49 protein-coding genes, 9 tRNA genes, 1 other RNA gene and 1 pseudogene (2 of these 60 only partly in view) are annotated in these 56,750 nt (G+C 71.7%); 30 read left to right on the top strand and 30 right to left on the bottom strand.

Features of this window, described 5'->3' with window-relative positions:
* From AQJ30_RS27590 to AQJ30_RS27640, 11 genes are all read left to right on the top strand, one after another.
* Positions 1-2,786, top strand: partial view of a phage tail tape measure protein gene (locus tag AQJ30_RS27590; protein WP_067239393.1) — the 3' portion only. 1,195 nt of this gene lie to the left of the window's left edge; only the last 2,786 of its 3,981 coding nucleotides appear in the window; the start codon falls outside the window, past its left edge; it ends in the stop codon at positions 2,784-2,786.
* 11 nt (positions 2,787-2,797) lie between these two features.
* Positions 2,798-3,667 (top strand): phage tail family protein, encoded by an 870-nt coding sequence (locus AQJ30_RS27595; RefSeq protein ID WP_067239395.1) that lies wholly within the window; start codon positions 2,798-2,800, stop codon positions 3,665-3,667.
* Between the two features lie 13 nt (positions 3,668-3,680).
* Positions 3,681-4,745: a hypothetical protein gene (locus AQJ30_RS27600; protein WP_067239397.1), complete on the top strand. Its 1,065-nt coding sequence runs from the start codon at positions 3,681-3,683 to the stop codon at positions 4,743-4,745.
* Complete coding sequence (locus AQJ30_RS27605) at positions 4,742-5,821, top strand: hypothetical protein (protein WP_067239399.1); 1,080 nt, start codon at positions 4,742-4,744, stop codon at positions 5,819-5,821. The genes AQJ30_RS27600 and AQJ30_RS27605 overlap by 4 nt, the downstream gene beginning before the upstream one ends.
* Entirely contained in the window at positions 5,821-6,612 is a 792-nt protein-coding gene (locus AQJ30_RS27610; protein ID WP_067239401.1) for a hypothetical protein, read from the top strand. Before AQJ30_RS27605 ends, AQJ30_RS27610 begins: the two co-directional genes overlap by 1 nt.
* A complete protein-coding gene (locus AQJ30_RS27615) occupies positions 6,609-6,827 on the top strand; it encodes a hypothetical protein (RefSeq protein ID WP_067239402.1) in 219 nt (72 codons plus the stop codon). The genes AQJ30_RS27610 and AQJ30_RS27615 overlap by 4 nt, the downstream gene beginning before the upstream one ends.
* A 75-nt stretch (positions 6,828-6,902) precedes the next feature.
* Positions 6,903-7,826: a peptidoglycan recognition protein family protein gene (locus AQJ30_RS27620; protein ID WP_067239404.1), complete on the top strand. Its 924-nt coding sequence runs from the start codon at positions 6,903-6,905 to the stop codon at positions 7,824-7,826.
* Complete coding sequence (locus AQJ30_RS27625) at positions 7,823-8,128, top strand: hypothetical protein (RefSeq protein WP_067239405.1); 306 nt, start codon at positions 7,823-7,825, stop codon at positions 8,126-8,128. Before AQJ30_RS27620 ends, AQJ30_RS27625 begins: the two co-directional genes overlap by 4 nt.
* A 20-nt stretch (positions 8,129-8,148) precedes the next feature.
* Positions 8,149-8,331, top strand: a complete 183-nt coding sequence (locus AQJ30_RS27630; protein WP_067239407.1) for a hypothetical protein — start codon at positions 8,149-8,151, stop codon at positions 8,329-8,331.
* A complete protein-coding gene (locus AQJ30_RS27635) occupies positions 8,331-8,774 on the top strand; it encodes a hypothetical protein (RefSeq protein WP_067239408.1) in 444 nt (147 codons plus the stop codon). Before AQJ30_RS27630 ends, AQJ30_RS27635 begins: the two co-directional genes overlap by 1 nt.
* Positions 8,771-9,100: a hypothetical protein gene (locus tag AQJ30_RS27640; RefSeq protein ID WP_067239409.1), complete on the top strand. Its 330-nt coding sequence runs from the start codon at positions 8,771-8,773 to the stop codon at positions 9,098-9,100. Before AQJ30_RS27635 ends, AQJ30_RS27640 begins: the two co-directional genes overlap by 4 nt.
* A 39-nt stretch (positions 9,101-9,139) precedes the next feature.
* On the opposite strand, the gene AQJ30_RS27645 is transcribed toward AQJ30_RS27640, so the two are convergent.
* Positions 9,140-9,385 carry a GntR family transcriptional regulator gene (locus tag AQJ30_RS27645; protein ID WP_067239411.1) on the bottom strand — a complete coding sequence of 82 codons (246 nt, stop codon included), beginning with the start codon at positions 9,383-9,385 and terminating at the stop codon, positions 9,140-9,142.
* Positions 9,386-9,532: 147 nt separating this feature from the next.
* Here AQJ30_RS27645 and AQJ30_RS27650 point away from each other — a divergent pair, with 147 nt between their 5' ends.
* Positions 9,533-9,892, top strand: coding sequence for a hypothetical protein (locus tag AQJ30_RS27650; protein ID WP_067239413.1), 360 nt, complete (start codon positions 9,533-9,535; stop codon positions 9,890-9,892).
* Between the two features lie 273 nt (positions 9,893-10,165).
* Here the strand turns inward: AQJ30_RS27650 and AQJ30_RS27655 are convergent, their stop codons facing one another.
* The 6 genes from AQJ30_RS27655 to AQJ30_RS27680 all read right to left on the bottom strand — a co-directional run bounded on the left by AQJ30_RS27655 (position 10,166) and on the right by AQJ30_RS27680 (position 16,064).
* On the bottom strand, positions 10,166-10,399 hold the full coding sequence (locus tag AQJ30_RS27655; protein ID WP_067239415.1) for a helix-turn-helix domain-containing protein: 234 nt from the start codon (positions 10,397-10,399) through the stop codon (positions 10,166-10,168).
* A 344-nt stretch (positions 10,400-10,743) separates the two neighbouring features.
* A tRNA-Lys gene (locus tag AQJ30_RS27660) sits at positions 10,744-10,819 on the bottom strand.
* A 115-nt stretch (positions 10,820-10,934) separates the two neighbouring features.
* Positions 10,935-12,476: an amino acid permease gene (locus tag AQJ30_RS27665; protein WP_067239416.1), complete on the bottom strand. Its 1,542-nt coding sequence runs from the start codon at positions 12,474-12,476 to the stop codon at positions 10,935-10,937.
* Positions 12,477-12,606: 130 nt separating this feature from the next.
* Complete coding sequence (locus AQJ30_RS27670) at positions 12,607-14,796, bottom strand: DEAD/DEAH box helicase (protein WP_067239418.1); 2,190 nt, start codon at positions 14,794-14,796, stop codon at positions 12,607-12,609.
* A 297-nt stretch (positions 14,797-15,093) separates the two neighbouring features.
* The gene (locus AQJ30_RS27675) at positions 15,094-15,630 is read right to left on the bottom strand and encodes a hypothetical protein (protein ID WP_067239420.1); all 537 of its coding nucleotides are present in this window, start codon (positions 15,628-15,630) and stop codon (positions 15,094-15,096) included.
* Positions 15,631-15,713: 83 nt separating this feature from the next.
* Entirely contained in the window at positions 15,714-16,064 is a 351-nt protein-coding gene (locus AQJ30_RS27680; RefSeq protein WP_067239422.1) for a metallopeptidase family protein, read from the bottom strand.
* Between the two features lie 102 nt (positions 16,065-16,166).
* Between AQJ30_RS27680 and AQJ30_RS27685 the strand changes: the two genes are divergently transcribed.
* The 7 genes from AQJ30_RS27685 (at position 16,167) to AQJ30_RS27715 (ending at position 22,596) form a co-directional block, all read left to right on the top strand.
* Positions 16,167-17,696, top strand: a complete 1,530-nt coding sequence (locus AQJ30_RS27685) for a metallophosphoesterase family protein (protein ID WP_245727156.1) — start codon at positions 16,167-16,169, stop codon at positions 17,694-17,696.
* A gap of 80 nt (positions 17,697-17,776) precedes the next feature.
* Positions 17,777-17,849: transfer RNA gene (locus tag AQJ30_RS27690), tRNA-Glu, on the top strand.
* Between the two features lie 49 nt (positions 17,850-17,898).
* Positions 17,899-17,973, top strand: a tRNA-Asp gene (locus tag AQJ30_RS27695).
* A gap of 24 nt (positions 17,974-17,997) precedes the next feature.
* Positions 17,998-18,071 (top strand) — tRNA-Phe (locus AQJ30_RS27700).
* A gap of 101 nt (positions 18,072-18,172) precedes the next feature.
* Positions 18,173-22,129, top strand: a complete 3,957-nt coding sequence (gene hrpA / locus AQJ30_RS27705) for an ATP-dependent RNA helicase HrpA (RefSeq protein ID WP_067239426.1) — start codon at positions 18,173-18,175, stop codon at positions 22,127-22,129.
* A 93-nt stretch (positions 22,130-22,222) separates the two neighbouring features.
* Positions 22,223-22,297, top strand: a tRNA-Asp gene (locus AQJ30_RS27710).
* Positions 22,298-22,404: 107 nt separating this feature from the next.
* Positions 22,405-22,596 carry a DUF6274 family protein gene (locus AQJ30_RS27715; RefSeq protein WP_067239428.1) on the top strand — a complete coding sequence of 64 codons (192 nt, stop codon included), beginning with the start codon at positions 22,405-22,407 and terminating at the stop codon, positions 22,594-22,596.
* Between the two features lie 468 nt (positions 22,597-23,064).
* On the opposite strand, the gene bldC is transcribed toward AQJ30_RS27715, so the two are convergent.
* The gene (bldC, locus tag AQJ30_RS27720) at positions 23,065-23,271 is read right to left on the bottom strand and encodes a developmental transcriptional regulator BldC (RefSeq protein WP_003949541.1); all 207 of its coding nucleotides are present in this window, start codon (positions 23,269-23,271) and stop codon (positions 23,065-23,067) included.
* Between the two features lie 498 nt (positions 23,272-23,769).
* Positions 23,770-24,612: a DUF8083 family protein gene (locus tag AQJ30_RS27725; protein ID WP_067239430.1), complete on the bottom strand. Its 843-nt coding sequence runs from the start codon at positions 24,610-24,612 to the stop codon at positions 23,770-23,772.
* Between the two features lie 255 nt (positions 24,613-24,867).
* Between AQJ30_RS27725 and AQJ30_RS27730 the strand changes: the two genes are divergently transcribed.
* Positions 24,868-25,962, top strand: coding sequence for a Leu/Phe/Val dehydrogenase (locus AQJ30_RS27730; RefSeq protein WP_067239432.1), 1,095 nt, complete (start codon positions 24,868-24,870; stop codon positions 25,960-25,962).
* Positions 25,963-26,287: 325 nt separating this feature from the next.
* A complete protein-coding gene (locus tag AQJ30_RS27735; protein WP_067239434.1) occupies positions 26,288-26,533 on the top strand; it encodes a DUF3073 domain-containing protein in 246 nt (81 codons plus the stop codon).
* 80 nt (positions 26,534-26,613) lie between these two features.
* On the opposite strand, the gene purM is transcribed toward AQJ30_RS27735, so the two are convergent.
* The 6 genes from purM to purS form a co-directional block, all read right to left on the bottom strand.
* The gene (gene purM, locus AQJ30_RS27740) at positions 26,614-27,678 is read right to left on the bottom strand and encodes a phosphoribosylformylglycinamidine cyclo-ligase (protein ID WP_067239436.1); all 1,065 of its coding nucleotides are present in this window, start codon (positions 27,676-27,678) and stop codon (positions 26,614-26,616) included.
* Between the two features lie 34 nt (positions 27,679-27,712).
* Complete coding sequence (gene purF / locus AQJ30_RS27745; RefSeq protein WP_067239438.1) at positions 27,713-29,242, bottom strand: amidophosphoribosyltransferase; 1,530 nt, start codon at positions 29,240-29,242, stop codon at positions 27,713-27,715.
* A gap of 164 nt (positions 29,243-29,406) precedes the next feature.
* Entirely contained in the window at positions 29,407-30,204 is a 798-nt protein-coding gene (locus tag AQJ30_RS27750; protein ID WP_067239440.1) for a maleylpyruvate isomerase family mycothiol-dependent enzyme, read from the bottom strand.
* Positions 30,205-30,328: 124 nt separating this feature from the next.
* Positions 30,329-32,587: a phosphoribosylformylglycinamidine synthase subunit PurL gene (purL, locus tag AQJ30_RS27755; RefSeq protein ID WP_067239442.1), complete on the bottom strand. Its 2,259-nt coding sequence runs from the start codon at positions 32,585-32,587 to the stop codon at positions 30,329-30,331.
* Complete coding sequence (gene purQ / locus AQJ30_RS27760; protein ID WP_067239444.1) at positions 32,584-33,264, bottom strand: phosphoribosylformylglycinamidine synthase subunit PurQ; 681 nt, start codon at positions 33,262-33,264, stop codon at positions 32,584-32,586. Before purQ ends, purL begins: the two co-directional genes overlap by 4 nt.
* The gene (gene purS / locus AQJ30_RS27765; RefSeq protein ID WP_067239446.1) at positions 33,261-33,533 is read right to left on the bottom strand and encodes a phosphoribosylformylglycinamidine synthase subunit PurS; all 273 of its coding nucleotides are present in this window, start codon (positions 33,531-33,533) and stop codon (positions 33,261-33,263) included. The genes purQ and purS overlap by 4 nt, the downstream gene beginning before the upstream one ends.
* 311 nt (positions 33,534-33,844) lie before the next feature.
* Between purS and AQJ30_RS27770 the strand changes: the two genes are divergently transcribed.
* The 8 genes from AQJ30_RS27770 (at position 33,845) to AQJ30_RS27805 (ending at position 38,540) form a co-directional block, all read left to right on the top strand.
* Entirely contained in the window at positions 33,845-34,162 is a 318-nt protein-coding gene (locus AQJ30_RS27770; RefSeq protein WP_067239447.1) for a histone-like nucleoid-structuring protein Lsr2, read from the top strand.
* A 147-nt stretch (positions 34,163-34,309) separates the two neighbouring features.
* Positions 34,310-34,381, top strand: a tRNA-Gly gene (locus AQJ30_RS27775).
* A 79-nt stretch (positions 34,382-34,460) separates the two neighbouring features.
* Positions 34,461-34,533 (top strand) — tRNA-Gly (locus AQJ30_RS27780).
* A 162-nt stretch (positions 34,534-34,695) separates the two neighbouring features.
* A complete protein-coding gene (locus AQJ30_RS27785) occupies positions 34,696-35,655 on the top strand; it encodes an ABC transporter ATP-binding protein (protein WP_067239449.1) in 960 nt (319 codons plus the stop codon).
* 95 nt (positions 35,656-35,750) lie between these two features.
* Positions 35,751-36,494 carry an ABC transporter permease gene (locus AQJ30_RS27790; protein WP_067239780.1) on the top strand — a complete coding sequence of 248 codons (744 nt, stop codon included), beginning with the start codon at positions 35,751-35,753 and terminating at the stop codon, positions 36,492-36,494.
* 23 nt (positions 36,495-36,517) lie between these two features.
* Complete coding sequence (locus AQJ30_RS27795) at positions 36,518-37,840, top strand: sensor histidine kinase (RefSeq protein WP_079084361.1); 1,323 nt, start codon at positions 36,518-36,520, stop codon at positions 37,838-37,840.
* The gene (locus AQJ30_RS27800; RefSeq protein ID WP_067239450.1) at positions 37,837-38,445 is read left to right on the top strand and encodes a response regulator transcription factor; all 609 of its coding nucleotides are present in this window, start codon (positions 37,837-37,839) and stop codon (positions 38,443-38,445) included. The genes AQJ30_RS27795 and AQJ30_RS27800 overlap by 4 nt, the downstream gene beginning before the upstream one ends.
* 22 nt (positions 38,446-38,467) lie before the next feature.
* Positions 38,468-38,540: transfer RNA gene (locus tag AQJ30_RS27805), tRNA-Gly, on the top strand.
* 63 nt (positions 38,541-38,603) lie between these two features.
* On the opposite strand, the gene AQJ30_RS27810 is transcribed toward AQJ30_RS27805, so the two are convergent.
* The 6 genes from AQJ30_RS27810 to ffs form a co-directional block, all read right to left on the bottom strand.
* Positions 38,604-39,503, bottom strand: a complete 900-nt coding sequence (locus AQJ30_RS27810) for a phosphoribosylaminoimidazolesuccinocarboxamide synthase (protein WP_067239452.1) — start codon at positions 39,501-39,503, stop codon at positions 38,604-38,606.
* 184 nt (positions 39,504-39,687) lie between these two features.
* Positions 39,688-41,178, bottom strand: coding sequence for a N,N-dimethylformamidase beta subunit family domain-containing protein (locus AQJ30_RS27815; RefSeq protein WP_067239453.1), 1,491 nt, complete (start codon positions 41,176-41,178; stop codon positions 39,688-39,690).
* A gap of 226 nt (positions 41,179-41,404) precedes the next feature.
* Positions 41,405-43,297 carry a M48 family metalloprotease gene (locus tag AQJ30_RS27820; protein ID WP_107119724.1) on the bottom strand — a complete coding sequence of 631 codons (1,893 nt, stop codon included), beginning with the start codon at positions 43,295-43,297 and terminating at the stop codon, positions 41,405-41,407.
* Positions 43,298-43,617: 320 nt separating this feature from the next.
* On the bottom strand, positions 43,618-44,871 hold the full coding sequence (gene purD / locus AQJ30_RS27825; protein ID WP_067239455.1) for a phosphoribosylamine--glycine ligase: 1,254 nt from the start codon (positions 44,869-44,871) through the stop codon (positions 43,618-43,620).
* A 147-nt stretch (positions 44,872-45,018) separates the two neighbouring features.
* Positions 45,019-47,418 carry a DNA polymerase III subunit gamma and tau gene (locus AQJ30_RS27830; protein WP_067239457.1) on the bottom strand — a complete coding sequence of 800 codons (2,400 nt, stop codon included), beginning with the start codon at positions 47,416-47,418 and terminating at the stop codon, positions 45,019-45,021.
* A 182-nt stretch (positions 47,419-47,600) separates the two neighbouring features.
* Positions 47,601-47,699, bottom strand: an RNA gene (ffs, locus tag AQJ30_RS27835) — signal recognition particle sRNA small type.
* Between the two features lie 72 nt (positions 47,700-47,771).
* Between ffs and AQJ30_RS27840 the strand changes: the two genes are divergently transcribed.
* Positions 47,772-47,859, top strand: a tRNA-Ser gene (locus AQJ30_RS27840).
* A 79-nt stretch (positions 47,860-47,938) separates the two neighbouring features.
* On the opposite strand, the pseudogene AQJ30_RS27845 reads toward AQJ30_RS27840, so the two are convergent.
* The 9 genes and pseudogenes from AQJ30_RS27845 to AQJ30_RS27880 all read right to left on the bottom strand — a co-directional run.
* Positions 47,939-48,932, bottom strand: a pseudogene (locus AQJ30_RS27845) (tyrosine-type recombinase/integrase); the annotation flags it as partial.
* A gap of 279 nt (positions 48,933-49,211) precedes the next feature.
* Entirely contained in the window at positions 49,212-49,427 is a 216-nt protein-coding gene (locus tag AQJ30_RS37360) for a cold-shock protein (RefSeq protein WP_079084339.1), read from the bottom strand.
* A gap of 24 nt (positions 49,428-49,451) precedes the next feature.
* A complete protein-coding gene (locus tag AQJ30_RS27850; RefSeq protein ID WP_067239459.1) occupies positions 49,452-49,841 on the bottom strand; it encodes a hypothetical protein in 390 nt (129 codons plus the stop codon).
* A 645-nt stretch (positions 49,842-50,486) separates the two neighbouring features.
* Positions 50,487-50,987, bottom strand: coding sequence for a YfbM family protein (locus AQJ30_RS27855; protein WP_067239461.1), 501 nt, complete (start codon positions 50,985-50,987; stop codon positions 50,487-50,489).
* Between the two features lie 140 nt (positions 50,988-51,127).
* On the bottom strand, positions 51,128-51,832 hold the full coding sequence (locus AQJ30_RS27860; protein ID WP_245727158.1) for a hypothetical protein: 705 nt from the start codon (positions 51,830-51,832) through the stop codon (positions 51,128-51,130).
* Between the two features lie 149 nt (positions 51,833-51,981).
* Positions 51,982-53,154 (bottom strand): zinc-dependent alcohol dehydrogenase, encoded by a 1,173-nt coding sequence (locus tag AQJ30_RS27865; RefSeq protein WP_067239463.1) that lies wholly within the window; start codon positions 53,152-53,154, stop codon positions 51,982-51,984.
* Positions 53,151-54,089 carry an SRPBCC family protein gene (locus AQJ30_RS27870; protein WP_067239464.1) on the bottom strand — a complete coding sequence of 313 codons (939 nt, stop codon included), beginning with the start codon at positions 54,087-54,089 and terminating at the stop codon, positions 53,151-53,153. The genes AQJ30_RS27865 and AQJ30_RS27870 overlap by 4 nt, the downstream gene beginning before the upstream one ends.
* A 417-nt stretch (positions 54,090-54,506) precedes the next feature.
* Positions 54,507-55,682, bottom strand: a complete 1,176-nt coding sequence (locus AQJ30_RS27875; protein ID WP_067239465.1) for a glutathione-independent formaldehyde dehydrogenase — start codon at positions 55,680-55,682, stop codon at positions 54,507-54,509.
* A 302-nt stretch (positions 55,683-55,984) separates the two neighbouring features.
* Positions 55,985-56,750, bottom strand: the 3' portion of a protein-coding gene (locus AQJ30_RS27880) for an MATE family efflux transporter (RefSeq protein ID WP_107119717.1). Its footprint extends 359 nt past the window's final position; 766 of the gene's 1,125 nt are visible here — the last part of the coding sequence; its start codon lies beyond the right edge, outside the window — the gene reads right to left on this strand; its stop codon occupies positions 55,985-55,987.

The following is a 56,750-nucleotide window of genomic DNA, read 5'->3' on the forward strand; positions in this document are numbered from 1 at the left end:
CGACCTCTCTGGCGGCCATGGGCGTCACCGCGGCGCGCGTGCGCTACACGATGATGAGCCTGGGCCGACTGGGCCTCGTCGTCGCCGGGCTCGAAGCCGTCACCTGGGGCACCGAGAAGCTCATGAGCGTCTTCGACGACGCCCCGCCGAACGTCACGCGCATGGGCAACGCCCTGCTCGGCTTCGCGAAGAACGGCAAGGCCGCCGGCGAGCTCACCCGCGTGTTCGGGAAGGACCTCGACGGTTTCGGCGATGCCGTCGCCCGCATTGCCCACCCCGGCGCGATGGACCGCGTCGGCGACTCCCTGTACGCCATCACCCACCTGGGCAGCGACTCCTACGACCTCGACCAAGCCCAGAAGAAGATCACTGCCGTAGACCAGGCGCTGAAGAGCTTGGTCGAGGGCGGCGCCAGCGACGTCGCCGCGACAGCCTTCAAGAAGCTCGCCACGGAGGCCGAGGCGCAGGGCACGTCCGTGGAGAAGCTCCGCACGCTGCTGCCCGGGTACGCCGAAGCCCTGACTGCTGCCGACACTCAGCAGCAGCTGACCGCCGACTCCCAGAAGGAACTCGCGCAGCAGGCCGGCCTCACCACTGAGGAACTGACGGACCAGCGCAGCGAGGCCGAGAAGCTGACCGACGCCCTGAAGATGCTGAACGGCATCAACATCTCCGTCGGCGAGAAGGCCATCGGGTTCCACCAGTCCCTCGCCGACCTCACAGAGGCGGTCAAGGACAACGGGCACAGCCTGGACATCACCTCGGAGAAGGGCCGCAAGGTCAAGAGCGCGTTCCTGGACGCGGCGCAGGCCGCCATGGAGCACGCGCAGGCGGTCGCCGAGCAGAAGAACTCGCAGCAGGCGGGCCAGGCTGTCCTGGAGAAGGACATCGGACTGCTGCGCAAGCAGATGGTGGCCGCGGGCTTCGCGTCGGACACGATCGACAAGCTGGTCGGCGCGTACCTGAAGCTGCCGCCATCGGTGGAGACGGACGTCAAGGCGAACACAGCGGGCGCGGTGACGGACCTGATGGGCGTGCAGAAGGCGCTCAAGAACACCAAGAGCAAGAAGGTCACCGTCAGCGCCCTGACCAAGACCGCCGAGCAGACCCTGACCGACCTGGGATTCAAGGTCACGCACATGAAGAACGGGAAGGTCGAGGTCACCATCCCGACCGGCCCGCCCACGGCCGCCGTCTCGGCGATCCAGTCCGCGATCAACAACATGAGCGGCAAGAACATCGGCATCGGCATCTACAAGACCGAGTACCTCAACACGGTGCGCACCGGCGGCGCCGTGGACGGCAAGAAGCACCCAGGCGTCACGCCGAACGCGGACGGCAACTTGCTGGAGTTCTACGCGTCCGGCGGGATGCGAGAGAACCACGTCGCGCAGATCGCACGCAAGGGCACGTGGCGGGTGTGGGCGGAGGACGAGGCCGGAGACGAGGCCTACATCCCCCTGGCGCCCGGCAAGCGCGCCCGCTCCCGGCAGATCGCCGCCGAGACCGTGAAGCGGCTGGGTGGCGATGTGCGGTGGTTCGCCTCTGGCGGCCTGGCCGGCTTCACCTACAGCCCGACCCAGGCCGCGGTCCTGGGCGGCCCGTCGGACGCCAAGGAGCGCTACGACGACCTGATCGGGCAGCTCAAGGACGCCTGGAAGGAGTACAAGGACGCCCTCGCCGAAAGGGCCAAGGTCTACAAGGACAAGAAGTCGACCAAGGCGGAGCGCGCGGCCGCTCAGCGCGAGGCGGCCAAGACGTTCGCCGAGGTGAAGCGGCTGGATTCGGCACTGGGCTTCAGGGCCGGCGCTCCGGCGCCGAAGGGCTTCAGCCTGGCCGCGTACCAGAAGCAGCTGAACAACAGCCTGAAGTCCACGATGACGTGGCGCACCAACCTGGCGAAGGTCGCCAAGCGGGGCGGCGAGGATGTCCGGGCGATGCTGGAGGCGATGGGCGAGGACGGCGCCAGCCTCGTCTCGGCGCTGGCCGGCGCGAGCGACAGGCAGTTCAAGGACATCACCGACAAGCTGATGAAGACCGGTGAGCTGGCCAAGGCCACCCTGCGGGACTTCACCGCGCAGCTCAACGCCAGCACCAAGGACAGCCAGCAGTTCTCGAAGGACCTGCAGACGCTCGCCGCGAAGGGCTTCGGGGACCTGGCGCAGGCGCTCGCCGCTCAGGGCGACTCGGCGGCGCAGGCGCTCGCCCACCAGGCGGCCACCGGCTCCTCGGCGGACGTCGCCGCCGCCAACAAGGCGGTCCAGGGCGCGCAGGGAACGCTCAGCGGCGAGGACCTGACCAACGCCCTGATCCTGCTGACGACGCTGCGCGGCGGCCCAAACCGCGGGTTCGCCGACCTCATCGCCGCGGGCCTGGACGTGGCCACCATCCGCGCCCTGGTCCCGAAGATGACGGACCAGATCAAGGGACTCCCGGCCGCCAACCGGGAGACCTTCGTGCGGCAGTGGGTGCAGCAGGGCGGCAAGGCGATGGCCACCGGCGGCGTCCTGACCCGGCCCACGATGGTCCTCGGCGGCGAGGCCGGCGTCCCGGAGTCGTGGATCCCGTGGACGCGCACCGCCCGATCCCAGGCGCTGCTCGCCAAGACGGCGGCCGCCATGGGCTACCAGCTGGTCCCGGCTGGCCGGTACCGCAGCAGCGGCGTCAGCACGGCCGGCGTCGCCCGCGAGACGTCCAGGCACGTCGAGGTGCACCTGCACGGGGCCAAGCAGTCCGCCGCCGAGCAGGCGCACGACATCGCCCGCGTCGTCAATTTCGTGGGCTGAGAGGGGCAGGGATGCCGTACACCCCGGGCGCCGCCCTGGGCGGCCTGAGCGCCACCCTGGGCGGCGTCACCCTCGGCGCAGTGGACGCCGAAGGCGTCGCCTGGCACCTGCAGACACTGGAGGGCTGGGACTCCTCGGAGGTGCGCGCCGAATACACCGACCGCGAGGCCGACCACGGCGCCTGGGCGTCCCCGGTCTACCTCGGCTCCCGCCCGATCACCCTCGGCGGGAAGATCGTTGCCCCGACCCAGCGGCTGCTGGAGCGGGCGATGGAGCAGCTGCGGGCGGCGGCCGGCCTGACCGACACCGTGCTGAGCGTGTGGGAGACCGAGCCGAAGCAGACGGTCGTACGGCGCAGCGGGAAGGTGCTCCTGCAGTACGAGACCAGCACGGTGGCCACCTACTCGGTGATGGTGACCGCCGCGGACCCGGGCCGGTACGCCGTCGATGTCGGGACCGGCACGACCGGCCTGCCCACCACCTCGGGCGGCCTGACACCGCCGCTCACGCCGCCGCTGGTCAGCAACGCGGTCACCGTGTCCGGTGAGATCACCGCCGAGAACACGGGCACCATCCCCACCCGGCTGCTGCTCACCATCACCGGCCCCGCTGACGGCCCCCAGGTCTTCACCCAGATGCCCGACGGGACCGTGGTGATCCTCTCGTACACCGATGTCCTCTACGACGGGGACCAGCTGGTCATCGACACGGCCGCCAAGACGTGCGTCCTCAACGGCGTGGTCTCGCGCCGCCGGTACCTGACCGTCCCGTCCGGCTGGCCGGCCATCCCTGCCCAGGCGTCGGTCTCGCTGCAGTTCCGGGCCCGCTACTACAACCCGACGGCCAAGCTGACTGCCCAGTGGCGGTCGGCATGGATGTGACAGGAGATCCGCCGTGACCGCCACCAATCCTTCCTGGATCGACGGCCTCCCCTTGACCGCGTACCGGGCCCGCCGCATCGACTCCGTGCTGACCATGCACGCCGGCACAGCGCTCGGCGCCCGCAGCGGCGTCGTGCCCGGAACGAACGGCCTGCTCGTCACCCTTTCCGGTACCACGATCACCGTCGGCTCCGGCATCGCCGTGATCTACGCAGCCAACCAGGGCGTCTACCGCGTGCCGATGACGGCCACCTCGACCCTCACGCTGCAGGCCGCGCACGCCACGCTGCCCCGGATCGACCTGGTGTACCTGCGGGTCTGGGACAACTCCGTGGACGCCGGCGGCCAGGACACCGCCGATGTGGTGTACCTGCCGGGCACGGCTGCATCGTCCCCGGTCGCGCCCACCCCGGCGGGCACGCAGATCTACATGCCGCTCGCCACGATCAACGTGCCGGCGTCCGGCAGCGGCTCCCCCTCGGTGTCCACCGCCGTGCGCCCCTACACCGTGGCACCCGGCGGCATCCTGCCCTCGTCGTCCGCGCCGCCCAGCCCGTACGTCGGCCAGTACTACGACGACGGCACGAACCTGCTGCGCTTCAACGGCACCGGCTGGGACGCCTTCCAGAAGGCGCCGGGCGCCTGGACGGCGTGGACGCCGACGTGGACCACCTCCACAGGCCTGCGCACCCCGTCGTACGGCAATGCCGCGGTGAACTGCCGGTACTCCAAGCTGGGCCGCAACGTGCTGTTCTACATGGACATCACCTTCGGCACCACGACCAACTTCGGCAGCAGCCCTACGTCGTCGGACAACTGGACGTTCAGCCTGCCGACGCCGGCGGCGGTCGCGTTCGTCCCGGCAGGTACCGCCCACATCGAACCCGGCAACGGACAGCGGGCCTCCATGGCCATGGCGCAGATCAACAGCGACGCGGCCACGATCAGCCTGCACGTGTCCGGCCCGCGCGTGGACGGCTCCGCCACCGTCGCGGGCGTCGTGGACTCGATCACGCCGTTCGTGTGGGGCTCGACGATGCGGCTCGCGGTGCACGGGCACTACGAGTCCGCGTCGTGACCGCCTACGAGCTCGCCTGGTACGGCGTCGACCTGAGGACCGGCGGCATCGTCGAGGACCTGCCCGCCCTCAAGCCGTCCGGCGCGCTGTCCCGCAAGCTCGGCGCATCGACCACGCTCCAGTTCGACCTCGCTCTGGCCGGCGCACCGCCGGAGTGGGAGGCCGCGACTGCGCCGGGCCGGTCCCTGCTCGTCGCCGTCGACACCGCCACCGACACCCCCGTGTGGGCCGGCGCCGTCCTGCCCCGCGACGGCGGGAGCTCCACCAGCGTGCAGCTCGGCGCGGCCACCCTGGAGGCCTACCTGGACGCCCGCTTCCCCGGCACGCAGACGATGGTGGGCGTCGACCAGGCGACCGTCCTAACCAACCTGATCGCGCCCGCGCTGACCGGCGGCGGGCCCCCGTTCGTCATCGACGCCACGGCGACCGGCACGGTGATGGACTACCTCACCGACGACGGCGACGACAAGACGATCCTGTCGTGCTGCCAAGAGGTCATGGGCCTGGACGGCGGCCCCGAGTGGACCATCGACGTGGCCTGGAACCCGGCCCACTCCGGCTTCGTGTTCCCCGTGCGGATCCGCTCCGCCATCGGCACCCAGTCCGCCAGCCCGGAGGCCGTGTTCGACTTCCCAGGATGCGTCTCGGAGTACGTCCTGAGCGAGTCCTACGAGCGCGACAAGGGCGCCACCCGGGTCATCGCCCGCGGCGAGGGCGAGGGCTCCTCCCGGCTCACCTCCACGGCCCGGGAGGCGAGCGCGCTCCTCGCCGGCGGCTGGCCCGTCTGGGAGTACCGGTACACCCCCGCCACCGGCATCACCGACCCGGACCAGCTGGAGGCGCACGCCGCCAAGTCGCTCTCGCTGATGGCGCAGGGCGCCCAGGTGTGGAGCGTCACGGCCGTCGCCTCGGTCGCGCCCCGCCTGGGCCGCGACTGGGGGCTGGGGGACAGCGTGCGCCTGGACGTCGAGCGCTCGCCCCGGCACCCGCAGGGAACGAGCACCGTCGCCCGCTGCTGGTCCTGGGAGCTCGACACCGGCTCGGACACTGTCCGGCCCATCCTCGTGGAGGACTGATGCCCCGCCAGATCGACCAGCTGCCCCCCGACGCCACGACCCTGGCGCGGAAGGTTCGGGCCCTCGAGGAGGCGGTGCGGGAGTTGCGGGCCGCGCGCCGGCTGTCCTCGGCGACGCTCGGCCTGGTGCAGACCGCCCCAGACGGGGACCGGGTCGCGCTGGACCAGCGCAGCAAGTCCCTGAAGGTGTACGGGCCCGACGGGGAGACGGTGCTGGCGGAGCTGGGGCCGACCAGCGACGGCGGGGGCGGCCTGTGGACGCGCGGCAACCAGCCGATCCCCTTCGCCTCTACCCTCAGCTCCGGCGAGCTGGCTTTCCGGCCCGTACAGAACGGCGTCGTGCAGGTCCCCGGCAAGGTCTACTACGACACCGAGGGCTACCAGTACTCCGACCTGACCCTCACCTCCGGGGCAGTCTCCGCCACCGACCACCGGGCCCTGCTGATCCTGGAGTCCCTGTACGCAGGGCAGACCCCGTACGTGTACGTCCAGGGCGAGAACTCCACTCAGTGCAACTTGGACGTCCTCGGCGTGGTGACCGCGCAGAACATCGCCTACGGGCAGGTCACCATCACGCCGTCGGCAGCGAACACCCCGACGTCCGCGAACATCAGCGGCCTCGGCTTGAAGGGCAGCGCCTTCTACGGCGTCGCCACCGCCGCCACCAGCGCGGTCGGCACCTCCGTGACCGGCGTCGGTGTGACCGGCGTCTCCGCGAACGGCCTGAACGTCTGGCTGACCCGCTCCAGCACCACCGCCACTACCGTCTACTGGATTGTGATGGGCTCATGAGCACACCCCAAGAGATCGTCTTCGAGCCGGGCAAGTTCTACGACGTCACCGTGAAGGACGTCACCGAGGCGTGCGTCAACTTCAACGAGACGTTCGACGTGCCCGAGCTGTACTCCAACGCCGGCACCAACGTGAACGTCACGTGCGGCCGCTGCAAGAAGCCCATGGTCATCATCTCGGCGACGCTGCTCGACCCGCAGCCCGAGATGCCCTGACCGTCCGCACCCCTCACCACGCCCTGGACGCCCCGCGCCGACCCGGCCGGGGCGTTCGTCATGTCTGGAGACCGCATGGCCACACCCATGTCCGCCGATGCCTTCCTGGCAGCCCTGCGCGCCGAAGGCCTCACCGTGATCGAGGTCGGCGACTGGCGCCACCACAACCGCAACACCAAGGGGCCCTGGGGCCCGGTGCACGGCGTACTCATCCACCACACGGTGACCCGCGGCACGGGCGTCACCGTCGACATCGTCCGCGAGGGCTACAGCGGCCTGCCGGGCCCGCTCTGCCACGGCATGATCGCCAAGAGCGGCACCGTCTACCTCATCGGCTACGGCCGCGCGAACCACGCCGGGCTGGGCGACCCCGACGTCCTGCGCGCCGTCATCGACGAGAAGCCGCTGCCCCACGACGACGAGGCCACCGTGGACGGCAACCGCCACTTCTTCGGCTTCGAGTGCGAGAACTACGGCGACGGTAAGGACCCCTGGCCGCCGGAGCAGCTGGAGGCGATCGAGCGCGCGGCGGCCGCAGTCTGCCGCCACTACGGCTGGGACGAGCGCTCCGTCATCGGCCACCTGGAGTGGCAGCCCGGCAAGGTCGACCCGCGCGGCTTCACCATGGACAGCATGCGCGCCCGCATAGCGAAGCGCCTCGGCAGCAAGCCGGCCACGACCCCCCTGCCCGCGCCGCAGAAGCCCGTCATCGACCTGTCGAAGCTGCGCGAGGCCGCCCGGACGAACCCGTCGATGAAGGGCACCCCGTGCACCTACGAGGGCGTGCGGATCTGGGAGGCCGCTCTCGTCAACGAGGGCCTGCTGGCGAAGCGGCGGCTCGACGGGCACTTCGGCTCCGAAACCGTCGACGCGACCTCCGCCTGGCAGGAGCGCCTCGGCTACCGGGGCCGTAAGCCTGGCCAGCCCGCCGACGGCATCCCGGGCCCCGACTCCGCCAAGCGCCTGGGCGCGAAGCACGGTTTCACGGTCGTCGCGTGAGCGTCGACCGCTCCAGGCCGCCCACCGACTGGCCGGGCCTTGAGACCGCTGGCCTGACCCTGCTGACGGACGGCATCTTCTACGGCTGGCTGGAGCACGAGACCAACCCATTCTTCTGGCACTGGTGCCCCACCTACGCCGGCCTTCCGGAGAAGAAGAAGGTAAGCGGCGGCTGGGTCGGAGCCGGGACCAGCGCCCACACCCTCGTGTCCCGCGAGCCCCTGCACCTCGAACCCTCCCTGCTGTGGCAGTGCTGCGGCACGCACGGCTTCGTCCGCGGCGGCGAATGGATTCCCGCCTGACCGTCCCGAAAGGACCGATCATGAGAATTCCCAGCATCGCCAAGAGCATCGTGTCCGGCCTCGCCGCCGGCGCCACGGCGGCGGTGACCGCCGTGCAGGACAGCGTCATCACCACAGGTGAGGGCGTCACCATCGCGCTCGCCGTCCTCGGCGCGTGGGGCATCACCTACGCGGTGCCCAACCGGCCCAGGACGGAGGCCTGATGCGCGCGGCGGCCCAGTGGGTCCGGCACGAGCTGGGCCGCCGCGGCCAGTTCCTCGTCTTCATGGGCATCGGCAAGATCTGCTGGGGGGTCAGCCTCATCGTCGAGCCTCCCATCACCCTCGGCCTCGGACTCCTCACCCACTTCGCCCCGCTGCACTGCTGGGCGTGGGTGTGGATCCTCGCCGGGGCCGGCACGTTCACCTCTGCGTGGCTGCCCTTCGCCCGGGACCGGTGGGGCTTCGTCATCGCCTCCGCCCCACCCGCGCTGTGGGCGTTCGCGTACGGATGGGCGGGCCTGGTGGGGGACTACGCCCGTGGCCTGTGGGTGTTCGTCTGGTACATGACCAGTCACTGCGGAGTGATCTGGTGCGCATCGCGAGTTCCACCTGAGTCCGGATCAGCCGATCGTCCCGACCCGGTGGGTGAGGGGAGACCGGGTTGAACGGATGGCTGAGCTTGGCGGGTGGGGCGGTCACGGTGCTGGGTGTGATCGTCACCGGCTACTTCACGTACCGCGGGGGCCGGGCGGCGGCCTCGATCCAGGCGGAGCCGTCGCAGCGGCAGGCGGACCTGGCCGCGTTCCGGGAGATCCGGGACGACATGCAGAAGGACATCGACGAGCTGAAAGCGGAAGCGCGGTCGCTTCGGTCGCTGGTGCGCAGCTTCGCCGTCTACGTCGGGGAGCTGACGGCGCAGATGCGCGAGGCCCGCCTGGAGCCACCGCCGCCGCCGGACCGGATCGACGAGTACAACCGAACTGGAGTCTGACCAAGGGCCCCACCGCCTCCGGGCGGTGGGGCCCTTTCGTCATGTCTGGGACGGAGAGTCCACGACGTAGGAGCCCTTGCCGCGCACGGTGTGCACGAGGCCCCGCTCGACGAGCAGCTGCACGGCCGCCCGTGCGGTGGGCCTCGACACTCCGAACTCTTCCACGATCTGCGACTCGGACGGGATGCGGCGGCGCGGCGGGTACGTGCCGTCCGTGATCCGGGCCGCGATCACGTCGGCGATCTGCTGGTACAGCGGATCGGGGCCGTCCAGGTCGAGGGTCATATGTCGACCGTAGGTGTGCTACGTCGATGCTTCTCGTCGGGTGACGTCACCTGACAAGTGGTGACAGGCCGAGTAGCGTCGGTGATGGAAAGACCCTCGTGACCTGGGCACGGTCACGAGGGTGTGGCCGACTGATGTGGAGTCGACATGCAGCACGCTACAGCTCCCACGCCCAGCGCGGCAGAGCCACCGAGGGGCGATGTCCCCGCCGCCGTCCTGGCCGTCCTCACCCTGCCTGACTTCGACGAGCTGACCGCCGACCAAGCGCGCGGCGCCGACTGCACCTGGTGCAGGACACGGCTCCCCAAGGGCGGCGCCGTCGACCTCGGCGAGCGGCGACATGCCGGGGTGACGCTCTTCCTGCGTTCCTGCCGGCGCTGCCTCGCCGCCGCCGCGCACCGCGGACTGCTCGATCACGCACCGGGGTGCGCACCGTGCACCAACAGCGCCGCCGAGTGCCCCATCGGCCGCGGCCTGTACCGGCTGATCCGGGGCGGCCGCCGATGACCGCGCAGAGGACGCCGAGCGAAGAGGCGTCGCGGGCGGCCGGGCGCGCGGCCGGGTACTGCTGGGCGCCCCGCCCCGGCGGCCGGGCTCGGTGCACGCGCCCGCCCGGTCACACGGGCCCGCACGTGGACTACTACAACGGCCGCTCCAGCGTGACCGCCGTCGCGGGGTACAGCTGGAGCCAGTGACCCCCCGGGCCCGGCTCGCAGTACGCCGGCCGAGCCGGGCCCGGGGCCGAGCGGCCCGCCTCCGCCCCCGTCGGGGACGGGCCGCTCACCCAACCAGGTCGCGGGTGGGCACGTCGAGCGCCCGCGCGAGCAGCAGCAGGTGGTCAACGAGGGTGGAGTAGGAGCCTGTCTCGATCCGGCTGACGGTCTTGCGGTCCAGACCCGTCCGCTCGGCGACCTGCTCCTGGGTCAGCCTCTGGGCGGTCCGCGCCTCACGGACGCGAGCTCCGATGTCCCGGCGGGCGTCGATGACCCACTGGGGGATCGGATCAGATGGCACTCGTCCACGCTCTTCGGGGCGTGATCGAATGTCCGTACCATCGTTGGTACAGATGAGAGCCGGCCGGACCGGCTCGACGCAGACACCCGTCGCCAGACGCGCCGTCAGCCGCTCCGGCGACGGGATGGACCCGCCAAGGGCGTTGGGGCCGGACGGCCCCGGACAGGGCGCCTGAGGCGGGGGTTGGGCGGTCGTCCCCCGTGGCGGCCGCCCTTCTCCGTACCGGTGAGCCGGGAACACACGACCGCTGTCCGCTCGGGCCAGCCACGGGCCAGCGGGCGATCATCACAGCCTCCGAAACAGGCTCGCCCCCAGCTCCGTGAGGCTCTGAGCTGGGGGCGATCTGGTAGGCCGTGTGGGACTCGAACCCACAACCAATGGATTAAAAGTCCACTGCTCTGCCAATTGAGCTAACGGCCCGGGCGATGGTGCCTCCCCGAGCATAGCCGGACCGGGCCGGGTGTCCGATCGGGTATCGGCACACGGGCGGGCCGACGTGTCGTGGCGCCGGCCGCTGCCGGGGAGGCGGCGGGCGTCACGGGTCGGCGGGCTCCGGGGCCGCGGCGGCGCGGCGGGACGCCTCGCGGGCACGGGTGCGTTCGTGGTCGGGGTCGAGGAACCAGTGGCGGGCCGAGGCCAGCCACCAGGCGGCCGCGAAGCCGAGGACGACCAGGACGGCCACCGGGGCGTAGTTGAACGTCTCCCAGGTGACCGGGGAGACCTGCGGCAGCATGAACAGCACGGTGATGACGCCGACCCAGACCACCGCCACCACGCCGATCACCTGCGACCAGCGGCCCAGGTGCCACGGCCCGCGCTCGAAGGCGGCGCCCTTGCGCACGCGCAGCAGGGTGGGGATGACGTAGGCGACGTACAGGCCGATGACCGCGATCGAGGTCACCGCGGCGTAGGCGGTGTAGTTGATCAGGTACGGCAGGCCCAGCGCGAGGGCGGCGACCGCGGCCAGCCACACCGCGGCGACCGGGGTGCGGGTGCGCGGGCTGACGGTGTGCCAGACGTGCGAGAAGGGCAGCGCGCCGTCGCGGGAAAAGGCGTAGATCATACGGCTGTTGGCCGTCACCGACGCCATGCCGCAGAACAGCTGGGCGCCGATCACCACCAGCAGGAGCAGCTTGCCGGCGGTGGCGCCGAGCGCGTCGAGCAGGATCTGGGCCGGGGGCGCGCCGGTCGGGGAGTCCAGGGCGCCGTCGTAGGACTGGATGGCGAAGGTGAAGCCGAGCAGGAGGACGAAGCCGGCGATCCAGGAGGTCCAGATGGACCGCACGATGCCCTTCGGGCCGGCGGTGGCCGCGTCGTGGGTCTCCTCCGTCATGTGGGCGGAGGCGTCGTAGCCGGTGAAGGTGTACTGGGCCATCAGCAGGCCCAGCAGGACGACGTAGAAGCCGCTGCTCCAGCCGGTGTTGTTGACGAACTCGCCGAAGACGAACGACGCCGACCGGTGGTGGTCCGGCGAGAACGTGAGCGCGCCGACGATGACCGCGACGCCGAGGACGTGCCACCAGACGCTGACGCTGTTGAGCAGGGCGACGATGCGGACGCCGAAGGTGTTCAGCAGGCCGTGCAGGACGAGGATCGCCGCGAACAGCAGGACCGTGCGGCCCGGGGTGACCTCGAAGCCGAACTCGAGGTTCAGGTAGGCGCCGAGGAAGGAGGCCGCGCCGAAGTCGATGCCCGCGGTCACCGCGACCTGGCCCAGCACGTTGAACCAGCCCGTGAACCAGGCCCAGGCCGCCGCCGAGCGCGCCGGCGCCAGCCGGTGGGCCCAGAAGTACAGGCCGGCCGACGTCGGGTACGCCGAGCAGATCTCGGCCATGGACAGCCCGACGAAGAGGGTCATCAGCCCGACGGCCACCCAGCCCCAGGTGATGACGGCGGGGCCGCCGGTGTTCATGCCGAACGCGTACAGCGTCAGGCAGCCCGACAGCACGGAGATGATCGTGAAGGACACCGCGTAGTTGGAGAACGCCGACATGCGTCGGGCGAGCGTCTGCGTGTAACCGAGCTGGGCCAGCCGCTCTTCGTCGGACAGCCCACTCCCTCTGGCGTCATCTGTCATGCCCCCAGCGATTCCCTCGCCGGGGGCATGACATGCGCCGGGGTGTGACCGGAAACAGCGCTGTTCCCACCGGGAAACGGCTGAGCGCCGTCCCCCCGGTCAGGGGCACGGCGCTCAGGCGGTGGTCGGATCAGCCGTTGCGCTTCCAGCGCGGCTTGTCCTCGCGGCGGCCGAAGGAGCCGCCGCCGCGGTGGTCGTCACGGCGGCCCTGGGGACGGTCGTGGCCGGGACGGTCGTGGCCGCCGGCGCGGAAGCCCGGGCGGTCGTCGCGGCGGTCGCGGTTGAACGGGCGGTCGCTGCCCCGGTGACCGGTGCGCTCGTCACGGCGGAAGCCGCCACGGTCGTCGCGGCGCTCGAAGGAACGGCCACCACGGTCACGGTCGAAGGAACGGCCACCACGGTCGTCACGACGGTCGTCGCGGCGCTCGAAGGAACGGCCACCACGGTCGTCACGGCGCTCGAACGAACGGCCGCCACGGTCGCCGCCGTCCCGGCGGTCGTAGCCGCGCTCACCGCGGTCACGGTCGAAGGAGCGGGCGCCCCGGTCGTCACGGCGGTCGTCCCGGCGGAAGCCGCCCCGGTCGTCACGACGGTCGTCGCGGCGCTCGAACGAACGGCCACCACGGTCACGGTCGAAGGACCGGCCACCACGGTCGTCACGACGGTCGTCGCGGCGGAAGCCGCCCCGGTCGTCACGACGGTCGTCGCGGCGCTCGAAGGAACGGCCGCCCCGGTCGTCACGGCGCTCGTACGACGTCGTCGGCGCCGGACGCTCCTCGCGCTCGGGCCGCTCGGCGTCCCGCGCGGTCGGCTGCTCGGGGAGGGAGACCTCCACCGCGGCGCTCTCGACGACCGCCGCGGCCTGGGCCTCGGCCACCGCCGCCTCGGGGTCCTCGCCCCGCTCGCGGGCGACCCGGGCCACCAGCCGGTCGGCCTCGTCGCGCAGCTCGGCGGCACGCCGCTGGGCGCGCTCCAGCTGCTGGGCCAGGTGGGCGACCTCGTGCTCGGCCTGCTGCGCGGCGTTGCCCGCCGACTCGGCCTGGACCTCGGTCATGGAACGGGCGCCGGTGATGTCGGCGACCTCCGGGTCGAAGGCGGCGCCGCCCTGGATGATGTGGCGGCCCGCGTCGACGCCGGCGTCCTCCATGAGGCGGAAGATCTGGCGCCGCTGGTGCGGCAGGGAGAGGGAGACGACCGTGCCGGTACGGCCGGCGCGGGCGGTGCGGCCGGCGCGGTGCAGGTAGTCCTTGTGGTCGCCGGCCGGGTCGACGTTCAGCACCAGGTCGATGCCGTCGACGTGGATGCCGCGGGCGGCGACGTCGGTGGCGACCAGGACGTTGACGTAGCCGTCCTTGAAGTCGGCCAGGGTCCGGGTGCGGGCGCCCTGGGTCATGCCGCCGTGCAGCGCGTCGGCCTTCACGCCCGCGTCGCGCAGCTGCTCGGCGACGCGGTCGGCGCCCAGCTGGGTGCGGACGAAGATGATCGTGCGGCCCTTGCGCGAGGCGATCGCGGCGATGACCGGCGCCTTGTCCTTGGGCTTCACGATGAGGATGTGGTGGGACATCGTCGTGACGGCGCCCTGGGCCGCGTCCACCTCGTGGTGGACCGGGTTCTTCAGGTAGCGGTCGACGAGGGTCTTGATCTCGTTCTCCATGGTCGCGGAGAACAGCATCCGCTGGCCGCCCGCCGGGACCTGGTCGAGCAGCTCCGTCACCTCGGGCAGGAAGCCCAGGTCGGACATCTGGTCGGCCTCGTCGAGGACGGCGATCTGCACGTCCTCCAGGGAGCAGGCGCCGCGGTTGATGATGTCGCGCAGCCGGCCCGGGGTGGCGACGAGGATGTCGACGCCGCGCTCGAGGGCGTAGATCTGGTTGCCCATCGACGTACCGCCGCAGACGACCTTCATCTTCAGGCCGAGGACGTCGCCGTAGGGCTGGAGCGCGTCGGCCACCTGCATGGCCAGCTCGCGGGTCGGGGTGAGGATGACCGCGCGCGGGCGGTGCTTCTCGGTGCGGCCGCCGGCCAGCTGGGCCAGCGTCGGCAGGCCGAAGGAGAGGGTCTTGCCGGAGCCGGTGCGGCCACGGCCGAGGATGTCCTTGCCGGCCAGGGCGTCCGGGATGGTCGCGGCCTGGATCGGGAAGGGGACCGTCACGCCGTTCTGCGCGAGCTTGCGCACGACGCCCTCGGGGAGACCGAGGTCGGCGAAGGTGACCTCGGGGGTCTCCTCGACGCCGGCGGCGCCGGTCTCCGCGGTGTCGGCGGCCTCGACGGCCTCGACGACCTCGGGTACGACGACGTGATCAGTGCTGGAAATGGACATGCGAATGCGAAACCTTCCGGAGTCTCGTCGGCACGCGCCCGTCAACTCCGTGTTCGCATCACGACCGCCTCAATGCGGTCCGCCACGGCAAGGGAGAGTACGCGCCACACGGCGCGCTCTGCGGTGGCGCCGGGCAAATGGGATCAAACGATCTACCACCATACGCACCCTGCCCCCCGGAACGCAAACCGCCTCCGTCGCCCCCGTCCCGCACCGGACGCCCCCCACCTGCGCCGGAGCGCCGGCCGCCGTTCCGACGTGAGCAGCGACACAGAAGAACAGGGGGCGGGGACGCGCTCACACCGGCGCCCCCGCCTCCGGTGCCGGGCGCCGCTCGGCCAGCTGGGGGTGCGGGTCCTCGTGGGCCGACGACGACGGCTCGGCGACCGTCGGCTCGGGCGAGGGCGACGCGGGCGGCTCCGGGGGCGGCGGGTCGGAGGGGGTGGGGCGCGGCGGGGTCGGCTGGTCCCCGCTCGGGCTGGGCGCCCCGGGTCCGTCGGGTCCCTTGCCGCCCCCGCCCCGGCCCGGCTCCTCCCCCGCCGAGGGCGGGGCGCTCGCGCCGGAGGTGGGGGACGCGGTGGGCGAACCGGACGCGTCGTCCTCGCCCCGGCCCTTGCCGTGGCCGCCCTTGCCGTCGCCGTGCCCGCCGGCGTGCCCGAGCCGGCCACCTCCGCCCGCCCGGGCACCGCCCGGTGCCCCGTCGCCCGGCTGCCCGGCCGACTGCGACGGCCTGGCCGGGCCGCCCTCCCCGTCGCCCACGCTCATGCAGCCGGCGGCCGTGGCGACGGCCAGGACCGTCGCGGCCAGGCGGACGGGTACGTACAAGGGGCGCACGGGAGCCACCTCCGATGGGGGACGGGAGTCAACCTGCCCAACTCCCGCCGCCCGTAAGAGGACACGCTCCCCGCGTACGACCGCTACCCGTACCCGAGCGCGTGCAGCCGCGCGTCGTCGATGCCGAAGTGGTGGGCGATCTCGTGCACCACGGTGACCTCGGTCTCCTCGACGACCTCCTCCCGCGTCGCGCACATCCGCAGGGTCGGACCCCGGTAGACGGTGATCCGGTCGGGCAGCACGCCCGCGTACCACTCCCCGCGGTCGGTGAGCGGGGTCCCCTCGTACAGCCCGAGCAGCTCCGGGTCGTCGGCCGGCGGCTCGTCCTCGACGAACACCGCGACGTTGTCCATCAGCCGCGTCAGCTCCGGCGGGATCCGGTCCAGCGCCTCGGCGACCAGTTCCTCGAACTCCTCGCGCGTCATCTCCAGCACACGGCCATTGTCGGGCACGCGGGCGCCGCACGGAGGGCGCGACCGGCGCCACCGGGGCCCCTGTTCCGCATGGCCGGGCACGCACTTGGGCATACGGGACCAATGGTCAGCCTCCGCACCCCCGGGAAGCGCAAGCCGAAGCCGCCCGTCCTCGAACTCGCCCCGCGCCCCCGCCCCTGGCTCCGCGCCCTCGGCCTGGTCACCGTCGTCCTCGCCGGTGCCTGGCTCGGACTGCTGGTGGTGGGGAACGTCCGGACGCAGGTCGGCCCGATGAACACCACGATGACCCTGCGCCCCTCGCTCAGCGGCGGCACGAAGATCAACGTCTCGCCGCTGGGCGCCCTCCAACTGGACAGCCACGTCGCCCCGGTCCGCCTGGACGTCAACGTCGACCAGCTGGACCCGGTGCGCGCGCAGGCCCTGGTGGACCACCCGGAACGGCTGTCCGGCCTCCAGGACGAGGTCGCGCGGGACGTCGAGCACGGCACGCTCGACCTGGCGGTGCGCTCCTGCGTGGCGGTGGTGGTGGGCGCCACGACCCTCGGCCTCGCCGTCTACCGCCGCCCGGGCCGCGCCGCGGCGGCCGGCGGTCTGGCCCTGGCGCTGCTGGCGGCCTCGGGCGGCACGGCGTACGCCACCTGGAACCCGAAGTCGGTGCTCGAACCGCGCTTCTCCGGACTGCTCTCGTCCGCCCCGTCGCTCGTGGGCAACGCCCGCAGCATCGTCACGGAGTTCGACGTCTACCAGAAGGAACTGGCCCGCCTGGTGACGAACGTGACCAAGCTCTACGACGTCACGTCCACGCTGCCCGCCTACCGGCCGGACCCGACGACCGTCCGCGTGCTGCACGTGTCCGACATCCACCTGAACCCGGCGAGCTGGAAGATCATCGCCTCGCTGGTGGAGCAGTACAAGGTCGACGTGATCGTCGACTCCGGCGACACGATGGACCACGGCACGGAGGCGGAGAACGGCTTCCTCGACCCGGTCGCGAACCTCGGGGCGCCGTACGTGTGGGTGCGGGGCAACCACGACTCGCTGCTCACCCAGCGCCACCTGGAGGGCATGCGCTCCGTGCACGTCCTGGACCGGGGGCGGGCGGTGACCGTCGCCGGGCTGCGCTTCGCGGGCGTCGGCGACCCCCAGTACACGCCGGACCGCTCCACGGTGCCGGGCGGCGGGGACGCCGAGGAGCGGGCCGGTGCGGAGCTCGCGGCGGCGCTGCGGGCCCAGCGGGCGGCGGGCACGCCGGTGGACGTGGCGATCGCGCACGAGCCCAGCGCGGCGCGGGGCGTGGACGGCGAGGTGCCGCTGGTGCTGGCCGGCCACCTGCACCACGAGCAGACCGAGGTCCTGGACAAGGGCACGCGGCTGCGGGTCGAGGGGTCCACGGGCGGCAGCGGCCTGCGGGCGGTCGAGGGGAAGTACCCCGACCCGATCGAGGCGTCGATCCTCTACTTCGACCGGGACACCCGGCGGCTCCAGGCCTGGGACGAGATCAAGCTGGGCGGCCTGGGCCTGACGACGGCCGAGGTCAGCCGCCACCTGCCGAAGGAGAACCAGCCGGGGGCCACCCCGACGCCGACGGACCCGGCGACCGGGACCCCGACGGGGGCGGCGACCGCCCCGTAAACCGTTTTGGCGATACCTCCCGCCATCCCATATGCTTCTCACGTCCCCGACGCGCTGAGAAGCGCCCAGGCGGGCCGATAGCCCTCATCGTCTAGCGGCCTAGGACGCCGCCCTTTCAAGGCGGTAGCACGGGTTCGAATCCCGTTGGGGGCACGCAGTACGGTGTGCGACACTTGAGCGCGTTCGTCGCACACAACAGCTTGGTCCTGTGGAGCAGTTTGGAGTGCTCGCCACCCTGTCAAGGTGGAGGCCGCGGGTTCAAATCCCGTCAGGACCGCTGAGATCTCGCAAGAGGTCTCGTGGCTGGGTAGCTCAGTTGGTACGAGCGATCGCCTGAAAAGCGATAGGTCGCCGGTTCGACCCCGGCCCCAGCCACAGCAGAGAGGCCCTCACCGGAATCCCGGTGGGGGCCTCTCGCCGTCCCGGAGCAAAAGCGTTCGCCGCAAAATCCGCCGGGATGAGATCCTGGACCGCGTATGTCTACGCACCCCGCCCCCGCCCTCGGCGCCCTCGCCCCCCGCCTGGCCGAGCTGTCCCTGCGCGACGCGCACCGGCTCGGGCGCAGGCTCGAGGGCGCGCGCAAGATCCGCAAGCCGGAGGCCCGCACGGCCGTGCTGGCCGAGATCGAGGCCGAGGTGGGCACGGCCGAGGAGCGGATGGCCGGCCGGCGCGCGCGCGTGCCCGCGGTCACCTATCCCGAGCAGTTGCCCGTCTCCCAGAAGAAGGACGACATCGCGGCGGCGATCCGCGACCACCAGGTCGTCATCGTCGCCGGTGAGACCGGGTCCGGGAAGACGACCCAGATCCCGAAGATCTGCCTGGAGCTCGGCCGGGGCGTGCGCGGCATGATCGGGCACACCCAGCCGCGCCGGATCGCCGCCCGCACCGTCGCCGAGCGCGTGGCCGAGGAGCTGCGCACCCCCCTGGGCCAGGCCGTCGGCTGGAAGGTCCGGTTCACCGACCAGGTCGACCCGGACGCCACGTTCGTCAAGCTGATGACGGACGGCATCCTGCTCGCCGAGATCCAGACCGACCGCGAGCTGCGCGCCTACGACACGATCATCATCGACGAGGCCCACGAGCGGTCCCTCAACATCGACTTCCTGCTCGGGTACCTGGCGCAGCTGCTGCCGAAGCGGCCGGACCTCAAGGTCGTCATCACCTCGGCGACCATCGACCCCGAGCGCTTCTCGCGGCACTTCGGCGACGCCCCGATCATCGAGGTCAGCGGGCGGACGTACCCGGTCGAGGTGCGCTACCGGCCGCTCCTGGAGGAGGTCGGCGACGACGAGGCCGCGGACGCCGACCGTGACCAGATCACCGCGATCATCGACGCGGTCGAGGAGCTGCGCGGTGAGGGCCAGGGCGACATCCTGGTGTTCCTCTCCGGCGAGCGGGAGATCCGCGACACGGCGGACGCGCTGGAGAAGAGGAAGTTCCCCTTCACCGAGGTGCTCCCCCTCTACGCCCGCCTCTCGCACGCCGAGCAGCACCGGGTCTTCCAGCCCCACACCGGCCGCAGGATCGTCCTGGCGACCAACGTGGCGGAGACCTCGCTGACCGTCCCGGGCATCAAGTACGTCATCGACCCCGGCTTCGCCCGCATCTCCCGCTACAGCCACCGCACCAAGGTCCAGCGGCTGCCCATCGAGCCGGTCTCGCAGGCCAGCGCCAACCAGCGCAAGGGCCGCTGCGGCCGTACGTCCGACGGCATCTGCATCCGGCTGTACAGCGAAGAGGACTTCCTCTCCCGGCCGGAGTTCACCGACGCCGAGATCCTGCGGACGAACCTCGCCTCCGTCATCCTGCAGATGACCGCCGCCGGCCTCGGCGACATCGAGAAGTTCCCCTTCATCGACCCGCCGGACCACCGCAACATCCGCGACGGCGTGCAGCTGCTGCAGGAGCTGGGCGCGCTGGACCCCGACCAGAAGGACCCCCGCAAGCGGCTCACGCAGACCGGGCGCAAGCTCGCCCAGCTGCCCGTCGACCCGCGGCTGGCCCGGATGGTCCTGGAGGCCGACCGCAACGGCTGTGCCCGCGAGGTGATGGTGATAGCCGCCGCGCTGTCCATCCAGGACCCGCGCGAGCGCCCCGCCGACAAGCAGGCCCAGGCCGACCAGCAGCACGCCCGCTTCAAGGACGAGACCAGCGACTTCCTCGCCTACCTCAACCTCTGGCGGTACGTCAGGGAGCAGCAGCGCGAGCGGGGTTCCAGCTCGTTCCGCCGGATGTGCAAGCAGGAGTACCTGAACTTCCTGCGCATCCGCGAATGGCAGGACATCTACAGCCAGTTGCGCACGGTCGCCAAGCAGATGGGCATCCACCTCAACGACCAGGACGCCGAACCGGACCGCGTCCACGTCTCGCTGCTGGCCGGCCTGCTGTCCCACATCGGGATGAAGGACGTCAAGGACGGCAACAAGAACGAGTACCTGGGCGCCCGCAACGCCAAGTTCGCGATCTTCCCGGGCTCGACGCTGTTCCGGAAGCAGCCGCGCTTCGTGATGTCGGCCGAGCTGGTGGAGACCTCGCGCCTGTGGGCCCGGGTCAACGCGAGGATCGAACCGGACTGGGTCGAGCCGCTCGCGGAACACCTGCTGAAGCGGACGTACAGCGAACCGCACTGGGAGAAGGACCAGGCGGCCGTGATGGCGTACGAGAAGGTCACGCTGTACGGCGTGCCGATCGTCGCCCAGCGGAAGGTGAACTACGGCCGGATCGACCCGGAGGTCAGCCGGGAGCTGTTCATCCGCAACGCGCTCGTGGAGGGCGACTGGCGCACGCACCACAAGTTCTTCGCCGACAACCGCCGGCTCCTCAGCGAGGTCGAGGAGCTGGAGCACCGGGCGCGGCGCCGGGACATCGTGGTCGACGACGAGACGCTGTTCGACTTCTACGACCAGCGGGTGCCCGACCACGTGGTCTCCGGCGCCCACTTCGACTCCTGGTGGAAGCGCAAGCGGCAGGAGCAGCCCGACTTCCTGGACTTCGAGCGGGAGATGCTCATCCGGGAGTCGGCGGAGGCGGTCACCAAGGCCGACTACCCGGACACCTGGCGCCAGGGCGCCCTCACGTTCCGGGTGACGTACCAGTTCGAGCCGGGCGCGGACGCCGACGGCGTGACCGTCCACGTCCCGCTCCAGGTGCTCAACCAGGTCACCGACGAGGGCTTCGACTGGCAGATCCCGGGCCTGCGCGAGGAGGTGGTGACGGAGCTGATCCGTTCCCTCCCCAAGCCGGTCCGGCGCCACTACGTGCCCGCGCCGAACTACGCCAAGGCGTTCTTGGAGAGGGCCACTCCGCTGCAGGAGCCGCTGACGGTCACCATGGCGCGCGAGCTGAAGCGCATGGTCGGGGTGCCGTTCGAGGCCGAGGACTTCGACTGGTCGAAGGTCCCCGACCACTTGAAGATCACGTTCCGGATCGTCGACGAGCGGCGCCGCAAGCTCGCCGAGGACAAGGACCTGGAGGCGCTGAGGCTCCAGCTCAAGCCCCGGGCGCGCAAGGCCCTGTCGCAGGCCGCCGCGGCCACCGCGGAGCGCACCGGCGGCGAGTCGCTGGAGCGCGCGGGCCTGACCGACTGGACCATCGGCACGCTCACCCGGGTCTTCGAGACCCGCCGGGCCGGCCAGCCGGTCAAGGCGTACCCGGCGCTGGTCGACGACGGCGACACCGTCTCCGTGCGGCTCTTCGACACCGAGGCCGAGCAGGCCGAGGCGATGTGGAAGGGCACCCGGCGGCTGATCGTGCGCAACATCCCGGTCAACCCGGCGAAGTTCGCGTCCGAGAAGCTGACGAACGCCCAGAAGCTCGCGCTGTCCGCCAATCCGCACGGTTCGATCCAGGCCCTGTTCGACGACTGCGCCCTGGCCGCGGCGGACAAGCTGATCGCCGACTTCGGCGGGCCGGCGTGGGACGAGGAGTCGTACCGGAAGCTGTACGACAAGGTGCGCGCGGAGATCGTCGACACCACGGTCCGCGCGGTGGGCCAGGTGCAGCAGGTGCTGGCCGCCTGGCAGGCGTGCGAGCGCCGGCTGAAGACGGTCAACAGCCCCGCGCTGCTGGCGAACCTCCAGGACGTGCGCAAGCAGGTGGACGCCCTGGTGAAGCCCGGCTTCGTGACCTGGGCGGGGCTGCGGCGGCTGCCGGACCTGATGCGCTACCTGGTGGCCGCGGACCGGCGGCTGCAGCAGATGCCGACCGGCGTGCAGCGGGACACCACGCGCATGGAGAAGGTCCACGAGATGCAGGACGAGTTCGCCTGGCTGCTGGAGCAGATGCCGGCCGGGCGGCCCGTCCCGCAGCAGGTCCTGGACATCCGCTGGATGATCGAGGAGCTGCGGGTCAGCTACTTCGCCCACGCGCTGGGGACGGCGTACCCGATCTCCGACAAGCGGATCGTGAAGGCGATCGACGCGGCTGCTCCGTAATCACGCCCGCACGCGGGGTGAGTTCGACCAGCGGGCTCACCCTCCTGTACAGTCCTTCTCGCAGCGCAACGCACGAACAGCGCAGCGAAACCAGGTCCTGTGGAGCAGTTTGGAGTGCTCGCCACCCTGTCAAGGTGGAGGCCGCGGGTTCAAATCCCGTCAGGACCGCAGCAATAGAGAGCCCGGATCTTCGGATCCGGGCTCTTTGCGTTGCGCGGCGCCCTCTTGACGGTCCGTCGTTCGCTCGGTACCCCAGAGAGCAGGGGAGGTGGCGCATGGCGGCATCGGGTAGGCACGAGACGCGGGCGTTGCTCCGGGCGCACCTGTCGGCCGCGTCCTCCTACGGGCACCTGACCCGCCACTGTCCCATCTGCCTCCGTCTGCTGCGGCTGACCCTGGACGGCGCTCCAGCGGCCACACAGGCACCCGAGGAGCCGGCCGAGGACGGGACGCCCTCGCCCGCCTGATCCGGGCGGCGTCAACTCCCGTGCGGGCGTGGGGTGCTGGGGCAGATGTTCCCATTAGCGCACCCGAACGAGCGGTAACAAGGCCCCTGGCATGTGACGGGAGTCACCGCATGAGTTTCGGGAACGGTGGTTTTTACCCCACACCTACAACGGGTCGATTTAATATGTGCAATTGCACTCTCCCCAGAGGCGGTGCACAGCCGACCCGACACGGCACCCCAGAGTCCCACAAGGGCGCTCACAGAACCCCCGCACCGCCGGCACCACGCCCCGCGGGCGCACAAAAAAGATCGCGCTGGACCCGGCGGAGTCCAGCGCGATCTACGACGCACCCTGTCTTGCGTGCCTCACCGATGTGTTCGGCGTGGGCGAGGGGGCCTGTTGGGGCAGGCACCCGCGTCGCTCGGAGCCAGGGTTCGGGCGCGACGGCCGATGGGGGACCAGCCGTTTCGCCCGGTATTCAGTTGTTCAGGCCTCGCTGCGCTGCTGCGGGATGCCCGCGAGCAGAGCGCGGACCTCAGCCTCGCGGTAACGGCGGTGTCCGCCGAGCGTACGGATCGACGTGAGCTTGCCGGCCTTCGCCCACCGCGTGACCGTCTTCGGGTCGACGCGGAACATCGTGGCGACCTCAGCCGGGGTCAGCAGCGGCTCGGCATCAGGGGTGCGAGCGGTCATGAGCGGCCTCCTCGGGAGAACCGAACCTTCTCGGTTCTTTCCTCTAAATTCTGCACCTTGACCCGCGTTGCCCGAAATGGCGGACGCGAGTCGAGTCGGTTATAGGACGAACGGCTTGTCCTCGGCACTACAACTACACCATCTGTCCAGCCGCGTCGGCCAAACCGATGGAATTGCCCCCCCAGGCGTTCATCACCGACGGAAGCCGATGGACCATGCCATAGCGGACAGTCACGCCACTGTGACGATCAGTCACAGGGCGATCAGGAGGCACCAGACCCCCCAAAGCGTGCAATGCTGAGACAGGGCCCTCCCCGGGCTCCTTGTCCTATTTTGGCATGAGGAGCGGCAAGGGATGCAAGGGCCTTGTACGTGCGTTCTGTCACCCTTGACGCTTACGTCCGGATCGGGACCTACGTCCCGTCAACTTCGGGAAGTGCGATGACCGTACGCGCTGGAGGACCGTTCAAGCCGTGACGTAGGTCACCTGAGCCCGGGTCAGTTGGCGGACCGCCGGTCGCGGACCGCCCGCCAGCGCTCCACCAGCCGCGCGTACGCCTCGCCGGCCCGCTCCCCGTCGCCCCGGCCCAGCGCCTCGATGCCCTCGGCGACGTCGGCGGCCGAGTGGTCGGCCTCCAGGTGCCGGGCCGGGAGCGTGTGCACCAGGCCGCCGTAGTCGAGTTCGACCACCGAGCGCGGGTGGAACTCCTCCAGCCAGCGCCCCACGTCCACCAGGCCGTCGATCAGCGGTCCCTCGTCCATCGTGTCCCGCAGGGTGCGCAGCCCCCGGGCCACCCTGCGGCGCGCCTGCACCATCGGGGTGCGGTAGCGCAGCAGCGGGGGCACGCCGGCCGTGCCCCGGTCGTAGCGCCGCTCCTCGTCGGAGACGAGCACGAACCAGTTGATCGGCACCTGCCAGGTCGCCGTGCGGATCCACGGCCGGGCGTCCGGGTTGCGGGCCAGCCAGCGCTCGTAGTCCTGGGCGGCCTGCCGGCGCACCAGGGGCGGCAGGACGGCGTCCAGGACCGTCGGCGGCAGTTCCTCGTCGAGGTCGTCCAGCGCCTGCCAGCCGCGCAGCCGGGTGCGCCACGGGCACACGCACAGCACGCCGTCGGCCTCCAGCACGAACGCGTCGCCGCTCTCGTGCACCGGCACCGCCACCGGCGGGGTGGGCACCAGGTCGGCCAGCGAGCGGCGCAGCTCGTCCTGGTACGAGGGCCGGTCCGGCCGCCGGGCGTAACGCTCCCAGTGGGCGCGCTCGGGCTCCGGGAAGGCGGCCAGCGGCTCGTACACGCGCAGGTACGCGGCGTACGGGACGATCACCGAGGACACCTTGGGCACGCCTGCTCCCTCCCCCTCCGGCCGGCCGGGAAAACGGACGGACCCGCCCCCGGGCGGGCCGCAAAACCATGCGAATCGTCGCACGGCCGTACCACCCGGGGACGTGATCCCCGGCACTGCGCGTCCGCCGGCCCCTCCAGGCCCTACGCTCGTCCCACAGGCCCCGGCGCCCTGCCGCACGCGCCACAAGCGCGCGGGGAGGGACCGCGCGGAGCCCCGACCCCAACCGTCGCTAGGCACCCAGGAGTCACCACCGTGACCGACGTATCCGACGGCGTCCTGCACACCCTGTTCCACTCGGACCAGGGCGGTCATGAGCAAGTCGTGCTCTGCCAGGACCGCGCCAGCGGCCTCAAGGCCGTCATCGCCCTCCACTCCACCGCGCTGGGCCCCGCCCTGGGCGGGACGCGCTTCTACCCGTACGCCACCGAGGAGGAGGCCGTCGCCGACGCCCTCAACCTCGCGCGCGGGATGTCGTACAAGAACGCCATGGCCGGGCTGGACCACGGCGGCGGCAAGGCCGTGATCATCGGCGACCCCGAGCAGGTCAAGACGGAGGAGCTGCTGCTCGCCTACGGGAGGTTCGTGGCCTCCCTGGGCGGCCGCTACGTCACCGCCTGCGACGTCGGCACGTACGTCGCCGACATGGACGTGGTCGCGCGCGAGTGCCGGTGGACGACGGGCCGCTCCCCCGAGAACGGCGGCGCCGGCGACTCCTCGGTGCTCACCGCGTTCGGCGTCTACCAGGGCATGCGGGCCTCCGCGCAGCACCTGTGGGGCGACCCCACGCTGCGCGGGCGGCGGGTCGGCATCGCGGGCGTCGGCAAGGTCGGTCACCACCTGGTGGAGCACCTGCGGGCCGAGGGCGCCGAGGTCGTGATCACCGACGTGCGCGAGGAGGCCGTGGGCCGGATCCTGGCCGCGCACCCCGAGGGCGTGACGGCCGTCGCCGACACCGCGACCCTGATCCGCGCCGAGGGCCTGGACTTCTACGCCCCCTGCGCGCTCGGCGGCGCCCTGAACGACGACACCGTTCCGGCGCTGACCGCCAAGGTGGTCTGCGGCGCCGCGAACAACCAGCTCGCCCACCCGGGTGTGGAGAAGGACCTCGCCGACCGCGGGATCCTCTACGCGCCGGACTACGTGGTGAACGCCGGCGGTGTCATCCAGGTCGCCGACGAGCTGCACGGGTTCGACTTCGAGCGGTGCAAGGCCAAGGCGGCGAAGATCTTCGACACCACGCTGGCGATCTTCGCACGTGCGAAGGAGGACGGCATCCCGCCGGCCGCCGCCGCCGACCGGATCGCCGAGCAGCGCATCCACGAGGCCGCCCAGCGCCGCGGATGGTGAGGTTCCCATAACTATTCGGGCACCTCTTCGGGCGCCCGGAACGGGACTGAGGGCGGTACCGCCGGGCAGGAGGTTGGAGAGAACTCTCACTCTTCCCGGCGGGTCGCCCGCCGATAAGTGGTTAAAATCGCCACTGACCAGCGAGGACGGGGCACCTCGAGGGTTCTGTGCACACGCCCTTCCTACGGGCGACGTACCGTATGGGTGCGGGCTCAGGTACCGTGGAAGCCCTACAGACGGTCCCTCTGCGGAGAGACCGTTCTAGATCATGAACGCGTGTCAAGACTCTGGGGCCGTCGAGCCCCGTCGTTGAGGGGGTCGAGCCATGGGGCGCGGCCGGGCCAAGGCCAAGCAAGCGAAGGTCGCCCGCCAGCTGAAGTACAACAGCGGCGGGACGGACCTCTCACGCCTGGCCGAAGAGCTGGGCGCATCGACGTCGAACGCGTCGCCGAACGGCGACCGGTTCGAGGACGATGAGCACGACGACGACCTGTACGCCCGGTACGCCGAGCTGTACGAGGACGGCGAGGACGACGACGAGGACTCCTCCCGGCACCGTCGCGGCGCGTAGTGCCGACAACGGCCTAGCCGTTGAGTCACCCGGTCCGGAGCCGAGGGCCCCGGGCCGGGTTTCGTGCTGCCCCGGGGGCCCTACGCGTAGTCGCCGACCAGTTCCGCGCCGGTCGTCTTCTCGCCCCGCTCGGTGATCTCGCCGGCCACCCACGCCTCGAGACCGCGGTCGGCCAGTGTGGCCAGGGCCACGTCCGTCGACTCCTCGGGCACGATCGCGATCATGCCGACGCCCATGTTGAGCGTCTTCTCCAGCTCCAGCCGCTCGACCCGGCCCGTCGTGCCGACCAGGTCGAAGACCGGCGCCGGGGTCCAGGTGGAGCGCTCCACCACCGCGTGCAGCCCGTCCGGGACCACCCGGGCCAGGTTCGCCGCGAGGCCGCCGCCCGTGATGTGGCTGTAGGCGTGCACGTCCGTGGTGCGGGTCAGCGCCAGGCAGTCGAGCGAGTAGATCCTGGTCGGCTCCAGCAGCTCCTCGCCCAGGGTGCGGCCGAGCTCGTCGATCCGCGCGTCCAGGGAGAGCCCGCCCTCGTTCAGCAGCACGTGCCGCACCAGGGAGTACCCGTTGGAGTGAAGCCCGGAGGACGCCATGGCGATCACCGTGTCACCCGTACGGATGCGATCCGCGCCGAGCAGCCGGTCGGCCTCCACGACGCCCGTACCGGCGCCGGCGACGTCGAAGTCGTCCTCGCCCAGCAGACCGGGGTGTTCGGCCGTCTCACCGCCGACCAGGGCGCACCCGGCCAGCACGCAGCCCTCGGCGATGCCCTTGACGATGGCGGCCACCCGCTCGGGGTGGACCTTGCCGACGCAGATGTAGTCGGTCATGAACAGCGGCTCGGCGCCGCACACCACGATGTCGTCCATGACCATGGCGACCAGGTCGTGGCCGATGGTGTCGTAGACGCCCAGCTGCCGGGCGATGTCCACCTTGGTGCCCACGCCGTCGGTGGCGGAGGCCAGCAGGGGGCGCTCGTAGTGCTTGAGGGCGGAGGCGTCGAAGAGGCCGGCGAACCCGCCGAGGCCGCCGAGGACCTCGGGGCGCTGCGTCTTCTTCACCCACTCCTTCATGAGTTCCACGGCGCGGTCGCCCGCTTCGATGTCGACGCCCGCCGCTGCGTAGCTGGCACCAGTTGTCTCAGACATGACTGTGAGAGCTTTCGTGTCGTACTGCAGGGTGTTACGGGCGACGGATCGCGTCGGCCGCGGCCGTGGCCGCGGGGCCGGCCGCCAGTTCGGTCTCCAGGAGCTGCTTGCCGAGCAGCTCGGGGTCCGGGAGGTCCATCGGGTACTCGCCGTCGAAGCAGGCGCGGCAGAGGTTCGGCTTGGCGATGGTGGTCGCCTCGATCATGCCGTCGATGGAGATGTACGCCAGCGAGTCGGCGCCCAGCGAGGTGCCGATCTCGTCGATCGACATGCCGTTGGCGATGAGCTCGGCGCGGGTGGCGAAGTCGATGCCGAAGAAGCAGGGCCACTTCACGGGCGGCGAGGAGATCCGGATGTGGACCTCGGCGGCGCCCGCTTCGCGGAGCATGCGCACCAGGGCCCGCTGGGTGTTGCCGCGCACGATCGAGTCGTCCACGACCACCAGGCGCTTGCCCTTGATGACTTCCTTCAGCGGGTTCAGCTTCAGGCGGATGCCGAGCTGGCGGATCGTCTGGGAGGGCTGGATGAAGGTGCGGCCCACGTAGGCGTTCTTCACCAGGCCGGCGCCGAAGGGGATGCCGGAGGCCTCCGCGTAGCCGATGGCGGCCGGGGTGCCCGATTCCGGGGTCGCTATGACCAGGTCGGCCTCGACCGGGGCCTCGGCGGCCAGCTTGCGGCCCATCTCCACCCGGGAGAGGTACACGTTGCGGCCGGCGATGTCGGTGTCCGGGCGGGCCAGGTACACGTACTCGAAGACACAGCCCTTGGGCTTCGCGTCCGCGAACCGGGAGGTGCGCAGGCCGTTCTCGTCGATGGCGACGAACTCGCCCGGCTCGATCTCCCTTACGTAGGAGGCGCCGCAGATGTCCAGGGCGGCGGACTCGGAGGCCACCACCCAGCCGCGCTCCAGCCGGCCGAGGACCAGCGGGCGGATGCCCTGCGGGTCGCGGGCGGCGTACAGGGTGTGCTCGTCCATGAAGACGAGGGAGAACGCGCCCCGGACCTTCGGCAGGACCGAGTGGGCGGCCTCCTCGATGGTCAGCGGCTTGCCGTCCTCGTCCGTCTGGGCCGCGAGGAGCGCGGTGAGCAGATCGGTGTCGTTGGTGGCCGCGACCCGGGTGGAGCGGCCGTTGGTGTCCTTCGGCAGGTCCGCGACCATCTCGGCGAGCTGCGCCGTGTTGACGAGGTTGCCGTTGTGGCCGAGCGCGATGGAACCGTGCGCGGTGGCGCGGAACGTCGGCTGGGCGTTCTCCCACACGGAGGCACCGGTGGTCGAGTAGCGGGCGTGACCGACCGCGATGTGACCCTGGAGCGAACCGAGCGAGGTTTCGTCGAAGACCTGGGAGACGAGGCCCATGTCCTTGAAGACGAGGATCTGGGAGCCGTTGCTGACCGCGATTCCCGCGGATTCCTGGCCCCGATGCTGGAGGGCGTAGAGCCCGAAGTACGTGAGCTTGGCGACCTCTTCGCCGGGAGCCCAGACACCGAAGACGCCGCAGGCGTCCTGGGGGCCCTTCTCACCGGGGAGCAGATCGTGATTGAGGAGACCGTCACCACGTGGCACGTTGTCGAGTGTAGGCGAGGTCCCGCGCTGGGCCGAATCGGTGATGACCGGCAGGAAAGGATCTTCGTCGGGTTTCCCCAGGTCAGCGTGGTGGTGCCGGGGCCGAGGGCCCGTTCCCGCCCGTTTCGCGAGTGAGGCGTCGCACACCCCGCGGCCTGGCGGGCTCAGGACAGCAGGGGCAGCAGCCCGCTGAGGTCGGCCCGCTCGCCGCTCGCCGCGACCTTGGCCCCGGACCTGGCGTCCGCCCAGGTCAGGCGCCCGGTGGCCAGGCGGATCCAGGTCAGCGGATCGGTCTCCACGACGTTCGGCGGGGTGCCCCGGGTGTGCCGGGGACCCTCCACGCACTGCACCACGGCGTACGGCGGCACGCGCACCTCCGTCGCCCCGCCGGGCGCCTTCGCGGCGAGCGCGTCCGCCAGCAGCCGGCTGCAGGCGGCCAGCGCCTGGCGGTCGTGGGGCACGTCCAGGCCCGGGACGGCGGCGTTCAGGTCGTCGGTGTGCACGACCAGCTCGACGGTGCGGGTGACGAGGTAGTCGTCGAGGGCCATCGCGCCGGTGCGGGCCGCCAGCAGGCGGGTGCCCGGGGTGTCCGCGAGCGTCCGGCGGAAGCGGTCCTCGGTGCGGGCGTAGAGGGCGTCGAGGTCGGGGTTCTCCGCGGCGAGGCGCCGGGTGCCGTCGGAGATGTCCGCGGCGCGCCCGGCGGTGGCGGCGGGCCACTGCACGAGGGTCAGCTCGGCCCTGGCCGGCTCCGCCCGCTCGGCATTGCGGCTGACGGTCTCCACGGCCATCGTCACGTGCGCCGCGAGCTCCCGCACGCTCCAGTCCCCGAGCCGCGTGGGCAGGGCGAGTTGCTCGTCCGTGAGCCCGCGCACGGCCTGCCGCAGGTGCCCAAACTGGGCGAGCACAGCGGCACGGGTCCTGGCGGGGTCGTAGGAGCGGGGACGCTTCTTGGCGGGCGGCATGGGGGTGAGCTTAGGACGTGCCCGCGGGGCGGCCGAGCGGTCCCCGGTCACCGGGGCCGGGGCACGCGGAAGGGCCCCGCCCGTGGGTCACGGACGGGGCCCCTCGTCGGCTACGGGACGCCGGTCACGCCAGCAGCGACGGGATCGTGTTCTCGTGGGCCTCACGGAGCTCGGCCAGGGTGAGGGTGAACTCGCCCTGGATCTCCACCGTGTCGCCGTCGACCACGCCGATGCGGGTGGCCGGCAGGCCGCGGGCGCCGCACATGTCGTTGAAGCGGACCTCCTCCGAGCGCGGGACCGCGACGATCGCGCGGCCGGCCGACTCCGAGAAGAGCAGGGTGAACGCGTCCAGACCGTCCGGGACGATCAGGCGCGCGCCCTTGCCGCCCAGCAGCGCCGACTCCACGACCGCCTGGACCAGGCCGCCGTCGGACAGGTCGTGCGCCGAGTCGATCATGCCGTCGCGGGAGGCGGAGATCAGGATCTCGGCCAGCAGGCGCTCGCGCTCCAGGTCGACCCGCGGGGGCAGTCCGCCGAGGTGGTCGTGGACCACCTGGGACCAGGCCGAGCCGCCGAACTCCTCGCGGGTGTCGCCGAGGAGGTAGATCAGCTGGCCCTCCTCCTGGAAAGCGACCGGGGTGCGGCGGGCCACGTCGTCGATGACGCCGAGCACGGCGACGACCGGGGTCGGGTGGATGGCCGCCTCGCCCGTCTGGTTGTAGAGCGAGACGTTGCCGCCGGTGACCGGGGTGCCGAGCTGCAGGCAGCCGTCCGCCAGACCGCGCACGGCCTCCGCGAACTGCCACATGACGGCCGGGTCCTCGGGCGAGCCGAAGTTGAGGCAGTCGGACACCGCGAGCGGCTTGGCACCCGTCGTCGCCACGTTGCGGTAGGCCTCGGCCAGCGCCAGCTGGGCGCCCGTGTACGGGTCCAGCTTGGCGTAACGGCCGTTGCCGTCCGTGGCGATGGCGACGCCCAGGCCGGACTCCTCGTCGACGCGGATCATGCCGGAGTCCTCCGGCTGCGCCAGCACCGTGTTGCCCTGCACGAAGTGGTCGTACTGCGAGGTGATCCACTTCTTCGACGCCTGGTTCGGCGACGCCACCAGCTTCAGGACCTGGTCCCTCAGCTCCTCGGACGTGGCCGGGCGGGGCAGCTTGCCGGCGTCGTCGGCCTGGAGGGCGTCCTGCCAGTCCGGGCGCGCGTAGGGGCGCTCGTAGACCGGGCCGTCGTGCGCGACCGTGCGCGGGTCGACGTCGACGATCTTCCCGCCGTGCCAGAAGATCTCCAGGCGGTCGCCGTCGGTCACCTCACCGATGACGGTGGCGATGACGTCCCACTTGTCGCAGATCTCCAGGAACCGCTCGACCTTGTCGGGCTCCACGACCGCGCACATGCGTTCCTGCGACTCGCTCATGAGGATCTCCTCGGGCGAGAGCGTGGAGTCGCGCAGCGGTACGTCGTCCAGGGTCACGCGCATGCCGCCGGAGCCGTTGGACGCCAACTCGCTGGTGGCGCAGGACAGTCCGGCCGCGCCGAGGTCCTGGATGCCGACGACGAGCTTCTCGGCGAACGCCTCCAGGGTGCACTCGATGAGCAGCTTCTCCTGGAACGGGTCACCGACCTGGACCGCCGGCCGCTTCGACGGCTTGGCGTCGTCGAAGGTCTCGGAGGCCAGGATCGACGCGCCGCCGATGCCGTCGCCACCGGTGCGGGCGCCGTACAGGATGACCTTGTTGCCCGCACCGGACGCCTTGGCCAGGTGGATGTCCTCGTGCCGCATCACGCCGATGGCACCGGCGTTGACCAGCGGGTTGCCCTGGTAGCAGGCGTCGAAGACGACCTCGCCGCCGATGTTGGGCAGGCCCAGGCAGTTGCCGTAGCCGCCGATGCCGGCGACCACGCCGGGCAGGACGCGCTTGGTGTCGGGGTGGTCGGCCGCGCCGAAGCGCAGCGGGTCCACGACCGCGACCGGGCGGGCGCCCATCGCGATGATGTCGCGGACGATGCCGCCGACACCCGTGGCCGCGCCCTGGTAGGGCTCCACGTACGACGGGTGGTTGTGCGACTCGACCTTGAAGGTGACGGCGTAGCCCTGGCCGACGTCGACGACGCCGGCGTTCTCGCCGATGCCCACCAGCAGCGCGTCGCTCTGCGGCGCCTTCTCGCCGAACTGGCGGAGGTGGACCTTGGAGGACTTGTACGAGCAGTGCTCGGACCACATGACCGAGTACATGGCGAGTTCGGCGCCGGTCGGGCGGCGGCCGAGGATCTCCACCACCCGCTCGTACTCGTCCTTCTTCAGGCCGAGTTCGGCCCAGGGCAGCTCGACGTCGGGGGTCGCGGCCGCGTGCTCGACCGTGTCCAGAGGCGTCCTGCTCATGCGGTGACCAGCTTCTTGAGGATCGACGTGAAGAAGGGCAGGCCGTCGGTACGGCCCGTACCGATCAGCGACTCGACGGCGTGCTCGGGGTGCGGCATCAGGCCGACGACGTTCCCGGCCTCGTTGGTGATGCCGGCGATGTCCCGCAGCGAGCCGTTGGGATTGAAGTCGACGTAGCGGAAGGCCACTCGGCCCTCGGCCTCCAGCTGGTCCAGCGTGTAGTCGTCGGCGACGTACCGGCCGTCCATGTTCTTCAGCGGGATGTGGATCTCCTGGCCGGCGCTGTAGTCCGTGGTCCAGGAGGTCTCCGCGTTCTCCACCCGCAGCTTCTGGTCGCGGCAGATGAAGTGGAGGTGGTCGTTGCCGAGCATCGCGCCCGGGAGGAGGTGGGCCTCGGTGAGGATCTGGAAGCCGTTGCAGATGCCGAGCACCGGCAGGCCGGCCCGCGCCTGGTCGATCAGGGGTTCCATCACCGGCGAGAAGCGGGCGATGGCGCCGGCCCGCAGGTAGTCGCCGTAGGAGAAACCGCCGCACAGGACCACGGCGTCGACCTGCTTGAGGTCCTTGTCCTTGTGCCAGAGGGCGACGGGCTCGGCCCCGGCGATACGGATCGCGCGCTGGGTGTCCCGGTCGTCCAGGCTGCCCGGGAAAGTGACCACGCCAATACGAGCGGTCACTTCGCCGCCCCCGCGACTTCCGCGCCCTCTTCGACCTTGACGGTGAAGTCCTCGATCACGGTGTTGGCGAGGAAGGATTCCGCAAGATCATGGATGCGGGCGAGCGCGGCCTCGTCGACCGGCCCGTCAACTTCCAGTTCGAAACGCTTTCCCTGACGTACGTCCGAGATCCCCTCGAAACCCAGGCGCGGCAGCGCACGCTGGACCGCCTGGCCCTGGGGGTCGAGGATCTCCGGCTTGAGCATGACGTCGACTACGACGCGTGCCACTGGCACTCCCGGTGTGTGGTGCTGAGCAGGTTCCTTCAGACTACCCGCACGAAATTTCTACGCGGGTAGAGTTGTAGGAAGCTACGTGAGGGGCGTCACGACGTCCCCGGGTCCAGGTGTGTCCGGGAAAAGTTACGGGAAAGATCCCCGATCGCCCCGCAACAGGTATTGCGCTCGGACACGCCAAGAGATTTAGTCGGGCTTCACAATGCATTGCCAGGCACTGTACAAATGAATTGGCAATAGCCGATACTCGGCACGTCATCGCCGGATGAGCTGTATCGACGTGCCGTACGAAGGGACCGATATTCGTGGCGCAGAAGGTCGTGGTCACTCTCTTTGACGACATCGACGGCTCGGAAGCGGCGGAAACGATCGCCTTCGGACTCGACGGCAAGTCGTACGAGATCGACCTGAATGAAGCCAATGCCGGGAAGCTGCGCAAGGCGCTCGCCCCCTACGTGGAGGCCGGCCGCAAGCGGGCCAGGTCCGGCAAGGCGTACAAGGAGACGGAGGTCGCCCCCGACCCCGCCGCCGTCCGGGCCTGGGCGCAGGCCAACAAGATGGACGTCCCGGCCCGCGGCCGGATCCCCAAGAAGGTCTACGAGGCCTTCGCCGCGGCCCAGTAGGGGCGCGGGTCACGGTGGTGCGCGTGGTCCCCGGGACCCGGCCGACGGGCCCCGGGGGCAACCGACTTGCGCTACCCCCCACACGATCGGCTAATGTCTGGAGCACGCCGCCGGGCAGGGCCGAAAAGCCCAGCTCACACAGGCCGCGCGGGTGTAGTTCAGTAGTAGAACATCCCCCTTCCAGGGGGAAGGCGCAGTGTGCGATTCCTGTCACCCGCTCCGCACCGCCGTCCGGACCACTGCCGTGGATCGGGTAGGCTGGTGCCGCACCGATCGGTGAAAGCCGGTCGGGGGCAATGCGGACGTAGCTCAGTTGGTAGAGCGCAACCTTGCCAAGGTTGAGGTCGCGAGTTCGAGCCTCGTCGTCCGCTCGGGAACGAGACCCCGGTCCATCGGACCGGGGTCTTTTTCATGCCTCTTCACGCCCTCTCCCCGCCCTCATCCCGCCCTGCGCCCGCCGGTCTGACATTTGTCATGCGGACTCATGACACCGCGCACTGCTCCCCTCCCGGATCCGCCGGGAGGCTTGCCCCATGAACACCGACGAACACGAGCACGTGATCGAGGTCACCGGCCTCCGGCGTGTGTACGGGGGCGGGTTCGAGGCGGTCCGCGGCATCGACTTCCACGTCGGCCGGGGCGAGGTCTTCGCGCTGCTGGGCACCAACGGCGCCGGCAAGACCTCCACGGTCGAACTCCTGGAGGGCCTCGCCCGGCCCAGCGGCGGCCGGGTGCGGGTCCTCGGCCACGACCCCTGCGCCGACCGGGCGCTGGTGCGGCCGCGCACCGGGGTGATGCTCCAGGAGGGCGGCTTCCCCTCCGAGCTGACCGTCGCCGAGACCGCCCGGATGTGGGCGGGCTGCGTGAGCGGGGCCCGGCCCGTGCCGGAGGCCCTGGGGCTGGTCGGCCTCGACGCCCGGGCCGGGGTGCGCGTGAAGCAGCTCTCGGGTGGGGAGCGGCGTCGGCTCGACCTGGCCCTCGCGCTGCTCGGCGACCCGGAGGTGCTGTTCCTGGACGAGCCGACGACCGGCCTCGACGCCGAGGGCCGCCGCGCCACCTGGGATCTGGTCCGGGCCCTGCGCGACACCGGCACGACGGTGCTGCTCACCACGCACTACCTGGAGGAGGCGGAGGGCCTGGCCGACCGGCTGGCCATCCTGCACGAGGGACGCGTCGCCGCCGCCGGGACACCGGCCGAAGTGACCGCGGCCCAGCCGTCCCGGATCTCCTTCGAGCTGCCCGAGGGGTACTTCGTCGGCGATCTGCCCCCGCTCGCCGCGCTCGGCGTGAGCGGACACGAGGTGCGGGGGCGGGTCGTCCGGCTGCGCACCCATGAACTGCAGCGGGCGGCCACCGGGGTGCTGGTGTGGGCGGAGCGGGCCGGGGTGGAGCTGCGCGCGCTGGACGTGCGGCCGGCCTCGCTGGAGGAGGCGTTCCTGGGGATCGCGCGGAAGGCGTCGGGGGCGGACCGGGCTGAGGAGCGGGTCGTATGAGCACGGGCGTGGGGACACGGGGCGGGGCGGACGTGCCGGGCGTGCGGGGCGGGGCCGGCGTGGGGCGGGGGCCGGTGGCCACGCCCGCGCGGCGGATGGCCGCCCTCGCGCGGGCCGAACTGACGCTGCTGGGGCGCAGCAGGAGCACCCTCCTCTCGGCCGTGCTCGTGCCGCTGACGCTGCCGGTCGCGCTGCGCTCGGCCGTCTCCCAGATGGACCTCGACGAGGCCGGCCTCGACGTCGGACTGGTGATGCTGCCCGCCTCGATCGGGTTCTCGCTCCTTTTCGGCGTCTACAGCGCGCTGGTCGGCATCTACGCCGCCCGGCGCGAGGAGCTGGTGCTCAAGCGGCTGCGCACCGGGGAGCCGCGGGACGCGGAGATCCTCGCCGGGGCGGCCCTGCCGGTCGTGGTGACCGGGCTGGTGCAGTCGCTGGTGCTGGTGGCGGCCTGCACGGTCGTGCTCGACATCCCCCCTCCCGGGGCACCGCACCTGGCCGTCCTCGGGCTGCTGCTGGGCCTGGTGCTGTGCGCGGCGCTCGGGGCCGTCACCGCCACGGTGACCCGGACGGTGGAGAGCGCGCAGGTCACGACGCTGCCGCTGGTGCTCCTGTCGATGACCCTGTCCGGGGTGACCGTGCCGCTGGAGCTGCTTCCCGACCGGCTCGCGTCGGTCTGCGCACTGCTGCCGCTGTCCCCGGTGATCACCCTGGTCCGCGGCGGCTGGACCGGCGACCTCTCGGCCTACGAGGCGCTGGGGGCCGTCGCGACCGCGCTGGCCTGGACCGTCCTCGCGGTGTTTGCTGTACGGCGGTGGTTCCGCTGGGAGCCCCGGCGCTGACCACGGGGGAGGACGAGGACCGTATGCGCAGGCCGCGGGGGTGGTGGCGGGGCAAGAGCACGCCGCAGAAGGTGGAGACGTACACCCGGCTGTCGTTCCACACGTTCGGGCTGATCGAGGTGCTGGCGGTCGGGCTGCCGCTGCTCGGCGAGCTGGGCAACGCGCTGGGCGGCTGGCTGCTGGCGCTGGTCGTCGCCCACGCCGCGTTCTGCATGGTGACCGCGTCGCGGGCGCTGGACTGGACCCGGGGCCGGCGTCCCCGGCCGGTGCGGCTGCTGGGGGCGCTGGCCGGCGTCACCCTGGCCGTCGCCGCCGTCGCACTGGTCGTCGCCGAGCGGGGACCGGACCGGGAGAGCGCCGACACCGCGGCCGGGAGCGTCTTCGGGGCGGTGCTCGTCTTCGGTGCCGGGGTCGTCGCGCTGGGCGTGCGCAACCGCCGCCGGGTGCTCGCGGTCGTGGGCGGCTTCGCGGCGGCGTCCGGCGCCGTGGCGCTCCCGCTGGGCATGCCGGGGCCCGCCGTGCTGGTGACCTCGCTGATCGTGCTGGTGACCGCCGGGTTCCTCGCGTTCACGTCCGTGTTCTCGGTGTGGCTCCTGGATGCCGTCTACGCGCTCGACGAGGCCCGCGAGACCCGGGCGCGGCTGGCGGTCGCCGAGGAACGGCTGCGGTTCGGGCGGGACCTGCACGACGTGATGGGGCGCAACCTCGCGGTCATCGCCCTGAAGAGCGAACTGGCCGTCCAACTGGCCCGGCGGGGACGGCCGGAGGCCGTGGAGCAGATGGTCGAGGTCCAGCGGATCGCGCGCGAGTCGCAGCGGGAGGTACGGGACGTGGTGCGCGGGTACCGGGAGGCCGACCTCGCCGTCGAACTGCTGGGCGCCCGCGGGGTGTTGACGGCCGCCGGGATCGCCTGCGAGGTCGACGGCGACACCGACGGGCTGCCCGCCGAGGTGCAGTCGGCGCTGGCCTGGGTGGTGCGGGAGGCGACCACGAACGTGCTGCGGCACGGCGACGCCGGACGGTGCTCGATCCGGCTGGCGACGACACGGGAGCGTGTGGTGCTGACGGTGGAGAACGACGGGGCGCGACCCGCCGCGGACGGGGGCGGGTCGGGGCTCGCCGGGCTGCGGGAGCGGCTGCGGGCGGTCGACGGCACGCTGGGCGCGGGGCCCGCCGGGGACGGCGTGTTCCGGGTCGTGGCGGAGGTGCCGTTGGGGGCGCGGGAGCCGGTGTCCGGCAGGGCACCGGAAGCGGGGGGCCCCGAGGTGTCGTCGAGGACGGCGGGCGCGGGGACGCGTCCGGGACGTGGGGCCTACGTGCCGTTCGCGGAAGGGGAGGCGTCGTGACCGTACGGGTGCTGCTCGCCGACGACGAGCACCTCATCCGGGGTGCGCTGGCCGCGCTGCTCGCGCTGGAGGACGACCTCGCCGTCGTCGCGGAGGCCGCCGACGGGCCCGAGGCGCTGGCCATGGCGCGGGCCCACGAACCGGACGTCGCCGTGCTGGACCTGCAGATGCCGGGCGCCGACGGTGTGAAGGTCGCCACATCGCTGCGCACCGAACTGCCGGGCTGCCGGGTCCTGATCGTCACCAGCCACGGCCGCCCCGGCCACCTCAAGCGGGCCCTCGCGGCCGGTGTGCGGGGGTTCGTCCCGAAGACGGTGAGCGCCCGGCGGCTCGCCGAGATCATCCGCACGGTGCACGCCGGGAACCGTTACGTCGACCCCGAGTTGGCCGCCGACGCCATCGCCGCCGGCGACTCCCCGCTGACCTCGCGCGAGGCCGAGGTGCTCGAACTGGCCGCCGACGGCGCGCCCGTCACGGAGATCGCCGAGCGGGCGGCGCTGTCCCCCGGGACCGTGCGCAACTACCTCTCGTCGGCCGTCTCCAAGCTCGGGGCGGAGAACCGGCACACGGCGGTGCGTCTCGCCCGTGAGCGGGGTTGGGTATAGTTACCTCCGCGCCACGGCGCATGCGGACGTAGCTCAGTTGGTAGAGCGCAACCTTGCCAAGGTTGAGGTCGCGAGTTCGAGCCTCGTCGTCCGCTCGTCACCGAAGGCCCCGGTTCACCGAACCGGGGCCTTCGTCGTGCGGCCGCGCCGCGGTGGGGTCAGGCCCAGGTCGCGCCGGTCAGCCGCTCGTACGCCTCGACGTACTTGGCGCGGGTCGCGTCCACCACGTGCTGCGGCAGCGCGGGGGGCGGCTGCTCGCTCGTGCGGTCCCAGCCGGACTCCGGCGAGGTGAGCCAGTCGCGCACGAACTGCTTGTCGAACGACGGCTGCGCGCGGCCCGGCTGCCACTGGTCGGCCGGCCAGAAGCGGGAGGAGTCGGGGGTGAGCACCTCGTCGGCGATGACCAGGGTGTCCCCGTCGAAGCCGAACTCGAACTTGGTGTCGGCCAGGATGATCCCCCGGCCCCGGGCGATGTCCCGGGCGCGGCTGTACACGGCGAGGGTGGCCTGGCGCAGCTGGGCGGCGGTCTCGGCGCCGACCTGGCGGGCGACCTCCTCGTAGGAGACGTTCTCGTCGTGGTCGCCGACGGCGGCCTTGGTCGCCGGGGTGAAGATCGGGCCGGGCAGCTCGCTGCCGTCGACCAGGCCCTCGGGGAGCGCCAGCCCGCAGACGGTGCGGCTCTCTTCGTACTCGGCGAGCCCGGAGCCGGTGAGGTAGCCGCGGGCCACGCACTCCACGGGGACCATCGCCAGGGACTTGCAGACCAGCGTGCGGCCCTCCCAGTCGGCGGGGGCGCCGGCCGGGACGTCGGTGCCGATCACGTGGTGCGGGACCAGGTCGGCGAGCCGGTCGAACCACCACAGGGACAGCTGCGTGAGGATCCGGCCCTTGTCCGGGATCTCGGTGGGCAGCACCCAGTCGTACGCGGACGTACGGTCGCTGGCGACCATCACGAGGTCGCCCGCCTCGTTCTGGTACAGCTCGCGCACCTTGCCGGTGTGGAGGTGCACCAGGCCCGGAACCTCGATCGGCTCGGGCTTTTCTACGAATCCGGACACGGTTCCTCCCCGTGGTTCTGGCCAATGGCTCGATTGTCCCGTATCGGGGAGGGGTGGTGGACCACGGGGCGGTGTGGGGGATGGGCGGAGGCCTCGGTGGGCGACGGATCGGGGCGGCGTGGCGGATGTGCGAAGGCCCCGGTGGGCGACGGAGCGGGGGCCGACCCGCGGCCCGGGGGCCGGCTCAGTCGTGCTTGCAGATGCGGTCCAGGAGGTTGGCCGTGGCGCGCTGGACGCGGGCGTCCGTGTGGCCGGGGCGGTCCAGGGCCGGGGACCAGGCGAAGGTCCCGGACGCGAAGACCAGCGCGCCGGAGGGGGCCCGGTACAGCGACGTCTCCTGGTGGCGCAGGACGCCCTCGGTGTCGGTGTACGGGGAGTGCGCGAGCAGGATGCGCTCCTCGTGCTCCGGCAGCGGGGTGCGCGGGAAGTACCGGTCGGCCTCGCCCGCGACCAGGCCCGGGACCTCGTCGCCCTCGTGCGCACCGGTGGCCTCCCACAGCCAGTGGTCGGCGTTGCGGACGATCATTGGGTGCGGCTCGGGCACCCGGCCCGCGTACTGGATGCCGAGCAGCTGTTGCTCCGGGCGGTCGACCTCGCGCCACAGCACCGGCCTGCCCGGCCCCTTGCGCTTGCGGCAGGTCAGCAGCCGGCCCGGCACGCCGGACGGGGACGGCGCCAGCTCCACCTGCCAGTACAGGGTGTTGGCGGAGAGGAAGACCAGCGAGGTGCCGCCGTCGCGGGCCCGTTCGACCGTGCGGCGCATCGGGACGGACCAGTACTCGTCGTGGCCGGGGAACACCAGGCCCCGGTAGCGGGTGGGGTCCACCAGGCCTGCGTGCAGGTCGCGGGCATCGGCGTAGGCGAGGTCGTAGCCGTACCGTTCCGCCCAGCGGATCACGTCGTAGGCGTGGCCGACGTGCAGGGGCAGGCCCGCGCCCGCGTACGGGCGGTCGAAGGACACCGTGGTCGCGGCGTCGGCCTCGCCGAGGAGCCGGCCGTCCTCGTCCCAGGCGTGGTAGAGGCTGGCGCCCGTACGGCCGTCCTCCGGGTAGAGGTTGTACGCCTGCCAGGTGATGTCCGGCAGCAGCAGGAGCAGGTCCGCGCGGCGGCCGTCGCGGACGGTGAACGGCACGTGCGAGCGGTACCCGTCCGCGGTGGTCAGCACGGCGACGTAGGCGCCCACGTTCCAGTACGTCGGGACCTGCAGCCGCCACGACAGCCACCAGTGGTGGCAGGACACCGTCCGGTCGGCGGTGAGCGGCGGCGGCTGGACGATGCCGGACAGCCGGGGGCTGGTGGTGATCTTGGCCGCGCCGTCGCCGCCGTAGTGGCCGATGCGGTAGACGTCGACGCTGAACTCCTGCGGCGGGTCGACCGTGACGTGGAAGTCCAGGGCCTCGCCCGGGGCGACCGCGCCGGTGGAGGTGAAGCCCTTGATCTGGCGGCGCACGTCGTCGGCGGAGCGGGGGCCGGCCGTGCGGGGCGCCGGGATCCTCGGGACGCCGGCGGTCGGCAGGTGGGCCTGTCCGTCGACGTACCAGGGGACGACCTGGCCGGTGTCGTCGAAGTACGTCACGTTGCCGCGCAGCCAGGGGACGGGGCCCTGGCCGAAGGGGTCCGTCACGGCGTGGGCCAGCGCTCCCGACTCCCATCGGCGGATCTGCTCCGGTCCCATGTCCTTCCCCTCCCTCTTGCCCCCGGGTCGTGGACGCGTGCGGTCGTGCGTCGCGTGTCCTTCGTGGGTGTGTGGTGCGTCGCCCTGTCTTATGTCAGGTGCCCATGCCATGGGCGGGACCGGTCCCAGCACATCACATGACGCACGCACACTGTCACTGCTCGTCGCGAATTGACTGAAGAGGAACCTGAACTTCCGGTTTCTCCGGAGCGGGGTCGACCGCTGGTCAGACGAGCCGTACGGGCTTCTCGGGGCGTATGCCGAGGTCGCTGAGCCAGGCCCGCAGGGGGTCCGGGTCACCGTCCTCCACGAGGCTGAGGACCCTGGGCGTCAAGTCGGTCGCCCGCTCGCCGCCCACCAGCAGGGCCGGGCCGTCCAGCCAGTCCAGGCCCGGCTGGGCCCCGGCGGTGTCCATCGCCGCGCAGCACACCATCGCGGTGACGTGATCGGCGAGCAGCTCACGCTCGGTGCGCGGGGGCTGGAGCGGGAACAGGGGCAGCGCGTCGACGTCCCACAGCGCGTCGGGGCCCGCCTGGCCGGAGGGGGACGCGCCGGGCACGGGGGCGGGGGGCGCGGCGGCTTCCTCACGGGCGAGCTCGGCGCTGAGGCGGGCGGCGAGGGTCGCGGTGCGGGGGGTGTCTTCGTCGGGGTGGAGGTCGGCGTCGATGTCGGCGGTGGTGTCGGCGTCGATGCCGGCGTCGGCCTCGGTGTCCGGGGCGGCCGGGTCCAGGGAGGCGGGCTTGGCGTCCGGGGCGACCGAGGCCGGAGAGGCGGGCTCGGCGTCCGGGGTGGTGCCGGGAGTGCCTGGGCTCGGCGACGTGGCCTGGGTGTCCGCGTCCGCGTCGGGGGGTGTCGTCAGGTGGTCCAGGACGCGGGAGAGCGTGGGGCCGTTCGGATCGTGGGCCGTGGGGTCCGGTGCCCGGCGCACGCCCAGGGCGTCCAGGACGCGGTGGAGGCGGGCGGCGTCGGTGCGCCACTTGCGGTCGACGACCTCCTCCGGGTACTCCGACCAGTCCACCGGCGCCCAGTCGGGCCCGCACTCGGCCGGGCCGCCGTGGAAGAGCCGGGCCGCGAGCAGGGAGGCCGCCTCGTCGACCGTGCCGGGCTCCTCCAGCAGGTCGCAGGCCGGCCGCTCGCCCAGCCGGGAGGCGAACCCCTCGGCCAGCCGGTCGCGCCGGGACAGCTCGGTGAGGGCCGCGACCACGCCCGCGTCCAGCCGGGAGGGCCAGCGGCCCATCCGCCAGGCGGGCAGCGCCACGCGCGTGAGGAGCCGGTCCCAGCCGGCGTACGCCAGGCCCACCTGCTCCTGGGCGACGATCCGCACCCCGTAGTCCACCGCCTGCGCACGCTCGGCGGCCGCGGCGGCCACGCCCCGCTCCATCTCCGCCGCGTGCTGCCGGCAGCTGCGCAGGAGCAGCCGGGCCACCCAGCCGATCCCGGCGCAGGCCAGGCGGAACGCCGGACATCGGCCGCGGTCCGCCGCGGTGGCCACCGCGGCGTCAAGACCCCGCACGAAGCGCCGGGCCGCGGCTATGTCGGGGTGCGCCGACGGTCCCGTACCGGCGACCACCGGGGCGAGGACCGCACGCAGCTCGCCGACGCGCATCCACCACAGGAACGGGGAGCCGATGACCAGCACGGGTGCGGCCGTACGACGGTGGCGTCCGCCGGCCGCGCCCGCCAGCTCGTCGCGCTCCTCGTGTGCGGGCGGGCCGTGGGCCGGGTGGGTGCGGTCCTCCAGCCAGCTGTCGCAGTCCGGGGTGAGCGCTATGGCGGAGGGCGCCGGGACGTCCAGGCGCTCGGCCAGGTCGCGCACCAGCCGGTACAGGTCCGGGGCGGCGTCCTCGGCGATCGGCACCGTCGGGCTGACGGCCGGGCGGGCCCGGGCGACGACCAGGGCGATGACCCCGGCGGCGAGCAGGACGACCAGGGCGACGGCGCTCACCACCGCGCGGGCGGCGTCCCAGCCGGGACCGACCAGGTGGTCGCTGGTGCCGCCCGCGACGAGGATCACGGCCGCCGCTGCGGGCAGCAGCGCCACCGCGAGCGCGCGGCCGCGGATGCGCAGCACGGCGAGCGCCCGGGCGCGCGCGGCCTGCGCGCCCACCTCCGAACCCATCGCGATCCCGGTCACGACCGGCGTCACCCCCTCCCCGCGGTCCTGGCCCCACCGGCCGTGCCGGTGGCGGCTCTGCTGGTCTTGCTCACTCCCCCACTGTGGCACCCGCCACTGACATCGCAATGCCGGTGGGCCAAGTGCCGGAACGCTTGCGCGGCACCCTAGTTGGCCCCTCCGCCCCCGTCAGCCGGATGGGACACCGCTCACTCGATGGAATGGCTTTGGGGAAAGGTGGATGACGCAGGGCAAGGATCAGGCCCCGGATCGTGAGACGGATCCGGGGCCCGAGGGGTTCAGCCGAGTTGTCCTGCGCTCGCGGGTTACTCCCCCGCCGCCGCCTTCGCCGCGATGTCCGTGCGGTGCTGGGAGCCGTCGAGGCCGATGCGGCCGACGGCGCGGTACGCGCGCTCGCGGGCCCGGGTGAGGTCCTCGCCGGTCGCCGTGACCGACAGGACGCGGCCACCGGCGCTGACGACCGCGTCGCCGTCGTACCTGGTGCCGGCGTGCAGGACGTACGCGTGCGGGGCGTCCTGCTCGGCCACGTCGGCGAGGCCGGTGATCGGGTCGCCGGTGCGGGGGGTGCCGGGGTAGTTGTGCGAGGCGACGACGACCGTGACGGCCGCGTCCTCGCTCCAGCGCAGCGGCTCCAGGTGGGCCAGCGTGCCGGTCGCGGCGGCCGTGAGCAGACCGGCCAGCGGGGTCTTCAGGCGGGCCAGGACCACCTGGGTCTCGGGGTCGCCGAAGCGGGCGTTGAACTCGATGACCCGGACCCCGCGCGAGGTGATCGCGAGACCGGCGTACAGCAGCCCCGAGAAGGGGGTGCCGCGGCGGCGCATCTCGTCGACGGTCGGCTGGAGCACGGTCTCCATGACCTCGTCGACCAGCTTGGGGTCGGCCCAGGGCAGCGGGGAGTAGGCGCCCATGCCGCCGGTGTTCGGGCCCTCGTCGCCGTCCAGCGCGCGCTTGAAGTCCTGGGCGGGCTGGAGCGGGACGACCGTCTCGCCGTCGGTGACCGCGAAGAGGGAGACCTCGGGGCCGTCCAGGTACTCCTCGATCACCACGCGCTCGCAGGCCGCCGCGTGCGCCGTGGCCGCCTCCACGTCGTCGGTCACGACGACGCCCTTGCCGGCCGCGAGACCGTCGTCCTTGACGACGTACGGCGCGCCGAAGGCGTCCAGCGCCTCGGCGACCTCGTCGGCGGTGGTGCACACGTAGCTGCGGGCCGTGGGGACGCCGGCCGCGGCCATCACGTCCTTGGCGAACGCCTTGGAGCCCTCCAGCTGCGCGGCCTCCTTCGACGGGCCGAACACCGGGATGCCCGCCTCGCGCACCGCGTCGGCGACACCCGCGACCAGCGGCGCCTCCGGGCCCACGACCACCAGCTCGGCGCCGAGCTCCCGGGCCAGTGCGGTGACGGCGGCACCGTCGAGGGCGTCGACCGGGTGCAGCTCGGCGACCTCGGCGATGCCGGCGTTGCCGGGCGCGCAGTGCAGCGCGGTGACGGCGGGGTCGAGGGACAGGGAGCGGCACAGGGCGTGTTCGCGGGCGCCGCTGCCGATGACGAGGACGTTCACGCGCCCAGCGTAACCGGGATGGCGGCGGGGGTTGTGCGGGTGTCCGAGGGGCGGTCCGCGGGGGGCCTGGAGATTCCTCCAAGCCGAGCGGCCGGGGGCGGGGGCGGGGCGGGAACGGCAGGGGCGCGGTGCCGCGTCGGCTGCTCGCTACTCGTTGGTGTACTCCTCCACCACCGTGGCGCCGAGTTCCCGGACGATCAGGTCGTGGCCGGAGAGGGCCGACTCGTTGAGGTCGGGGTCGTCGTCCTCGGGGGTGTCGTCCTCCGGGGCGACCGGCTCCGGGGCGGAGGGGCGGGACGCGGGGCCGGGCTGCGCCGGGGCCAGGGGTGCGGTCGGGCGGGGGGCGGCCGGGGAGGGCGCGGTGGGGCCGGACGCGTGCGGGGCCGAGGGGGTGGGGGCGGCGCCGTAGCTTCCCGGGCCGCCGGAGGAGCCGGTGGCACCGGGACCACCTTGAGCGCCGTAGCCGCCGGGAGTGCCGTAGCCGCCGGGAGCGGTAGCCGGGGCGCCGTAACCCGCCGACGGGCCGCCGAAGCCGCCCGGGGCGGGGGCCGCGCCCCCACCGCCGGAGCCGCCCGAGGGGTCGACGATCGCGTCGATCTTCCAGTGGACGTTGAACTGCTCGACCAGCGCCTGGCGCAGCACGTCCTCGCTGCCGCTGCCGGAGAAGTTGTCGCGGGCGCCGGAGTTGACGAAGCCGATCTGGAGGGTGGTGCCGTCGAAGCCGGCCACATGGGCGTTCTGGCTGAGCAGGATCCAGGTGAAGCGGCGGCGGTTCTTGACCGCTTCGAGGATGTTCGGCCAGAGGGTGCGGGGGTCCAGGCCGCCGGCGGGGGGTGCGTAGGCGGGGGCCTGGGTGGTGGGGGCCGGGGACGAGGCGGGGGCCGGCTGGGCGGGTGGCCCCGAGGGGGTCGCGGAGGGCGTCGTGGGCGCGGAGGGGGTGGTGCGGGTGCCGGCGTCCGGCTGGGCGGCGCCGGGGGTGGCTGCCGCGGCGGACGTGGGCCAGCCACCGGGGCGGCGGCCGCTGCCCGCGGCGGTGGGGGTGGGCCAGGCGCCGGGGGCAGGGGCGGCGGACTGGGGGGCGGGCTGCTGGGCCGCAGGGGCGGGAGTGGGGGTGGGGGTGGGGTCGGCGGCCGGCTGGGGGGTGGGGGCGGGCGTCGGGGCAGGGGCCGTAGCGGCCGAGGGGGCCGGGGCGGGGACCGGCTCCGACGCAGGCGTGGCCGAGCCGGGCGCGGGCGCTCCTGGTGCCCCTCCCCGTACGGCGGCGCGGGCCGCGGCGGGGCCGGCGCCGGGCGCCACGGGCGCCGCGGCGGCGCCGGGGGCGTGGGCCTCGGGGCCGGGGACGTAGCCCATGGCGGGCAGGCCGGCCGGCGGGGCTCCGGCGGAGAAGTTCACGCCGCGCTCGATGCGGTCGAGGCGGGCCATGAGGGACCGCTCGTCGCCGTAGGCGGCGGGGAGCAGGACGCGGGCGCAGATGAGCTCGAGCTGGAGGCGCGGGGAGGTGGCGCCGCGCATCTCGGTGAGGCCCTCGTTGACGAGGTCGGCGGCGCGGCTGAGCTCGGCGGCGCCGAAGACGTCGGCCTGGGCCTGCATGCGCTCGATGACGTCGGCGGGGGCGTCGATGAGGCCTTTCTCGGCGGCGTCGGGGACGGCGGCGAGGATGACCAGGTCGCGCAGGCGCTCCAGCAGGTCGGCGACGAAGCGGCGGGGGTCGTTGCCGCCCTCGATCACGCGGTCGACGACCTCGAAGGCGGCGGCGCCGTCGCCCGTGGCGAACGCCTCGACGACGGAGTCGAGGAGAGAGCCGTCGGTGTAGCCGAGGAGGGAGGTGGCCATGGCGTAGGTCACACCCTCGGAGCCGGCTCCGGCGAGGAGCTGGTCCATGACGGACATGGAGTCACGCACGGACCCGGCGCCGGAGCGCACGACGAGGGGCAGGACGCCTTCCTCGACGGGGATGGCCTCCTTCTGGCAGACCTCGCCCAGGTACTCGCGGAGGGTGCCGGGCGGGACGAGCCGGAAGGGGTAGTGGTGGGTCCGGGACCGGATGGTGCCGATGACCTTCTCGGGCTCGGTGGTGGCGAAGATGAACTTGAGGTGCTCGGGCGGCTCCTCGACGACCTTGAGCAGGGCGTTGAAGCCGGCCGACGTGACCATGTGGGCCTCGTCGATGATGTAGATCTTGTAACGGCTGCGGGCCGGCCCGAAGAAGGCCTTCTCGCGCAGGTCACGGGCGTCGTCCACGCCACCGTGGGAGGCCGCGTCGATCTCGATGACGTCGATGGAGCCGGGCCCGTTGCGCGCGAGGTCGCGACAGGAGTCGCACTCGCCGCACGGGGTGGGGGTGGGGCCCTTCTCGCAGTTCAGGCAGCGGGCGAGGATGCGGGCGCTGGTCGTCTTGCCGCAGCCGCGCGGACCGCTGAACAGGTACGCGTGATTAACCCGGTTGTTCCGCAGCGCCTGCTGCAACGGGTCGGTGACATGCTCCTGCCCGATGACCTCGGCGAACGACTCCGGGCGATAGCGGCGGTACAGCGCGAGAGACGACACGTGTACGAGGTTAATGGCGCCCACTGACAAAGCGGACCGCCCGCGGGAGGCCCTTGGGGGCGGACCGGTGCCGGGCCGGTGCCGGGCCGTGAGCTGGACCGGGGGTGGCCGCGGGGCCGCTGGGCCGCTGGGCCGCCGGGCCGCTGGGCCGCTGGCGGAACGACCGCGCCCACCGACGCACCAACGCAAGCGCCCCCCACGCACCCGCCAGAGCCAACCTACCCTTGCTGCCTTCCGGCCCTGGGGGAGTTCAGTCAGATAGCGCCGCGTGAGGGGCTTCGCACAGGTTACCCGATGCCAGGGCCGTTGAACGAGTTCGCGAGCACTCCTCTCGGTCATGTAATGTTTCCGGCGGAGGATTCGCCTAGAGGCCTAGGGCGCACGCTTGGAAAGCGTGTTGGGGGCAACCCCTCACGAGTTCGAATCTCGTATCCTCCGCCAGTGCCTCACCGGGCACGATGTCGAAGGGCCCCACCGCTTGCGGTGGGGCCCTTCGGCGTTGTCCGTCTCAGTTTCCGTCTCAGTCGAGTTTTTCTGAGCCGGACGGCGACCAGAGCGCGTCACCGACCTGCTGGGCGACCTTGCGCAGCATGACTCCCGTCACATGCATGTACCGGGCGCGCATGCGGGTTGTTCTCCCTGGCTCCCAGCCCATGAGCGAATCGATCACGACGTCCGGCACACCGAAGATTAAGAGGACGGTCGCAGCGGTGTGACGAGCGTCGTGCAGACGGCCGTCGCGGACACCGGCATCACGCAGCAGCCGCTTCCAGACGTGGAAGTCGGTGTTCGGGCTCAACGGCCCCCCCGGTCGGTGAGGCGAAGACGTACCCCTTGCCCTCCCAGTCCGCGCCGGCCGCGATCTGTTCGCGCTCCTGGGCCTCCTGGTGCTGGCGCGGGATCTTGATCAGCGGATCGGACAGGCCGATGGTGCGCCGCCCGGCGCGGGACTTGGTGGACTTGTGCTCGCGACGGATCTGCTCCCGCTCGGGGCAGTAGCCAGCCTTCCGCCCGCACGGTTCGGCACCGCAGCCGTGCGCGTACTTGGGGCGTAGCCGGTTCTTGCGGATGCGGACGTATCCCGCGTCGAGGTCGACGTCCTCCCAGTGGAGCCCGAGCGCTTCTCCCTGCCGCAGGCCGAGCGCCAGGGCGACGACCCAGCGGGCACTGTTGCGCAGCTTGGCCGCTTCGACGAGGAGGCTCTGAACCTCTTCGATCGTGAACGGCTCGATGTCCGCCTCTTCGAGCCGCGGAGCCTTGGCGATCTCCGCCGCGTTGGTCGGCACATGCCCGCGCCGCACTGCCTCACCGAGGGCGACCCGGATCGTCCGGTGGACGTGGTGAGCGGTGCCGGCGGAGCTCCCGGACTCCTGCATCCTCCGGTACAAGCGTTCCAGGTGCTCCGGCTCCAGGCGGTCGAGCCTGTGGGCACCGAGGCCGGGCACCAGGTGCACGCGTACGTCGACCTCGTAGCCGTCGTACGTGTTCTCGGAGACGTACGGCTTGGCGATGTTGGAGCTCCCATCCCGTCCACCATCGACCAAGGCAGAGCTGAGCGGGGTGTGGATCGACGGCGGACGGGATGGGAGCTGGGTATGTCGTGAGCCGAGGTGGTGCACCAGATTTCGGAGCCACCCTGGCGACAAGCCAGACTCGGATAGTCCGCGGGGCACAGGCTGGCCGAGCCCGACTCGACGAGTTAGCAGGTCTCATCGAGGGGTGGCAACAAAACCAATGCGGCCCAAACTTTACCTCCACCGGCAAAGCCTGGGCCGCTCCATCATTCCGCTAATTCACTCGGGAATGACGACGCGAATAGCCCGGTACTGAAAGCCATCTTGCTCGCCGGATTCCCACTCCAAAGCGACTTTCTGTCCCGCAGTGAGGGAACGGAATCCCGATGCCTCCACTACAGAGAAGTGCGTCCAGCACCCTCCAGGCGTCTCTCTGGAATCGAGGACTCCCCAGCCCTCATCGTCGTCCCATTCACGAACCATCGCTTCAATCATGAGCGAAGCGTAGCCCGTTGCGCGTCAGACGAGAGTGACGACGAACGGGAAATCGAGGTCGATGGTCCGGGTTCCTCGCCCGATGGGGAAGGTTTCGTGCACCTTCAGATCCCATTTGCAGGACGTCATGTGGGTACCCAGCGACGCGGAGGCATGCACGAAGTACCGCGGAGAGACGCCCGGGTGACTGTCGTGCGCGACGCTACGACCGTTGCAGTAGAGGTCTGCCCTCTCGGTCATCGGGCCCGTGGCCGGCGCGGCCGTAGCCGTGCTGAGCTGCCACCCCCACTGGAGTTTATTACCACTGTACTTTATCTGCGCGCTGAAATTTCCCCTGGGGTCGTTGCCGTTGTACGACGGGTGCTGAGGAGTGAAGGCGTGCTCCCCTGCGGCAGAGGACGGGATGACAGACACTCCCGTAGCACATGCCGATATCGCGGCCAGAACAACAGCCCGCTTCGCGTGACGCGAAAACATGGTGAACCTCTTTCAGGTCGGTGGGTTCACCAGCGAAGCTATGTGATCAGCGAGGTGCACCTCAACGAAAATCCAGCAAAGATCAAGCAAAAGGGCCAGGGGTAACCTGGTTGGGAATTAGACAAAAAAGGGGCCGAAAAGCTGCGCGAGTCGAGTGGCGCTCTTCAGTTCTCTACATGTAATGGGAACTCTGCCATTGAGTTGCCGAGACGATCCGCATCCTGACTGACGGCGTACGACGTGGCTGGACGTAGACGCCAACGCCCGAATATAAGTTGAGAAATTAACGAGCTACGCCGCCTGCCTTCCGACCGGCGGGAGAGTCACGGGAAACGGCGGGCAGCAACCCGCGAAGCGGTCGGGCGTGGCCAGCGCTCCTGTCCAGATGAGCCACTGCTAACACCGTGGTCGACGGCATTGGTAGCTTGGTTATGGACAGTGGGGGTACAGCGAGGCACACGCGTGCGTGGTCGGTCGGCGCCCCAGCGTCGTGGCTGACGTCGCTGCCACGAGGTTTTCAGGCTCGGGGACGGTCACGCTCGGCCGGGCTCATAGCCCGCCCGTGGCGGCTGTCTTGGCCCTTCAGTCCAACCAGACGAGCACTGCGTCGTCCATCCCAGCAGCAGCTTCGAAGAACTGGGTGAGGCCGTCGTACCACTGACGCCCCCACTCCAGTGCGTCGGGCTCGGTCCATCCAAGGGGGTACACCTCGGCGCTGGTCAGTTCAGCGGGATCCACACCGTTGATGAGCTGCGTATAGGCGGTGGCCCGTAGGGCCTTTGCCGCGAGTCGTACCCGCTCAGGCCGCAGGTACCTCGGAGGCCCGTACCCCCAGTCCTCGTCCTCGGCGAACGGCTCCTCACCGTGGATCACGTTCACGGGGAACTCGGCACGCGCCAGCAGGAAGCGGAGCATGTCCCAAGCTTTGTAAGTACTGAAGTGACGCGTCTCGGCCGGCGCAGTCTCAGACTCCTCCTCGGCGTCCTGGACCTCCTGCACGAAGTCCAACGCCCAGTCGGGATCGTGGACCGCTTGGTCAAGCTCAGCAGCCGTGACACGCAGGTACTCACCGATCATGCTCATGGCCGGAGACTAGGCGAGGCGACTGACAATGGCCCTGGCGACCGTCTCACTTTCCGTCTCATTCAGCATCGTTCAACCGGGACCCGGAGCCGCGCCTGAACCAGCACTCGGCCGCCCATGGTCCGGCCGACGAGCGGCCTTCAGCTCTCCTCGTGCAACGCGTTGCTGATCTCCAGAAGGCGCCGCTGGGGCAGAGCGAAGGCGTTGCTCGGGTTTCGGTAGGAGTGGCCGCCGTCGTTGATCCGGACGCCTCCTGCCGACCTCCACCGGGCGGGAGCCCACAGGCCCTGGTTCTCGAGGAGCATCCTCGCCACCTCGGCGGGCTCTTCGATCAGGGTGAGGGCAGCGAGCGCGGTGGTGAGAGGGGCGGCCGCGTCGTCGGGGAGCAGCGCGTCGCCGAGTGTGGGGAAGAGCAGCAGGAGGCGGGCGTCGGCATCGCCCACGCCCTCCGTCGTCGACTGCCGGGCAGCGGACAGCAGTTCCGGCCAGGCCATGCCGGGGCCCATGAAGTGACCGTCGACCACGGCGAGGGTTTCCGCCGCGGACCACTCCGGCCGATGGATCAGGTAGTCCACGCCCCGTTCGTCCAGGAAGTTGCGGTAGACGACGTGGATGGTGTGACCGGAGCGCAGCGGCACGCTGAACACCGGCCACTCATGCTCGGCGGACAGTCTCCGGTACAGCTCCATGGCGGCGTCCCAGTCGGCACCGAACGCAGCTCGTTGGGCGTCCTGCCCACGCAGGGAGGAGCCCAGGTGCACGGGCCAGAACAACGGGTCGTCCAGATAGGCGTCGCCCCGGACCAAGGGGCCGCCTTCGTATCCGGGGATCTCGAGCACGTGCACGTGCAGATGATGGCACGCGGAGCCGGTTCAGCAGGTGGGGCACAGGGGCAGCCGGCCGGCACGAGCTGCCGCTCCGCCGGCCCGACTTGCTGCGGGTCACTATGTCGAGGGGCCCCACCCTTCGCGGTCGGGCCCCTCGGCGCGGAAGCTCACGGCTTCAGTACGACCTTCTCGCAGTGGTCCTTCTTGTTCTTGAAGAGGTCGTAGCCCTTCGGGGCCTCGGTCAGGGGCAGGCGGTGGGTGATGATGCGGGTGGGGTCGATCTTGCCCTGTTCGATGAGGCCCAGCAGGGGCTTCATGTACTTGTGCACGTGGCACTGGCCGGTGCGCAGGGTCAGGGACCGGTTCATCCAGGCGCCCGCCGGGAACTTGTCGATCAGGCCGCCGTAGACGCCGATGACCGACACCACGCCCCCGCTGCGGCAGGACATGATGGCCTGGCGCAGGGCGTGCGGGCGGTCGGTCTCGGAGCGGACCGCCTGCTTGGCGCGGTCGTAGAGCTGGACGTGGGAGGCGCCGTGCGTGGCCTCCAGGCCGACCGCGTCGATGCACTTGTCCGGGCCCCGGCCGCCGGTGAGCTCCAGCAGGGCCGACCGTACGTCGGTGTCCTCAAAGTTGATGGTCTCGTAGCCCTGCGAGGCGGCCATGGCGAGCCGGTAGGGCTCTTTGTCGATCGCGACGACCTTCTCCGCGCCCAGGACCCGTGCGCTGTCCATCGCGAACTGGCCCACCGGCCCGGCACCCCAGACCGCGACGACGTCACCGCCCTGGATGTCGCACATCTCGGCGCCCATGTACCCGGTCGGCAGGATGTCGGACAGGAACAGCACCTGCTCGTCGGTGAGGTCCGAGTCGATCTTCAGGACGTTGGCGTCGGCGAGCACCACCCGGGCGTACTCCGCCTGGCCTCCGGCGAAGCCGCCGGTGAGGTGCGAGTAGCCGTAGATGCCGGCGGTGGGGTGGCCGAAGAGCTTCTCCGAGATGCCGGCGTTGGGGTTGGTGTTCTCGCAGCACGAGTACAGCTCGGCCCGGCAGGGCGCGCACACCCCGCACGCGATGGGGAACGGCACGACGACCCGGTCGCCGACGCGCAGCTTCGGGTTGACGCCCGGACCGACCTCCACGACCTCCCCCATGAACTCGTGGCCTAGGATGTCGCCCTTCTCCATGGTCGGCACGTAGCCGTCGACCAGGTGGAGGTCGGAGCCGCAGATCGCCGTCGAGGTGATCTTCACGATCACGTCGCGGCTGCTCAGGATCGACGGGTCGGGGACGTCGAGCACCTCGACCGAGTTGCGTCCGGTCCAGCAGTTCGCCTTCACGCCAGGGCCTCCTTCAGTTCGTCCTCGGTCAGCGGCTGGGCCGGGTGCTGCGGGAACTCCCCGCGCGCCCGCTTCCCGCTCGGTGCGCCCTCGGAGCGGGTGATCTCGCCGACCTCCGCGATCTGCTTGAAGCGGCGCAGGTCGTCGTCCAGCTGCTGGTGCGGTTCCTCGCCGAAGTAGCGCGCCGCAGCCTTGCCCACGGCTCCGCCGGGCAGGTCGTAGCGCAGCGTCACCCTGATCTCCGTGCCCCGGTCGCCGGGGGCGGGCGTGAAGCGGACCTCGCCGGAGTTGTCGATGTCGGCGCCCTCCGCCGACCGCCAGGCGATCCGCTGGCCGGGCACGTCCTCGGTGGTCTCGGCGTCCCATTCGACCGTCTTGCCGAACGGCGCCTCGGCCCGCCAGTGGCTGGTGCGGGGGCCGGTGACGCGCACCTCGTCCAGGTGCGCCATGAAGTCGGGCAGTCGCTCCAGGTCCTTCCAGAGGGCGTAGACCTTGTCCGGGGGCTGGGCGACGGTGGTGGCCGCGGTCAGTTCCATCGGTGTGCTCCTACAGGTACGGGTCACGGCTGCGTAGACGTCCGTGGCCGTGATGGCGGTGACCGCGGCGGTCGCGGCCACGGTGCGGCCGAGGCCCCGGCCGTCGTGGTGCTTCAGGGCCCGGGCCAGCATCGTCAGGTCCATGAGGTCGCCGCCGACGCGGCTCCAGAGCCAGGCGGGGTGCGGGCGGCCGAGCAGCCCGGCCGCCGCCGTCAGCTCGCGCACGCCGACGGCCGTCGTGGCCGAGCGCTGCCGGGCGGCGTCGCCCACGCCCAGGGCCCGGGCGAAGCCCGCCGGGGCGACGACCTGGGGCACGCCCAGGAGCGCACTGGCCCAGCCGAGGCCGCGTACGAGCGGATCGTGCCGGAGGGGGCGGGTGGAGTGGGTGTCTGTCGTCATGAGTGCTCCCCACGGGTGGTGAAGTGGACGGGAGGCGTGCCGCTCGGCTCCGGGGGTGAGGGTGCGTCACGGACCACGGCGGGGTTTCCGCCTGGCCCGCATCCATTCCTCGGCTCGGCCCAGCTCACTCATCGGACGCGGCACGGCGGTCGGTCGGGGGTGAGCGGGAGCCCGACGGCCGGCGGAGCGGAGCCCAACGGCCCGGGTCGAGGGTGAGCCGGAGCCCAACGGCCCTTGCCGACGCGCGCGTTCGCCACCCGGCTCCCGCGACTCGGGCGCGCCGGGCCGCCGTTGCCTTCGGTGACCGGCGCGCACGAGCGGCGACGGCGTCCGGCCCCGGACGTGACCGGGACCGGGACCGCGCGCCGCCACCCGTCCGCCGGCCCGCTCCAGGCGCGGTGGGCGCCCCGCGGCTGCCTACTTCTTGTGGCCGTTGGCGTGTCCGTCGGGATGCAGGACCACCTTGGTCCAGCCGTCGTCCCGGGCGTCGAAGTGCTCGTAGGCGGTGGGGGCCTCGTCCAGTCCCAGCTCGTGGGAGACGATGAAGCTCGGCTCCGCCTTGCCGCCGGCGATCAGGTCGCGCAGCGCCCGGTTGTACTTCTTCACCGGCGCCTGCCCGGTCCCCATGCGCTGGCCCTTGAACCACATCATGCCGAAGTCGATCGGGACCTTGCCCTGCGCCTCCAGCTTCCCCTGGGCTTCCTCACCGCCGGGGTCCTGGGGCAGGAAGACGCCCACCACGCCGATGTCGCCCGTGAACCGGACCGTGTCGATCAGGCTGTTGAGCGTGAGGCTGGCGTCCTCCTTCCCCTGGGGGTCGTGGGCCTGGTAGCCGACGCACTCGCAGCCGTTGTCGGCGCCCAGGCCGAGGGTGGCCTCCTTGACGACCTCCGCCGGGTCCTGCTCGGCGGTGTTGATCGGGACGGCCCCGATCTCCTCGGCCACGCGCAGCCGGTCGGGCTGGTGGTCGGCCACCCAGACGCGGCCCGCGCCCTTGAGGATGGCGGAGTAGGCCGCCATCAGTCCGACAGGACCGGCGCCGAACACGATGGTCTGGTCGCCCGGCTTGACGTTGGCCATCTCGGTGGCGTGGTAGCCGGTGGGGAAGATGTCGGCGAGCATCACGTAGTCGGTCTGCCGCTCGGCGGCGTCCTCGCCCAGGCGCAGCGCGTTGAAGTCGCCGTAGGGCACGCGCAGCAGTTCCGCCTGGCCGCCCTGGTAGGGGCCCATGTCGGCGAACCCGTAGGCGGCTCCCGCGAGGTCCGGTACCGGCTGCATGGTCAGGCAGTAGTTGGTCAGGCCCCGCTCGCACTGCTTGCAGAAGCCGCAGGCGATGTTGAAGGGCAGGACCACGTACTCGCCGACCTTGACCTTGCTGACGGCCGAGCCGACCTCGACGACCTGGCCCATGTTCTCGTGGCCCAGCGTGCGGCCGGTCTCGAACGAGGTGCGGCCCTCGTACATGTGCAGGTCGGAACCACAGATGTTGGTGGTGGTGATCTTGACGATGATGTCGCAGGGATGCTCGATCTTCGCGTCCGGTACGTCCTTCACGGTGACCGTGCGCGGTCCTTCGTATACCGCAGCCTTCATGATGACTTCCCTCAGTGCCGCCGAACGTCCGCGGCACGGCGATGATGAGACGGCGCGAGGAGCCTGCCCGCTCGGGAAGTGACACGACGGGGGGGCAGCGCTCCCGCACGACTCTGCGGGCCGTCCACCAGGACAGGTGGAACGGTGCTGCTGCCGCGGGCGGCCCTGCGGTCCCAACGCCCCTGCGGCGTGCCGTGCGGGTCCCCGGGGCCCTGGGCACGAAACAGACATGCGCGCACGAGTTCATGAATTTCGCGCCCGTGCCCCAGCCACTCGCGCCCCGGCACCTCGCGCCTGCCGGCTCAGGTCGTCGACCGGTCCGTGTCGTCCTCGAGCATCCGGCGGCGCTCCTGTTCCCGCTTGGAGTAGGCGGCCGCCCGGATCGCCTCGTCGCTCTCCAGGCCCGACCCCAGCGCGCCGCCCACCGTGGCGACCGAGGCGACGAACCACGCCAGCGTCCAGTACTCCGAGGCGTGCAGCGGGGTGCGCGTCAGGGAGGCGAACACCTGGCCGTTGAGGATGAAGAGGGCCCACACCAGGTTGACGGCCAGCAGCCCCACGTAGCAGACGAAGACCCCGATGCCCACCGTCAGCACGGTCGACGTGTTGTAGAGGGTCGTGCGCTTCCTCGCCTCCGGCGAGTCCCCCTTGCCGCGGTGCCACAGGTGCGCGTCGATGATCAGCCAGCCGATCATGAGCGCGATGGACCCCACCGTGGCGATCACGAGGCGGGTCGTGTCCAGGGCCGCGGCCAGGCTCCAGAGCGTCGAGTTCACGGTGGCGACCGCGCCCGTGGCGAGCGCGGCCGCCAGGGCCTTCGAGAGCCCCGGCACCAGCCGCCACGGACGGTTGGCGCGGACCATGCCGCCGAGCATCCTCAGGTACCCGCGCGGCCCGCTGAGGACGTACCGGAGGTCGGCGGGCTCCTCCGCGCCGACCGGGGCGGGGTGGACGGGCGCGAGACGGCTGGTGAAACGTCCCAGCCCACGCCGGTGCGGAGCCTTCCCGGCCTCGTCGCCCTGCGCGCCCGCCAGGCTGAGCACGGCCTCTTCGACCGCCCGCTCGGCC

This window comes from Streptomyces longwoodensis, assembly GCF_001514125.1.
GTDB lineage: Bacteria > Actinomycetota > Actinomycetes > Streptomycetales > Streptomycetaceae > Streptomyces > Streptomyces longwoodensis.

What these genes read in the sequence shown, in the direction of transcription:
- AQJ30_RS27650 (WP_067239413.1), top strand. Translation starts at nt 9,533, where the DNA reads ATGCAGCACGCTACAGCTCCCACGCCCAGCGCGGCAGAGCCACCGAGG.
- AQJ30_RS27875 (WP_067239465.1), bottom strand. Translation starts at nt 55,682, where the DNA reads ATGAAGGCTGCGGTATACGAAGGACCGCGCACGGTCACCGTGAAGGAC.
- AQJ30_RS27670 (WP_067239418.1), bottom strand. Translation starts at nt 14,796, where the DNA reads ATGTCCATTTCCAGCACTGATCACGTCGTCGTACCCGAGGTCGTCGAG.
- AQJ30_RS27645 (WP_067239411.1), bottom strand. Translation starts at nt 9,385, where the DNA reads ATGACCCTCGACCTGGACGGCCCCGATCCGCTGTACCAGCAGATCGCC.
- AQJ30_RS27715 (WP_067239428.1), top strand. Translation starts at nt 22,405, where the DNA reads ATGGCGGCATCGGGTAGGCACGAGACGCGGGCGTTGCTCCGGGCGCAC.
- bldC (WP_003949541.1), bottom strand. Translation starts at nt 23,271, where the DNA reads ATGACCGCTCGCACCCCTGATGCCGAGCCGCTGCTGACCCCGGCTGAG.
- AQJ30_RS27855 (WP_067239461.1), bottom strand. Translation starts at nt 50,987, where the DNA reads ATGAGCATGATCGGTGAGTACCTGCGTGTCACGGCTGCTGAGCTTGAC.
- AQJ30_RS27735 (WP_067239434.1), top strand. Translation starts at nt 26,288, where the DNA reads ATGGGGCGCGGCCGGGCCAAGGCCAAGCAAGCGAAGGTCGCCCGCCAG.
- AQJ30_RS27820 (WP_107119724.1), bottom strand. Translation starts at nt 43,297, where the DNA reads ATGGGTTCGGAGGTGGGCGCGCAGGCCGCGCGCGCCCGGGCGCTCGCC.
- AQJ30_RS27785 (WP_067239449.1), top strand. Translation starts at nt 34,696, where the DNA reads ATGAACACCGACGAACACGAGCACGTGATCGAGGTCACCGGCCTCCGG.
- purM (WP_067239436.1), bottom strand. Translation starts at nt 27,678, where the DNA reads ATGTCTGAGACAACTGGTGCCAGCTACGCAGCGGCGGGCGTCGACATC.
- AQJ30_RS27595 (WP_067239395.1), top strand. Translation starts at nt 2,798, where the DNA reads ATGCCGTACACCCCGGGCGCCGCCCTGGGCGGCCTGAGCGCCACCCTG.
- AQJ30_RS27615 (WP_067239402.1), top strand. Translation starts at nt 6,609, where the DNA reads ATGAGCACACCCCAAGAGATCGTCTTCGAGCCGGGCAAGTTCTACGAC.
- hrpA (WP_067239426.1), top strand. Translation starts at nt 18,173, where the DNA reads ATGTCTACGCACCCCGCCCCCGCCCTCGGCGCCCTCGCCCCCCGCCTG.
- purL (WP_067239442.1), bottom strand. Translation starts at nt 32,587, where the DNA reads ATGAGCAGGACGCCTCTGGACACGGTCGAGCACGCGGCCGCGACCCCC.
- AQJ30_RS27750 (WP_067239440.1), bottom strand. Translation starts at nt 30,204, where the DNA reads ATGCCGCCCGCCAAGAAGCGTCCCCGCTCCTACGACCCCGCCAGGACC.
- AQJ30_RS27790 (WP_067239780.1), top strand. Translation starts at nt 35,751, where the DNA reads ATGGCCGCCCTCGCGCGGGCCGAACTGACGCTGCTGGGGCGCAGCAGG.
- AQJ30_RS27685 (WP_245727156.1), top strand. Translation starts at nt 16,167, where the DNA reads ATGGTCAGCCTCCGCACCCCCGGGAAGCGCAAGCCGAAGCCGCCCGTC.
- AQJ30_RS27620 (WP_067239404.1), top strand. Translation starts at nt 6,903, where the DNA reads ATGGCCACACCCATGTCCGCCGATGCCTTCCTGGCAGCCCTGCGCGCC.
- AQJ30_RS27665 (WP_067239416.1), bottom strand. Translation starts at nt 12,476, where the DNA reads ATGACAGATGACGCCAGAGGGAGTGGGCTGTCCGACGAAGAGCGGCTG.
- AQJ30_RS27795 (WP_079084361.1), top strand. Translation starts at nt 36,518, where the DNA reads ATGCGCAGGCCGCGGGGGTGGTGGCGGGGCAAGAGCACGCCGCAGAAG.
- AQJ30_RS27630 (WP_067239407.1), top strand. Translation starts at nt 8,149, where the DNA reads ATGAGAATTCCCAGCATCGCCAAGAGCATCGTGTCCGGCCTCGCCGCC.
- AQJ30_RS27870 (WP_067239464.1), bottom strand. Translation starts at nt 54,089, where the DNA reads ATGACGACAGACACCCACTCCACCCGCCCCCTCCGGCACGATCCGCTC.
- AQJ30_RS27610 (WP_067239401.1), top strand. Translation starts at nt 5,821, where the DNA reads ATGCCCCGCCAGATCGACCAGCTGCCCCCCGACGCCACGACCCTGGCG.
- AQJ30_RS27815 (WP_067239453.1), bottom strand. Translation starts at nt 41,178, where the DNA reads ATGGGACCGGAGCAGATCCGCCGATGGGAGTCGGGAGCGCTGGCCCAC.
- AQJ30_RS27635 (WP_067239408.1), top strand. Translation starts at nt 8,331, where the DNA reads ATGCGCGCGGCGGCCCAGTGGGTCCGGCACGAGCTGGGCCGCCGCGGC.
- AQJ30_RS37360 (WP_079084339.1), bottom strand. Translation starts at nt 49,427, where the DNA reads ATGATTGAAGCGATGGTTCGTGAATGGGACGACGATGAGGGCTGGGGA.